Origin of the sequence: Acinetobacter sp. TYF_19 (genome assembly GCF_043105125.1) — a bacterium.
In the GTDB taxonomy this organism is placed as follows: domain Bacteria; phylum Pseudomonadota; class Gammaproteobacteria; order Pseudomonadales; family Moraxellaceae; genus Acinetobacter; species Acinetobacter johnsonii.
The window spans coordinates 1-57,671 of record NZ_JBICLH010000085.1; the positions used below are offsets into that span (position 1 = coordinate 1).

At 42.7% G+C, this 57,671-nt stretch carries 52 protein-coding genes, 1 tRNA gene and 1 pseudogene (1 of these 54 running past the window's edge); 35 read left to right on the top strand and 19 right to left on the bottom strand.

Features of this window, described 5'->3' with window-relative positions:
• From ACF8FD_RS14145 to ACF8FD_RS14200, 12 genes are all read left to right on the top strand, one after another.
• Nucleotides 1-705 (top strand): EF-Tu/IF-2/RF-3 family GTPase (locus tag ACF8FD_RS14145; protein ID WP_392453513.1); only part of this gene is annotated, 705 nt, incomplete at its 5' end.
• Nucleotides 706-753: 48 nt separating this feature from the next.
• A tRNA-Trp gene (locus tag ACF8FD_RS14150) sits at nucleotides 754-829 on the top strand.
• A gap of 76 nt (nucleotides 830-905) precedes the next feature.
• Nucleotides 906-1,346, top strand: a complete 441-nt coding sequence (secE, locus tag ACF8FD_RS14155; protein ID WP_004692774.1) for a preprotein translocase subunit SecE — start codon at nucleotides 906-908, stop codon at nucleotides 1,344-1,346.
• A 7-nt stretch (nucleotides 1,347-1,353) separates the two neighbouring features.
• Nucleotides 1,354-1,887: a transcription termination/antitermination protein NusG gene (gene nusG, locus ACF8FD_RS14160; protein ID WP_004692772.1), complete on the top strand. Its 534-nt coding sequence runs from the start codon at nucleotides 1,354-1,356 to the stop codon at nucleotides 1,885-1,887.
• A 118-nt stretch (nucleotides 1,888-2,005) separates the two neighbouring features.
• Nucleotides 2,006-2,434, top strand: coding sequence for a 50S ribosomal protein L11 (rplK, locus tag ACF8FD_RS14165; RefSeq protein WP_004668262.1), 429 nt, complete (start codon nucleotides 2,006-2,008; stop codon nucleotides 2,432-2,434).
• Nucleotides 2,435-2,437: 3 nt separating this feature from the next.
• Nucleotides 2,438-3,133 carry a 50S ribosomal protein L1 gene (gene rplA / locus ACF8FD_RS14170; protein WP_010325731.1) on the top strand — a complete coding sequence of 232 codons (696 nt, stop codon included), beginning with the start codon at nucleotides 2,438-2,440 and terminating at the stop codon, nucleotides 3,131-3,133.
• A 301-nt stretch (nucleotides 3,134-3,434) separates the two neighbouring features.
• Nucleotides 3,435-3,941: a 50S ribosomal protein L10 gene (gene rplJ / locus ACF8FD_RS14175; protein WP_010325732.1), complete on the top strand. Its 507-nt coding sequence runs from the start codon at nucleotides 3,435-3,437 to the stop codon at nucleotides 3,939-3,941.
• 48 nt (nucleotides 3,942-3,989) lie between these two features.
• The gene (gene rplL / locus ACF8FD_RS14180; RefSeq protein ID WP_004692767.1) at nucleotides 3,990-4,355 is read left to right on the top strand and encodes a 50S ribosomal protein L7/L12; all 366 of its coding nucleotides are present in this window, start codon (nucleotides 3,990-3,992) and stop codon (nucleotides 4,353-4,355) included.
• A 301-nt stretch (nucleotides 4,356-4,656) separates the two neighbouring features.
• Nucleotides 4,657-8,745 carry a DNA-directed RNA polymerase subunit beta gene (gene rpoB, locus ACF8FD_RS14185; protein WP_392453514.1) on the top strand — a complete coding sequence of 1,363 codons (4,089 nt, stop codon included), beginning with the start codon at nucleotides 4,657-4,659 and terminating at the stop codon, nucleotides 8,743-8,745.
• Between the two features lie 173 nt (nucleotides 8,746-8,918).
• Nucleotides 8,919-13,118: a DNA-directed RNA polymerase subunit beta' gene (rpoC, locus tag ACF8FD_RS14190; RefSeq protein WP_131229868.1), complete on the top strand. Its 4,200-nt coding sequence runs from the start codon at nucleotides 8,919-8,921 to the stop codon at nucleotides 13,116-13,118.
• Nucleotides 13,119-13,285: 167 nt separating this feature from the next.
• Entirely contained in the window at nucleotides 13,286-13,825 is a 540-nt protein-coding gene (locus ACF8FD_RS14195; protein ID WP_205667296.1) for a hypothetical protein, read from the top strand.
• A 149-nt stretch (nucleotides 13,826-13,974) separates the two neighbouring features.
• On the top strand, nucleotides 13,975-14,331 hold the full coding sequence (locus tag ACF8FD_RS14200; protein ID WP_058868762.1) for a DNA transfer protein p32: 357 nt from the start codon (nucleotides 13,975-13,977) through the stop codon (nucleotides 14,329-14,331).
• 48 nt (nucleotides 14,332-14,379) lie between these two features.
• On the opposite strand, the pseudogene ACF8FD_RS14205 reads toward ACF8FD_RS14200, so the two are convergent.
• Nucleotides 14,380-14,864 (bottom strand): annotated as a pseudogene (locus tag ACF8FD_RS14205) (DUF4442 domain-containing protein).
• 116 nt (nucleotides 14,865-14,980) lie between these two features.
• On the opposite strand from ACF8FD_RS14205, the gene ACF8FD_RS14210 reads away from it, so the two are divergent.
• From ACF8FD_RS14210 to htpG, 5 genes are all read left to right on the top strand, one after another.
• The gene (locus ACF8FD_RS14210) at nucleotides 14,981-15,865 is read left to right on the top strand and encodes an alpha/beta fold hydrolase (protein ID WP_114392520.1); all 885 of its coding nucleotides are present in this window, start codon (nucleotides 14,981-14,983) and stop codon (nucleotides 15,863-15,865) included.
• 101 nt (nucleotides 15,866-15,966) lie between these two features.
• Nucleotides 15,967-17,337 carry a Na+/H+ antiporter family protein gene (locus ACF8FD_RS14215; RefSeq protein WP_114392518.1) on the top strand — a complete coding sequence of 457 codons (1,371 nt, stop codon included), beginning with the start codon at nucleotides 15,967-15,969 and terminating at the stop codon, nucleotides 17,335-17,337.
• 315 nt (nucleotides 17,338-17,652) lie between these two features.
• Nucleotides 17,653-18,237, top strand: a complete 585-nt coding sequence (locus tag ACF8FD_RS14220; protein ID WP_078425774.1) for an OmpW family protein — start codon at nucleotides 17,653-17,655, stop codon at nucleotides 18,235-18,237.
• 160 nt (nucleotides 18,238-18,397) lie between these two features.
• Nucleotides 18,398-18,742, top strand: a complete 345-nt coding sequence (locus tag ACF8FD_RS14225) for a lysozyme inhibitor LprI family protein (protein ID WP_078425773.1) — start codon at nucleotides 18,398-18,400, stop codon at nucleotides 18,740-18,742.
• Nucleotides 18,743-18,840: 98 nt separating this feature from the next.
• Nucleotides 18,841-20,760: a molecular chaperone HtpG gene (gene htpG, locus ACF8FD_RS14230; RefSeq protein WP_392453515.1), complete on the top strand. Its 1,920-nt coding sequence runs from the start codon at nucleotides 18,841-18,843 to the stop codon at nucleotides 20,758-20,760.
• A 182-nt stretch (nucleotides 20,761-20,942) separates the two neighbouring features.
• Here the strand turns inward: htpG and ACF8FD_RS14235 are convergent, their stop codons facing one another.
• The 4 genes from ACF8FD_RS14235 to ACF8FD_RS14250 form a co-directional block, all read right to left on the bottom strand.
• Nucleotides 20,943-22,094 (bottom strand): hypothetical protein, encoded by a 1,152-nt coding sequence (locus ACF8FD_RS14235; protein ID WP_392453516.1) that lies wholly within the window; start codon nucleotides 22,092-22,094, stop codon nucleotides 20,943-20,945.
• Between the two features lie 77 nt (nucleotides 22,095-22,171).
• Entirely contained in the window at nucleotides 22,172-24,193 is a 2,022-nt protein-coding gene (locus tag ACF8FD_RS14240) for a hypothetical protein (RefSeq protein ID WP_392453517.1), read from the bottom strand.
• 10 nt (nucleotides 24,194-24,203) lie between these two features.
• Complete coding sequence (locus ACF8FD_RS14245; protein WP_017397192.1) at nucleotides 24,204-24,383, bottom strand: hypothetical protein; 180 nt, start codon at nucleotides 24,381-24,383, stop codon at nucleotides 24,204-24,206.
• Nucleotides 24,384-24,659: 276 nt separating this feature from the next.
• A complete protein-coding gene (locus ACF8FD_RS14250) occupies nucleotides 24,660-24,821 on the bottom strand; it encodes a hypothetical protein (protein ID WP_205667291.1) in 162 nt (53 codons plus the stop codon).
• A gap of 459 nt (nucleotides 24,822-25,280) precedes the next feature.
• On the opposite strand from ACF8FD_RS14250, the gene ACF8FD_RS14255 reads away from it, so the two are divergent.
• The gene (locus ACF8FD_RS14255; RefSeq protein ID WP_104221963.1) at nucleotides 25,281-25,481 is read left to right on the top strand and encodes a dodecin family protein; all 201 of its coding nucleotides are present in this window, start codon (nucleotides 25,281-25,283) and stop codon (nucleotides 25,479-25,481) included.
• A gap of 97 nt (nucleotides 25,482-25,578) precedes the next feature.
• On the opposite strand, the gene ACF8FD_RS14260 is transcribed toward ACF8FD_RS14255, so the two are convergent.
• Nucleotides 25,579-26,268, bottom strand: a complete 690-nt coding sequence (locus ACF8FD_RS14260) for a DsbA family protein (protein WP_205667290.1) — start codon at nucleotides 26,266-26,268, stop codon at nucleotides 25,579-25,581.
• A 236-nt stretch (nucleotides 26,269-26,504) separates the two neighbouring features.
• Here ACF8FD_RS14260 and ACF8FD_RS14265 point away from each other — a divergent pair, with 236 nt between their 5' ends.
• From ACF8FD_RS14265 to ACF8FD_RS14275, 3 genes are all read left to right on the top strand, one after another.
• Nucleotides 26,505-27,020, top strand: coding sequence for a hypothetical protein (locus ACF8FD_RS14265; protein WP_205667289.1), 516 nt, complete (start codon nucleotides 26,505-26,507; stop codon nucleotides 27,018-27,020).
• A gap of 144 nt (nucleotides 27,021-27,164) precedes the next feature.
• A complete protein-coding gene (locus tag ACF8FD_RS14270) occupies nucleotides 27,165-27,914 on the top strand; it encodes a hypothetical protein (RefSeq protein WP_205667288.1) in 750 nt (249 codons plus the stop codon).
• Between the two features lie 112 nt (nucleotides 27,915-28,026).
• Complete coding sequence (locus ACF8FD_RS14275) at nucleotides 28,027-28,299, top strand: hypothetical protein (RefSeq protein WP_005400961.1); 273 nt, start codon at nucleotides 28,027-28,029, stop codon at nucleotides 28,297-28,299.
• A 60-nt stretch (nucleotides 28,300-28,359) separates the two neighbouring features.
• Here the strand turns inward: ACF8FD_RS14275 and ACF8FD_RS14280 are convergent, their stop codons facing one another.
• A complete protein-coding gene (locus ACF8FD_RS14280; RefSeq protein ID WP_205667287.1) occupies nucleotides 28,360-29,058 on the bottom strand; it encodes a hypothetical protein in 699 nt (232 codons plus the stop codon).
• Nucleotides 29,059-29,340: 282 nt separating this feature from the next.
• Here ACF8FD_RS14280 and tehB point away from each other — a divergent pair, with 282 nt between their 5' ends.
• Entirely contained in the window at nucleotides 29,341-30,213 is an 873-nt protein-coding gene (gene tehB, locus ACF8FD_RS14285) for an SAM-dependent methyltransferase TehB (protein WP_205667286.1), read from the top strand.
• A 52-nt stretch (nucleotides 30,214-30,265) separates the two neighbouring features.
• Here tehB and ACF8FD_RS14290 read toward each other — a convergent pair whose 3' ends face one another.
• The 3 genes from ACF8FD_RS14290 to fadB all read right to left on the bottom strand — a co-directional run bounded on the left by ACF8FD_RS14290 (nucleotide 30,266) and on the right by fadB (nucleotide 35,405).
• Entirely contained in the window at nucleotides 30,266-31,981 is a 1,716-nt protein-coding gene (locus ACF8FD_RS14290; protein ID WP_205667285.1) for an AIPR family protein, read from the bottom strand.
• Nucleotides 31,982-32,066: 85 nt separating this feature from the next.
• Nucleotides 32,067-33,239, bottom strand: a complete 1,173-nt coding sequence (gene fadA, locus ACF8FD_RS14295; RefSeq protein WP_004692736.1) for an acetyl-CoA C-acyltransferase FadA — start codon at nucleotides 33,237-33,239, stop codon at nucleotides 32,067-32,069.
• Nucleotides 33,240-33,251: 12 nt separating this feature from the next.
• Nucleotides 33,252-35,405 carry a fatty acid oxidation complex subunit alpha FadB gene (fadB, locus tag ACF8FD_RS14300; RefSeq protein WP_151835700.1) on the bottom strand — a complete coding sequence of 718 codons (2,154 nt, stop codon included), beginning with the start codon at nucleotides 35,403-35,405 and terminating at the stop codon, nucleotides 33,252-33,254.
• A gap of 479 nt (nucleotides 35,406-35,884) precedes the next feature.
• Between fadB and lpxO the strand changes: the two genes are divergently transcribed.
• The 6 genes from lpxO (at nucleotide 35,885) to pgsA (ending at nucleotide 41,487) form a co-directional block, all read left to right on the top strand.
• Entirely contained in the window at nucleotides 35,885-36,799 is a 915-nt protein-coding gene (gene lpxO / locus ACF8FD_RS14305) for a lipid A hydroxylase LpxO (protein ID WP_125273387.1), read from the top strand.
• Nucleotides 36,800-37,016: 217 nt separating this feature from the next.
• Complete coding sequence (locus tag ACF8FD_RS14310; protein ID WP_279700711.1) at nucleotides 37,017-37,424, top strand: PH domain-containing protein; 408 nt, start codon at nucleotides 37,017-37,019, stop codon at nucleotides 37,422-37,424.
• A 156-nt stretch (nucleotides 37,425-37,580) separates the two neighbouring features.
• Entirely contained in the window at nucleotides 37,581-37,925 is a 345-nt protein-coding gene (locus ACF8FD_RS14315; protein WP_279700709.1) for a DUF2185 domain-containing protein, read from the top strand.
• Nucleotides 37,926-38,085: 160 nt separating this feature from the next.
• On the top strand, nucleotides 38,086-39,885 hold the full coding sequence (gene uvrC, locus ACF8FD_RS14320) for an excinuclease ABC subunit UvrC (protein ID WP_148826871.1): 1,800 nt from the start codon (nucleotides 38,086-38,088) through the stop codon (nucleotides 39,883-39,885).
• Between the two features lie 113 nt (nucleotides 39,886-39,998).
• Nucleotides 39,999-40,793: a thioesterase family protein gene (locus tag ACF8FD_RS14325; protein WP_392453518.1), complete on the top strand. Its 795-nt coding sequence runs from the start codon at nucleotides 39,999-40,001 to the stop codon at nucleotides 40,791-40,793.
• A 106-nt stretch (nucleotides 40,794-40,899) separates the two neighbouring features.
• The gene (pgsA, locus tag ACF8FD_RS14330) at nucleotides 40,900-41,487 is read left to right on the top strand and encodes a CDP-diacylglycerol--glycerol-3-phosphate 3-phosphatidyltransferase (RefSeq protein ID WP_004692729.1); all 588 of its coding nucleotides are present in this window, start codon (nucleotides 40,900-40,902) and stop codon (nucleotides 41,485-41,487) included.
• A gap of 54 nt (nucleotides 41,488-41,541) precedes the next feature.
• Here the strand turns inward: pgsA and ACF8FD_RS14335 are convergent, their stop codons facing one another.
• Nucleotides 41,542-43,344: an ABC transporter ATP-binding protein gene (locus ACF8FD_RS14335; protein ID WP_392453519.1), complete on the bottom strand. Its 1,803-nt coding sequence runs from the start codon at nucleotides 43,342-43,344 to the stop codon at nucleotides 41,542-41,544.
• A gap of 128 nt (nucleotides 43,345-43,472) precedes the next feature.
• Between ACF8FD_RS14335 and ACF8FD_RS14340 the strand changes: the two genes are divergently transcribed.
• Nucleotides 43,473-44,105 carry an alpha-ketoglutarate-dependent dioxygenase AlkB gene (locus tag ACF8FD_RS14340; protein WP_131229876.1) on the top strand — a complete coding sequence of 211 codons (633 nt, stop codon included), beginning with the start codon at nucleotides 43,473-43,475 and terminating at the stop codon, nucleotides 44,103-44,105.
• A gap of 6 nt (nucleotides 44,106-44,111) precedes the next feature.
• On the opposite strand, the gene ACF8FD_RS14345 is transcribed toward ACF8FD_RS14340, so the two are convergent.
• Nucleotides 44,112-44,882 carry an IclR family transcriptional regulator gene (locus ACF8FD_RS14345; RefSeq protein WP_004692725.1) on the bottom strand — a complete coding sequence of 257 codons (771 nt, stop codon included), beginning with the start codon at nucleotides 44,880-44,882 and terminating at the stop codon, nucleotides 44,112-44,114.
• A 446-nt stretch (nucleotides 44,883-45,328) separates the two neighbouring features.
• Here ACF8FD_RS14345 and ACF8FD_RS14350 point away from each other — a divergent pair, with 446 nt between their 5' ends.
• From ACF8FD_RS14350 to ACF8FD_RS14360, 3 genes are read left to right on the top strand one after another with little or no spacing between them, the layout of a single operon-like run.
• On the top strand, nucleotides 45,329-47,410 hold the full coding sequence (locus tag ACF8FD_RS14350) for an FUSC family protein (RefSeq protein WP_392453533.1): 2,082 nt from the start codon (nucleotides 45,329-45,331) through the stop codon (nucleotides 47,408-47,410).
• 2 nt (nucleotides 47,411-47,412) lie between these two features.
• Nucleotides 47,413-47,619 carry a DUF1656 domain-containing protein gene (locus ACF8FD_RS14355; protein WP_005400946.1) on the top strand — a complete coding sequence of 69 codons (207 nt, stop codon included), beginning with the start codon at nucleotides 47,413-47,415 and terminating at the stop codon, nucleotides 47,617-47,619.
• A 36-nt stretch (nucleotides 47,620-47,655) separates the two neighbouring features.
• A complete protein-coding gene (locus ACF8FD_RS14360) occupies nucleotides 47,656-48,663 on the top strand; it encodes an HlyD family secretion protein (RefSeq protein ID WP_281963890.1) in 1,008 nt (335 codons plus the stop codon).
• Nucleotides 48,664-48,785: 122 nt separating this feature from the next.
• Here the strand turns inward: ACF8FD_RS14360 and ruvX are convergent, their stop codons facing one another.
• The 3 genes from ruvX to recN form a co-directional block, all read right to left on the bottom strand.
• Nucleotides 48,786-49,229 carry a Holliday junction resolvase RuvX gene (gene ruvX, locus ACF8FD_RS14365; protein ID WP_062035179.1) on the bottom strand — a complete coding sequence of 148 codons (444 nt, stop codon included), beginning with the start codon at nucleotides 49,227-49,229 and terminating at the stop codon, nucleotides 48,786-48,788.
• Nucleotides 49,222-49,776 (bottom strand): YqgE/AlgH family protein, encoded by a 555-nt coding sequence (locus tag ACF8FD_RS14370; RefSeq protein ID WP_004692720.1) that lies wholly within the window; start codon nucleotides 49,774-49,776, stop codon nucleotides 49,222-49,224. Before ACF8FD_RS14370 ends, ruvX begins: the two co-directional genes overlap by 8 nt.
• Before the next feature lie 112 nt (nucleotides 49,777-49,888).
• Nucleotides 49,889-51,550: a DNA repair protein RecN gene (gene recN / locus ACF8FD_RS14375; RefSeq protein WP_392453520.1), complete on the bottom strand. Its 1,662-nt coding sequence runs from the start codon at nucleotides 51,548-51,550 to the stop codon at nucleotides 49,889-49,891.
• A gap of 392 nt (nucleotides 51,551-51,942) precedes the next feature.
• Here recN and ACF8FD_RS14380 point away from each other — a divergent pair, with 392 nt between their 5' ends.
• From ACF8FD_RS14380 to ACF8FD_RS14390, 3 genes are all read left to right on the top strand, one after another.
• Complete coding sequence (locus ACF8FD_RS14380; RefSeq protein WP_004692718.1) at nucleotides 51,943-52,266, top strand: pyrimidine/purine nucleoside phosphorylase; 324 nt, start codon at nucleotides 51,943-51,945, stop codon at nucleotides 52,264-52,266.
• 142 nt (nucleotides 52,267-52,408) lie between these two features.
• Nucleotides 52,409-53,158: a 23S rRNA (guanosine(2251)-2'-O)-methyltransferase RlmB gene (rlmB, locus tag ACF8FD_RS14385; RefSeq protein WP_004692717.1), complete on the top strand. Its 750-nt coding sequence runs from the start codon at nucleotides 52,409-52,411 to the stop codon at nucleotides 53,156-53,158.
• 32 nt (nucleotides 53,159-53,190) lie between these two features.
• Nucleotides 53,191-54,108 carry a DMT family transporter gene (locus ACF8FD_RS14390; RefSeq protein ID WP_281963895.1) on the top strand — a complete coding sequence of 306 codons (918 nt, stop codon included), beginning with the start codon at nucleotides 53,191-53,193 and terminating at the stop codon, nucleotides 54,106-54,108.
• Nucleotides 54,109-54,121: 13 nt separating this feature from the next.
• Here ACF8FD_RS14390 and coaE read toward each other — a convergent pair whose 3' ends face one another.
• The 4 genes in view from coaE to pilB are tightly spaced (at most 30 nt apart) and all read right to left on the bottom strand, a layout consistent with a single transcriptional unit that may run on beyond the window.
• Nucleotides 54,122-54,721 (bottom strand): dephospho-CoA kinase, encoded by a 600-nt coding sequence (gene coaE / locus ACF8FD_RS14395; protein WP_195728534.1) that lies wholly within the window; start codon nucleotides 54,719-54,721, stop codon nucleotides 54,122-54,124.
• Between the two features lie 8 nt (nucleotides 54,722-54,729).
• A complete protein-coding gene (locus ACF8FD_RS14400) occupies nucleotides 54,730-55,590 on the bottom strand; it encodes a prepilin peptidase (RefSeq protein ID WP_392453521.1) in 861 nt (286 codons plus the stop codon).
• Nucleotides 55,590-56,816: a type II secretion system F family protein gene (locus ACF8FD_RS14405; protein WP_392453522.1), complete on the bottom strand. Its 1,227-nt coding sequence runs from the start codon at nucleotides 56,814-56,816 to the stop codon at nucleotides 55,590-55,592. Before ACF8FD_RS14405 ends, ACF8FD_RS14400 begins: the two co-directional genes overlap by 1 nt.
• A 30-nt stretch (nucleotides 56,817-56,846) precedes the next feature.
• On the bottom strand, nucleotides 56,847-57,671 hold the end of the coding sequence (gene pilB / locus ACF8FD_RS14410) for a type IV-A pilus assembly ATPase PilB (RefSeq protein WP_392453523.1). It continues 888 nt past the right edge of the window; only the last 825 of its 1,713 coding nucleotides appear in the window; the start codon falls outside the window, past its right edge; the stop codon is at nucleotides 56,847-56,849.

The following is a 57,671-nucleotide window of genomic DNA, read 5'->3' on the forward strand; positions in this document are numbered from 1 at the left end:
TTCCCAGGTGATGATACTCCAGTTATCCGTGGTTCAGCTCTTCTTGCACTTAACGGTGACGCTGGTCAGTATGGCGAAGAAGCAGTTGTTGCACTTGTTGACGCGCTTGACACTTACATTCCAGAGCCAGTACGTGCAATCGACCAAGCATTCTTAATGCCAATCGAAGACGTATTCTCTATTTCTGGTCGTGGTACAGTAGTAACTGGCCGTGTAGAAACTGGTATTGTGAAAGTAGGCGAAGAAGTTGAAATCGTTGGTATCAAAGATACAGTTAAAACAACTGTAACTGGCGTAGAAATGTTCCGTAAACTTCTAGACGAAGGTCGTGCGGGCGAGAACTGTGGTGTTCTTCTACGTGGTACTAAGCGTGAAGACGTACAACGTGGTCAAGTACTTGCTAAACCAGGTGCAATCAAGCCGCACACTAAATTCGATGCAGAAGTATACGTACTTTCTAAAGAAGAAGGTGGGCGTCACACTCCATTCCTTAACGGTTACCGTCCACAGTTCTACTTCCGTACAACTGACGTAACTGGCGCGATCAAATTACAAGATGGCGTTGAAATGGTTATGCCTGGTGACAACGTAGAAATGTCAGTAGAATTAATCCACCCAATCGCAATGGACCCAGGTCTACGTTTTGCGATCCGTGAAGGTGGCCGTACAGTTGGTGCTGGTGTAGTTGCTAAAGTAACTGCATAATTATAAAATAAAATTACAAATTGGGGTTTCGACTCCAATTTGTTTTGCAGGTCAGTAGTTCAATTGGTAGAGCGTCGGTCTCCAAAACCGAATGTTGGGGGTTCGAGTCCCTCCTGGCCTGCCAACTTTTTTATAAAAGACGCTTGATGTCGGCAAAACTGGTCATATAATAAGTCGCGAAACCTACGACGAGTACAAAAATGTCGAATGAAAAATTACGCGACGCACAAAGCGACGCGGCAATCCCTCAAAGAAATAATTCTGCTGAAGTAGTTAAATCTGGTTCTCCCCTAGACGTCGTCTTATGGATTATCGCATTGATTTTATTAATTGGTGCGACCATGGTGAATCAACACCTACCAGCGTATTGGGCACCAGCCAACGATATCTGGGTGCGCGTTGGGGTAATTTTGGCTTGTATCATCGTGGCATTCGGTTTATTATACGCCACCCATCAAGGCAAAGGCTTTGCTCGTTTGTTGAAAGACTCACGAATTGAGCTGCGTCGAGTGACTTGGCCAACGAAGCAAGAGACCATGACCACATCTTGGCAGGTGCTTGCGGTTGTAGTTGTTGCATCCATTTTATTATGGTGTTTTGACTACATTTTGGGCTGGTTAATGAAGTTTATTATCGGGTAAGAGAGCTATGAAACGTTGGTACATTATTCATGCCTATTCAGGTTATGAAAAACAAGTGATGCGTTCACTTAATGATCGAATCCAGCGTAGCGCTGTAGCCGATAGCTTTGGTGAAGTCCTTGTTCCTACCGAAGAAGTGGTAGAAATGAAGGATGGTAAGAAACGTAAATCTGAACGTAAGTTCTTTCCAGGCTATGTATTGGTCGAAATGGAAATGAATGATGAAACTTGGCACATTGTTAAAGAATGTCCAAAAGTTTTAGGTTTTATTGGTGGTACGGCTGAGAAACCGGCGCCAATTACCCAACGTGAAGCAGATGCGATTCTTGCTCGTGTACGCAATACTGGTGAAGCACCACGTCCGAAGACGATGTTTGAACCAGGCGAAGAATTACTCGTAATTGACGGTCCATTCACAGACTTTAAAGGTGTGGTGGAAGAAGTTCTATACGAAAAGTCACGTTTAACGTTGACCATTAATGTATTTAATCGACCAACTCAGGTTGAGCTGGAATTTCGCCAAGTCGAAAAATCAGTTTAATTCGAAGTGGTTGAAAAACGCCTGGCTTATTTATAAGTCAGGCATTGTTGTTGTAACGGTATCGTTACTTAGAAATTGGGGAGCCTTCATCGGCGTTTGTACCCAGAGGTAATTTGAAATGGCTAAGAAGATTGACGGCTATATCAAGCTGCAAGTTCCAGCTGGTAAAGCGAATCCATCTCCACCGATTGGTCCTGCATTGGGTCAACGTGGTGTTAACATCATGGCATTCTGTAAAGAATTCAATGCTGCTACACAAAAACTTGAAGTTGGTTTACCAATTCCAGTCGTGATCACTGTGTACAACGACAAGTCGTTCACATTCATCATGAAAACTCCTCCTGCATCTATTCTTCTTAAGAAAGCTGCTGGTATCCAAAAGGGTTCTGCTGTACCTAACAAAACTAAAGTTGGTAAGTTGACTCGTGCTCAATTGGAAGAAATCGCGACTACTAAAGAACCAGATTTAACTGGTGCTGATTTAGACGCACGTGTTCGTACCATCGCTGGTTCTGCACGTTCTATGGGCTTGGAAGTGGAGCTATAAGACATGGCAAAGTTAACTAAACGTCAAAAAGCCATTGCTGCTGCTATTGAAGCAAACAAAGTTTACACTTTAGAAGAAGCCGTAGCTGTTCTTGCTGGTCTTCCTGCTGCGAAATTCAAAGAATCTTTGGATGTTGCGGTAAACCTAGGTGTTGACCCTCGTAAATCTGACCAAGTTGTTCGTGGCGCGACTACACTTCCTGCAGGTACTGGTAAAACTGTACGTGTAGCTGTGTTTGCTCAAGGCGCTGCTGCTGAAGCTGCTAAAGCTGAAGGCGCGGACGTGGTTGGTTTTGATGACCTTGCTGAAAGCATTCAAGCGGGTAACCTTGACTTTGACGTAGTGATTGCTGCTCCTGATGCAATGCGCGTTGTTGGTAAGTTGGGTACGATTCTTGGTCCACGTGGCTTAATGCCAAACCCTAAAGTGGGTACTGTAACTCCTGACGTAGCTGGTGCAGTTAAAAATGCAAAAGCTGGTCAAGCACGTTACCGTGTAGACAAAGCGGGTATTATCCACGCTGCGATTGGTCAAGTAGATTTCTCTGCTGAAGCTGTTCGTCAAAACGTTGAAACTTTGATTGCAGACTTGAAAAAGTTAAAGCCTGCGACATCTAAAGGTGTATACATCAAAAAGATCACTTTGAGCTCAACTATGGGTCCTGGTCTTGTTGTTGATGTAAACAACGTTTCTAACTAAGTTTAACTTAGACAGAATTTTAAAGCCCTGAGTAATATTTGAAGCGCTGCTTCAAATATTACGCAAGAGAAACCGGTTTCGGACTACTTGCAAACTTAGGCAAACTTTGAATTGGTAAATGTAGATTTATCAGCGTCAAAGACCTCAGGCGAGAGTAATTTCGATTACTTTCTTAATTTCCCAGCCTGAGTAGACGCGGTGGTGTGATTTGTTCATCCTCCGCGTGTAAGTTCAGTGATGAACTTGCGAATTGGGAGTGTACTTCGCGTAAGTACATAAATCACCGTTAGGAGGTTTTACAATGGCTCTTCTTATCGAAGGCAAAAAACAGATCGTTGCTGAAGTAACTGAAGTTGCTTCTACTGCGTTTGCTGCTGTTGTTGCTGACTACCAAGGTTTAACTGTTGAGCAATTAACTGCTCTTCGTGTTGAAGCTCGTAAGTTAGGTGTTGCTACACGTGTTGTACGTAATACTTTGGCTAAACGCGCTCTTCAAGATACTCCATTCAATATCTTGAACGACAACCTTGTTGGCCCAACAATTTTAGCTTTCTCAACTTCTGCAGATGATATGGGTGCTGCGGCACGCTTATTCGAAGAATTTGCGAAAACTAACAAAGCATTTGAACTTAAAGCTGCTGCATTTGAAGGCAAACTTTATCAAGGCGCAGAAGTTAGCGTTATCGCGAATCTTCCAAACCAAGAGAAAGCGCTTACTATGCTTGCAAACGTTCTTCAAGCTCCTATTTCGAAATTGGGTCGCTTACTTACAGCGCTTCAAGAGAAAAACGAGTCAGAAGCTGCATAAGCTCAAACTTAAACACACATCATTCAATACCCATTTGGAGTTACTCTCATGGCTTTAACAAACGAAGAAATCTTAAACGCAGTTGCTGAAAAAACTGTTCTTGAACTTGTTGAACTTATTTCTGCTTTCGAAGAAAAATTCAACGTATCTGCTGCTGCTGTAGCTGTAGCTGCAGGTCCTGCTGCTGCTGCTGCTGAAGAGCAATCAGAATTCAACGTTGAGTTGACTTCTTTCGGCGCGAACAAAGTAGCTGTGATTAAAGCAGTTCGTGAAATCACTGGCCTTGGCTTGAAAGAAGCTAAAGACATGGTTGAAGGCGCTCCTTCAGTTCTTAAAGAAGCAGTTTCTAAAGAAGAAGCTGAAGAACTTAAGAAAAAACTTGAAGAAACTGGTGCTACTATTACTATTAAGTAATGTTACCAGGGGGGGAATATTAATTTCACCCCAAAAATTGGCTGATGGCTCTTGGGTCATCAGCCTTTTTGCGTTACAATAATCGGCTCGATTTTTGTTTGCTTGGTGGAAAATCAATCAAATTAAAATAAAGAAAAGAATCAAACGCTTACCAATATTTTTCAAATTTAAAAATATTGGTAAGCGTTTCAATACCACTGAAAATTGCAGCATTTGTAAAAAGTGGTGGCCATATCGGCCTGCGTAATTCCTTCTGAGCCCGTTCTGCAGGCGGGCTCGGTTTACTTTCCGAGGACTCCAGATGGCATACTCATATACCGAAAAGAAACGGATCCGTAAGAATTTTGGTAAATTGCCTAGTGTTATGGATGCTCCGTACTTGCTCGCGATTCAAGTCGACTCGTACAGAACATTTTTACAAGATGGCAAATCACCAAAAAACCGCGAAGATATCGGTCTGCAAGCCGCGTTTCGTTCAGTTTTTCCTATAGAAAGTTATTCTGGCAATGCTGCTTTAGAATTTGTTGAGTATAGTCTTGGTAAGCCTGAGTTTGATGTACGCGAATGTATTCTTCGTGGCTCAACTTATGCAGCACCAATGCGCGTAAAAATTCGTTTGATCTTAAAAGATCGCGAAACTAAATCAATTAAAGACGTGCGCGAGCAAGAAGTGTACATGGGTGAAATGCCACTCATGACCGATAACGGTACATTCGTTATTAATGGTACTGAGCGTGTAATCGTATCTCAATTACACCGTTCACCGGGCGTGTTCTTTGACCACGATAAAGGCAAAACTCACTCTAGTGGTAAAGTGCTTTATTCTGCGCGTATTATTCCTTACCGTGGTTCATGGTTAGACTTCGAATTTGACGCAAAAGACCTTGTATTTGTGCGTATTGACCGTCGTCGCAAATTACTCGCGACTGTGGTTCTTCGTGCTTTGGGTTATAACAATGCGCAAATCTTAGACTTGTTCTATGAAAAAGTGCCTGTATACCTAGACATGGGTAGCTACCAGATTGACCTTGTTCCAGAACGCTTACGTGGCGAAATGGCACAATTTGACATCGTAGACAATGATGGCAAAACCATTGTTGAGCAAGGCAAGCGTATCAACGCGCGTCATGTGCGTCAAATGGAAGCTGCTGGCCTAGAAAAGCTTTCTGTGCCTGATGAGTACTTGTACGAGCGTATTACTGCAGAAGACATCCCACTTAAAGATGGTGATGTGATTGCAGCAAATACCTTACTCAGCCATGAAGTGATGGTGAAATTGGCTGAAGGTGGTGTTAAACAATTTAACATTCTATTCACCAATGACATCGACCGTGGTTCATTCGTTGCAGATACTTTACGTGCAGACACCACGACAGGTCGTGAAGAAGCATTGGTAGAAATCTACAAAGTAATGCGTCCAGGCGAGCCACCAACGAAAGAAGCGGCTGAAAATTTATTCAACAACTTGTTCTTCTCTTCTGAACGTTATGACCTCTCTCCAGTCGGTCGTATGAAGTTCAACCGTCGTTTGGGTCGTCCTTACGAAGTGGGTACGGATCAGAAGTCTCGTGAAGTTGAAGGCATTTTGTCGAACGAAGATATCACTGATGTACTCAAAACATTGGTTGAAATCCGTAACGGTAAAGGTGAAGTCGATGATATCGACCACTTGGGTAACCGTCGCGTGCGTTCAGTAGGTGAAATGACTGAAAACCAATTCCGTGTTGGTCTAGTTCGTGTAGAACGTGCTGTTAAAGAACGTTTAAGCCAAGCTGAAACAGATAACTTGTCTCCGCAAGATTTGATCAATGCGAAACCAGTGGCTGCTGCAATCAAAGAGTTCTTTGGTTCAAGCCAATTATCTCAGTTCATGGACCAAAACAACCCATTGTCTGAGATTACGCACAAACGTCGTGTATCGGCGCTTGGTCCTGGTGGTTTGACACGTGAGCGTGCGGGCTTTGAGGTACGTGACGTACACCAAACTCACTATGGCCGTGTATGTCCAATTGAAACGCCTGAAGGTCCAAACATTGGTTTGATCAACTCGCTTTCTGTTTATGCGAAATGTAACAATTTCGGTTTCTTAGAAACTCCATACCGTAAAGTGGTTGATGGTCGTGTAACGGATGAAGTGGAGTATTTATCTGCCATTGAAGAAGTAGGTACTGTGATTGCACAGGCCGATTCTGGCGTAGATAAAGACGGTAACTTAACAGAAGAATTTGTTTCTGTACGTCACCAAGGTGATTTCGTACGTATGCCGCCTGAAAAAGTGACGCATATGGACGTTTCTGCACAGCAGGTTGTTTCTGTTGCTGCATCACTCATTCCATTCCTTGAACACGATGACGCCAACCGTGCATTGATGGGTTCAAACATGCAGCGTCAAGCTGTGCCTACATTGATTGCTGACAAACCGCTTGTAGGTACAGGCATGGAAGCAAATGTAGCGCATGACTCTGGTGTGTGTGTGATTGCGGGTCGTGGTGGTCGTATCGAGTTTGTCGATGCTTCACGTGTCGTGATTCGTGTCAACGAAGACGAAATGGTTGCAGGCGAGGCAGGTGTAGATATCTATAACCTGATCAAATATACACGTTCGAACCAAAACACTTGTATTAACCAAAAAGTTCTTGTGAAACTTGGTGATAAAGTCGGTCGTGGCGATGTATTGGCTGACGGTCCATCAACAGATGGCGGTGAGCTTGCACTCGGTCAAAACATGCGCGTTGCGTTCATGACGTGGAATGGTTACAACTATGAAGACTCGATCTTACTTTCAGAGCGCGTACTTCAAGAAGACCGTTTAACCTCGATTCACATTCAAGAATTATCATGTGTTGCACGTGATACCAAATTGGGTGCGGAAGAGATCACAGCGGATATCCCTAATGTGGGTGAAGCTGCACTCTCTAAGCTTGATGAATCAGGTATCGTATATATCGGTGCTGAAGTGACTGCTGGCGATATCCTTGTAGGTAAAGTAACGCCTAAAGGTGAAACGCAGTTAACACCAGAAGAAAAATTGCTTCGTGCAATCTTCGGTGAAAAAGCAGCTGACGTAAAAGACTCATCTTTACGTGTTCCATCAGGTACGAAAGGTACAGTGATTGACGTTCAAGTGTTTACTCGTGACGGTCTTGAAAAAGACGAACGTGCCCAAGCAATTGAAAAAGCTCAATTAGACGCTTACCGTAAAGACTTGAAAGAAGAATACAAAATCTTCGAAGAAGCAGCACGTGAACGTATTGTTCGTTTGTTGACGGGTCAAGAGTCTAACGGTGGTGGTACAACTAAGCGTGGCGATAAGCTTTCTGCAGACGTATTATCTAGTTTAGAGTTGGTTGATTTACTTGAAATCCAACCGACTGATGAAGCTATTGCAGAGCGTTTAACTCAAATTCAAGTTTTCTTGAAAGAGAAGAGCTTCGAAATTGATGAGAAATTTGCAGAGAAAAAACGCAAACTTTCTACAGGTGATGAATTAACAACAGGTGTATTGAAAGTTGTTAAGGTTTACTTGGCTGTTAAACGTCGCATCCAACCGGGTGATAAAATGGCGGGTCGTCACGGTAACAAGGGTGTTGTTTCTAACATCTTACCTGTTGAAGACATGCCGCACGATGCCAATGGTGTTCCAGTCGACATCGTATTGAACCCACTGGGTGTACCGTCACGTATGAACGTGGGTCAGATTCTAGAGACTCACTTAGGTATGGCAGCGAAAGGTCTTGGCGAAGAAATCGACAAGATGTTAAAAGCGCAACGTACTGTACTTGAGCTTCGTGGATTCTTAGACAAGATTTATAACAAAGTTGGTGGCGAGCAAGAAGATCTTGATAGCTTAACTGATGATGAAATTTTGGTACTTTCGGGTAACTTACGTGCGGGTGTTCCACTTGCAACGCCGGTATTCGATGGTGCTGAAGAATCACAAATTAAAGACTTGTTAGAGCTTGCGAACATTTCACGTACTGGTCAAACAGTATTGTATGATGGTCGTACAGGTGAACAGTTTGACCGTCCTGTAACTGTAGGTTACATGTACATGTTGAAACTGAACCACTTGGTAGATGACAAGATGCACGCGCGTTCTACTGGTTCTTACTCATTAGTAACTCAACAGCCGCTTGGTGGTAAAGCACAATTCGGTGGTCAGCGTTTCGGTGAGATGGAAGTCTGGGCGCTTGAAGCATATGGCGCAGCTTACACGCTTCAAGAAATGCTTACTGTTAAGTCGGATGACGTTGAAGGTCGTACCCGTATCTATAAGAACATTGTAGATGGTAACCATTATATGGACCCAGGTATGCCTGAATCGTTCAACGTATTGACCAAAGAGATCCGTTCTTTAGGTATCAACATTGAACTGAAAAATGGTGACTAATTAGTTCCATTTAATCCCCCCAACCCCCTTTGAGAAAGGGGGAGTTCCCACTTTAAAAGAGTAGGAGCTTCCCTCCTTAGAAAAAGGAGGGATTGAGGGAGGATTGTTCAGTAAAAACAATATTTGTGACCCAGTTGTGTAGTGAAAGTCTCCACAACACACGGAGAAAAAAATTGAAAGACTTGCTCGATATCATGCGCAAAAAGACGGATTCAGATGGTCATGCTCCAGTTGAGTTTGATCGCATCCGTATTGGTCTTGCGTCACCAGAAATGATTAAGTCATGGTCTCATGGTGAAGTTAAAAAGCCTGAAACCATTAACTATCGTACGTTCAAACCAGAACGTGATGGTTTATTCTGTGCCAAAATTTTTGGTCCAGTCAAAGATTACGAATGCTTGTGTGGTAAATACAAGCGTATGAAATACAAAGGCGTCATTTGTGAAAAATGTGGCGTTGAAGTAACAACTGCGAAAGTTCGTCGTGAGCGTATGGGTCACATCGAGCTGGCTTCTCCAGTTGCACATATTTGGTTCTTAAAATCACTTCCGAGCCGTATCGGTCTATTATTAGACATGACTTTACGTGATATCGAACGTGTATTGTATTTCGAATCTTACGTAGTAACTGACCCAGGTATGACTCCATTTGAGAAATACCAACTTTTAAACGATGAAGAATACTTCAACGCTTTAGAAGAACACGGTGATGAATTCACTGCGAAAATGGGTGCAGAAGCTGTTCAAGACTTGTTAAAAGACATCGATCTTGAAAACGAAATTTCACGTTTACGTGAAGAAATTCCAAACACAACGTCTGAGACTAAGCTGAAAAAAGCGTCTAAGCGTTTGAAGTTGATGGAAGCGTTCAAAGAGTCAAACAACAAGCCAGAATGGATGGTGATGAATGTACTTCCAGTACTTCCACCAGATCTTCGTCCGTTAGTACCACTTGAAGGTGGTCGTTTCGCGACTTCTGATTTGAACGACCTTTACCGTCGTGTGATCAACCGTAACAACCGTTTGAAGCGTCTTCTTGACCTTGCTGCGCCAGACATTATCGTACGTAATGAAAAACGTATGTTACAAGAGTCTGTAGATGCATTGCTAGACAACGGTCGTCGTGGTCGTGCAATCACGGGTTCGAACAAGCGTCCTCTTAAATCTTTGGCTGACATGATCAAAGGTAAACAAGGTCGTTTCCGTCAAAACTTACTTGGTAAGCGTGTTGACTATTCAGGTCGTTCGGTAATTACTGTAGGTCCTACTTTACGTCTGCACCAATGTGGTCTTCCGAAGAAAATGGCGCTTGAATTATTCAAGCCATTCATTTTCGCGAAACTACAAGCATCTGGCCAAGCAACAACCATTAAAGCTGCGAAGAAAATGGTTGAGCGCGAAACGCCAGAAGTTTGGGACGTTCTTGCTCACGTGATTCGTCAACACCCAGTGATGTTGAACCGTGCGCCTACACTTCACCGTTTGGGTCTTCAAGCATTTGAACCGATCCTGATTGAAGGTAAAGCGATCCGTCTTCACCCACTCGTTTGTGCTGCGTTTAACGCCGACTTCGACGGTGACCAAATGGCGGTACACGTACCATTAACACTTGAAGCGCAGTTAGAAGCGCGTGCGTTAATGATGTCGACCAACAACATCTTGTCTCCAGCGAACGGTGAGCCAATCATCGTACCGTCTCAGGACGTTGTCTTAGGCTTGTATTACATCACTCGTGATGCGATCAATGCCAAAGGTGAAGGCATGGTGTTTGCAGATACTCACGAAGTTAACCGTGCATTGGCAACAGGTCAGGTAAATTTACACGCTCGCGTAAAAGCACGTGTACACCAGACTGTGATTGATGAAAATGGTAACCGTGAACAGCAAACCATTGTTGTGGATACCACACCAGGTCGCTGCTTACTTTGGGAAGTTGTGCCAGAAGGTATGGATTTCCAACAAATCAACGTTGAGATGACCAAGAAAAACATCTCTAAGTTGATTAACTCTTGCTACCGTAAATTAGGTCTTAAAGATACCGTGATCTTTGCTGACCAATTGATGTACTTAGGTTTCCGTCAAGCGACACGTTCAGGCGTATCGGTCGGTATGGAAGACATGGTGATTCCACCTGCGAAGTACTCAATTATTGAAAAAGCGGAAGTTGAAGTTCGTGAAATTGAGCAACAGTTCGAACAAGGTTTCGTAACTGCGGGCGAACGTTACAACAAAGTTGTCGATATTTGGGCACGTACGAACGACCAAGTAGCGAAAGCGATGATGGACAACTTGTCTTTTACCACTGTTAAAAACAAACAGGGTGAAGATGAGAAGCAAAAATCATTTAACAGTATCTACATGATGTCTGACTCAGGTGCCCGTGGTTCGGCAGCTCAGATTCGTCAGTTAGCGGGTATGCGTGGTTTGATGGCGAAACCAGATGGTTCGATCATTGAAACTCCAATTAAAGCGAACTTCCGTGAAGGTTTGACCGTACTTCAGTACTTCATTTCAACACACGGTGCGCGTAAAGGTTTGGCCGATACAGCACTGAAAACAGCAAACTCTGGTTACTTGACACGTCGTCTTGTAGACGTAGCGCAAGACTTGGTCATTACTGAGCCTGACTGTGGTACTTTGGGCGGTCTTGTAATGACTCCGTTCATTCAAGGCGGTGACGTGATCGAGAACTTAGGTACTCGAGTACTGGGCCGTGTTGTTGCTGAAGATGTGAAGAAAGCAGGTTCTGACGACGTTATCCTGCCTCGTAACACTTTGATTGATGAGAAACTTGCAAACTTCCTAGAAGAGCAAGGTGTCGATGAAGTTAAAGTACGTTCAGTGGTTGCGTGTGAATCTACATTCGGCGTATGTGCGAAATGTTATGGTCGTGACCTTGCGCGTGGTCATCAGGTGAACCCTGGTGAGTCTGTGGGTGTTATGGCTGCACAATCGATTGGTGAGCCGGGTACACAGTTAACAATGCGTACCTTCCACGTAGGTGGTGCTGCAAGCCGAACGTCTGCTGCAAACAGCGTACAAGTACGTAACAAAGGTACCGTACGTTTCCACAATGTGAAAACAGTACAACATGCTAAAGGTCACTTGGTATCGACTTCTCGTTCAGGCGAAATCGGTATTGCGGATGATTTAGGTCGTGAGCGTGAGCGTTATAAACTGCCATACGGTGCGTCTATCTTGTTGAAAGATGGCGAAGCTGTAGAAGCAGGCAGTATCGTAGCGACTTGGGATCCGCACACACACCCACTTGTAACAGAAGTTGCAGGTAAAGTACGTTTCAGCCAAATTGCTGATGGCGTAACTGTTACCTCTAAAACTGATGATGCAACAGGTATGACGACGATTGAAATCTTACCTGTGACTGCACGTCCTGCGTCTGGTAAAGATTTACGTCCTGCGGTTGTTCTTGATACGACGGATGGTGGTGAGCAGTTCTACTTCCTACCACAAAACACGATTCTTTCTGTCCGTGATGGCGAAACAATCGGTGTGGGTGATGTTATTGGTCGTGTACCTCAAGAAACTTCACGTACGCGTGACATTACCGGTGGTCTACCGCGTGTAGCTGACTTGTTCGAAGCCCGTAAACCGAAAGAGCATGCAATTCTTGCTGAAATTTCAGGTGTTGTAAGCTTTGGTAAAGAGACTAAAGGTAAGAACCGTTTAGTGATTACTCCAGATGATGGTTCTGAGATTTATGAAGAACTGATTCCAAAATGGCGTACCATGAACGTGTTCGAAGGCGAACATGTGAACCGTGGTGAGACTGTTTCTGACGGTCCACAGAACCCACATGACATCTTACGCTTGAAAGGCGAAGTTGCGCTGACCAACTACATCGTGAACGAAGTTCAAGACGTATACCGTCTGCAAGGTGTAAAAATCAACGACAAGCACATTGAAGTGATCGTACGTCAAATGTTGCGTAAAGTTGATATCACTGATGGCGGTGATACAAGCTTCATCAAAGGCGAGCAAGTGGATTACATCCGCGTGATGCAAGAGAACCAAGCTGTTCTTGCGCAAAACAAGTTCCCTGCGAAGTTTGAACGTCAATTGATGGGTATTACTAAAGCATCGTTGTCTACTGACTCGTTCATCTCTGCTGCATCGTTCCAGGAAACTACACGTGTGTTAACTGAAGCGGCTGTAACAGGTAAAGAAGATGATTTACGTGGCTTGAAAGAGAACGTAGTTGTAGGTCGTTTGATTCCTGCAGGTACTGGTCTTGCGTATCACTTAGAGCGTCGTCGTCAAGAAGCTGAAGCTGCAGAGCATGAGCTTGTAAATGACTTCTCTGATGTGGATCAAGCATTAAGCCAAGCATTTAGCGATGAGTTTAATGGTCTGTAATTAGCCCTTTAAATGCATGAAAAAGCCACCTTCGGGTGGCTTTTTTTGTCCTTTTGTTACAGAAGCTGATTTAAGCTTTTATAAATTTCACATTTTTCCTATATTAAAAATATAAGTACACGAATCTCCTTACTTCACTAACGATTAAAAAATAGAGGTGGTTCCACATGAAATTGACATCAAAGCTATTGGGCTTAAGCATCTTCGCATTTGTGAGCCAAACGATGGCAGCGCCGATGCCGAATACCATAACTGTGGAGGATAAAGCGGTTGTACCGATTGTCAAAACACAGATTATTCGCAGTGTCGCAGGTCAAGACCCTGTGCGGACGACCGAAGCGACTATTTTTGAAGTGAAAAATGGTGGTAAAGATATTGTGGCGCGTGAAGTGGTTCTCGAAGAAAATGCCAGCCAATTTTCAGATAAAAAAATGTCTGCACCGATTGTGCAAAAAGGTAGCGTGATTGTTCCGACATCCAAAGTTGAAGTGAAATCGACCTTGAGTCAAGGTGGTGTAGTCCTTGCAGAAGGTAAGCAAGTTGATGCACAAGGGGTTGAGTTTAAGAAAGGGCAGCAACCTGTACGTAAGGAGCTGAAACTAGATCAAGTGAAAGATCCGAACAGTAAAGAAAGTGTGACACGTGCGGTGCTCCAAGAAAATGGCACCACCACCAAAGATGTGGTTGTGGTGAAAGAGCCTGAATAAGCTTGAGTTGAATACGGTAAGAGGCCCTCTAAGGAGGGCTTCTTACTTACAAATTTTCAGCAATAGCACCTGTAACCGTAACATTTCACGGGTTTTAAGTTCATACTGATCTTTTATGCTGTAAGAAATAGCCAATAAGGACAAATCTCATGAAAAAGTATATGAGCATTATTGCAGTGGCATCTCTTTCGACGATGCTATTGGCAGGTTGTGAAAATATGAGCGCTTCTGAGCAACGTATTGGGACAGCGGCTTTAGGTGGTGCAGTAGGTGGTGCTGCGGGGAATAGCCTCGGTGGCGGTGTAGGTGCAGCCGTTGGTGGTGGTGCTGGTGCGGCTGTGGGCAGTAAAGCTCAAGGTGGCTCAAACCGTAATGCAACCTACAGTGGTGTTGGCGGTGCGATTGGTTCAGCAGTGGGTAAAAGCGTGTTTGGTGGTAATACTGGCGCTGCCATTGGTGGTGCCATCGGCGGTGGCGCAGGCGCAGCAATTGAAGAACGTAAATAATGTCTTAAGTTCAAATTTCCAAAAAAAGCACTTCATGGAAGTGCTTTTTTATAGCTGTGCCGGTTTAGGTTTTTTACGACGGATATATAAAGTCTTTTCCACTTCTGCAATTCGAATGCCAGCTTCATCATAAAAATTTAAGGTATAAATACGATGTACGGGGGCATAGTTGTCGGCCAGTTGTTTCACGGTCGCGATTTCTTGGGCATCAAGATGAAAGTCTGCATAGACTGTACTGCGACCTGGGCTGAGAAATTGGATAGAGGCTGCTTTGTCCCAAACAATAATTTATTGCCTAAGTGGTGCATCAGCAGGGTCATATAAAAAGGGTCGACCATCGCATATAAGCTCCCGCCAAAATGTACGCCGACAATATTTCGGTTTTGTCGAGTGAGGGGCATTTTGACGCGAATATGGTAGTGTTTAAGGTCAAATTTTTCAATTTGAATCCCTGCACCTTTAAAGGGGGCAAAATGATTAAAAATATATTTCGCGACAATCGGCTGTGTCACAAGTTTTTTTAAAATGCTCATTTCGGTCAATGGTATCTGATGAACTTCTATCCATACTAGAGAAGATCAAATCAATTGGCATTGATCGTTTTGCCAGTAAAGTATAAAAAACAGTCAATAATAATAAGGAGCTGAATATGGAGCAGCAAAGTTACTGGGTGCAAACTACAGATCAGCAAAGACTTTATGTGAAAACATGGGGCAATGCGAACAATCCTGTGCTGGTCTTGGTGCATGGCTATCCAGATAATCAAGAGGTCTGGGAGCCTGTGATTGGGCATCTGGTGCAAGATTATTATATTGTGACCTATGACGTTCGCGGTGCAGGGATGTCGAGTGTGCCGCGTCGTACACTGGCCTATGCCTTGCCTCAGCTATCACTAGATTTGGAAAGTGTGGTGAATAGTGTGATCCCACAGCGTAGCTTTCATCTGATTGCGCATGATTGGGGAGCGATTCAGTCATGGGAGTCCGCGACTGAGCCTAAATTTAGAGAGCGTATGCTGTCATTTACCACCATTTCAGGCCCATGCTTAGACCATGCCGCATTTTGGATGCGTGAACAGTTCGTACAACACAAGCCTCAATTTTTTAAGCAGTTAAAGAAGTCTTGGTACATTGTGGCCTTTCAGTTGCCTTTTTTAGCACCAGCCGTATGGCAGTTTTTTAGTCCTAAGCATTGGGGCAAAGTTTTATCGCGTTTAGAAGGACGTTCAGACTTACCGCTGAATCATCACATTGCTGCTGATGGTAAACACGGGGTTGGGCTCTACCGCGCCAACTTTATCCCACGCCTGACGAAACCTCGGGAACGCTTTGCAATTTGTCCCGTACAAGCGATTGTGTTGGAGCAGGATCAGTTTGTGAGTCCAGCGTTAATCGATGAAATACCGAAGTGGGTCGAGAATTTTCAACGGGTGAATGTAAATGCCAACCACTGGGCAATCTTGAGCCAGCCTGAGGTAATTGCTAAAGAAATCAAAAGGTTTGTTCAAAACTGGCGTTGTGTTAAAGCCAGCTGAAATGATCTGTGAAAGAGAAAGGTGCTAGCGACCTGTAAGGGCAGAATTTTTTGGTTATTTTCTGATAAAATGCGCCTTTCTTCCAAGTCACTCTTTTCACTATGTTCGCAATTCTTGCCGCTATTGGGGTCATGTTTGGACTTTCATTAGCTCGTGTGCCTGTAGTATTTGCATTAATTATTGGTGCTGTCACAGGTGGTTTATTGGCTGGTTTAGGGCTACACGGTACCCTCGAAGCATTTAATAATGGGCTTGGGGGCGGCGCAAAAATTGCGTTGGCTTACGGGGTCTTAGGTGCATTTGCTTTGGCCTTGGCACGCTCAGGTTTACCTGACTTGTTGGCCTATAAGCTTATTAAAACATTGAAAGGTTCGAGCAATGAAAAGGCACAAAATCGGGTTAAATATCTGATTTTTATAACCGTCGCGTTAGCAGCCATTTGTTCACAAAACGTCATTCCTGTACATATTGCGTTTATTCCAGTCCTGATTCCTCCTTTATTAAGTGTGTTTAACCATCTTCAGTTAGACCGTCGACTAATTGCTTGTGTTCTAACCTTTGGCTTGGTTGCCACATATATGTTGGTACCATTTGGATTTGGTGCGATTTTCCTAAATGATATTTTAGGTCAAAACATTAATACTTTTGGGCAACCCTATGGTTTTAAAATCAATTATGCCGATATCCCTTCAGCAATGGCCATTCCTGTTTTTGGCATGTTTGTTGGTTTATTAGTTGCTGTATTCTTTAGTTACCGTAAGAAACGTGTATACGAAGAAGTACACGTAGAACCAGTGCAGCAAAGTATTTCTTCTGAACTTGATATCACGGGTGAGAAGTCTAAGCCCGAAATTTCAAAGTTTACGTTATCTATGGCTCTCATTGCGGTAGTTGCTACGCTTTGGGTGCAAGTCGCATCAGATTCCATGATTTTAGCTGGTCTGGTTGGTGTTGCGATTTTGAGCTGTGCGGGAATTTTTAAATGGAAAGAAGCAGATGATGTGATTATTAGCGGTATGCGAATGATGGCATTAGTTGGTTTCATTATGATTGCAGCACAAGGTTTTGCATCTGTTATTTCTGCGACCAATCAAGTGCCAGCATTGGTAGAAGCATCAGTGCAATGGATTGGTTCTAGCCAAGGACTCGCTGCATTTTGGATGCTATTGATTGGCTTACTGATTACTTTAGGAATTGGTTCTTCGTTCTCTACCATTCCAATTTTAGCAATTATTTATGTGCCTTTGTGTATCCAGTTTGGTTTCAGTCCAGCGGCAACCATTGCGATTATTGGTACGGCTGCGGCACTCGGTGATGCAGGTTCTCCGGCTTCTGACTCCACTTTGGGGCCGACTTCGGGTTTGAATATGGATGGTCAGCATGATCACATGAAAGACAGTGTGATCCCGACCTTTATTCACTTTAATATTCCACTCATGATTTTTGGTTGGATTGCGGCCATGGTTTTGTAATTTACCCTCCAATTATTATAAGAAGGCGATTTTAAATCGCCTTTTTTATTATTTATTCAGATTAAAATAATCGGGTTTATAATGTTAATTCGGATTAAAAAGGTTGGAATTAAAATATATTTATTTTGATTTTTCGTTATTAATTTAAAACCAACTAAAACAGTGTATTTAATATTTAAATCAATTATAAACAATCACTTAAAAATAGCATTTAAAATACATTATTATTATAATTGCATATTAATTACACTCTTGTTTATGATGAGTTAATGTTAATTTTTATATTAATTATTTTACAAACAGAGGTTGTTTGAAATGTTGAAGCAAATTGCTCTAATTACATTAATGGGTCTTTCTGCATCTGCTGCAATGGCAGGTCAATGGCAAGTCAAAGTCGGTGGATCTGCAGTTGCACCAACGCAGGACACGAAAATTGCGAATGGTACATTAACGGTTGAAGCAGATAGCGAACTCGCGTTTACGCCATCGGTTGAATATTTCTTTAATGACAATATTTCTGCAGAGTTACTGCTAGCAACGCCAATTAGCCACGATATACTCATTAATGGTGCAGAAGCAGTAAAAATTAAACATTTACCGCCAACATTAACTGCAAAATATAACTTTAAAAACTCAACAGGTTTCACGCCTTATATTGGTGTCGGTGCAACAGCTTTTATTGCATGGGATGAGGAGGGTGTGAAGAGCGTAAAAGAAGATTTTGGTTATGCTGCGCAAATTGGTTTTAACTTCCAACCTGCTGATGCAAAAAACTGGGGTGTGTTTGCCGATGTCCGTTATGCAGATCTGAACCCAGAAGTAAATGTAGATGGCACAACGAAGTTTAAATTAGATATCGATCCAGTAATTTATACACTCGGTTATAGCTACAAATTTTAATAATTAAAAGTAGCTTTTTAAGAACCTCATCGATGATGGGGTTTTTTTATGCAAAGACTAAAGTTGAATAGTGATCAATGCTGAAATAAATCACGATGATTCAGTATTAAAAGAAAATCATCTATAAAATGGATAGAAACAGAATAAGAGAGTTATAAAAATGAAATCTATGTTCGGAATCGGTTTAGTCTGTGGTTTGGCGTGGAGCATGCATGCTCAAGCGGCAAGTTTTAATTGTGATAAAGCAAAAACGACGACAGAACATGCGATTTGTGAGTATCGCCAAATCAACGATGCCGATGTGAAAATGGCCACCACCTATACCATCTTAAAACGTCTTGTTCCGATGGGGACACGTGGCTTGATTCAGGATGAGCAAGTGAAGTGGTTGAGTCTCCGTGACCGTTGTGGTGCTTCACAACGTTGCCTCATGGACGTGTATAAAATGCGCCAGCAGCAGTTAGAACTACAGCTAGATCGTATTTACCGTCAGGGCCCATTTTAAAAAAAGCAAAAAAACTTGCGATTGCTATTGAAAAACGTATCGCTCACTCCAATTCATTAAGCATTCTCTATAAGACTTAATACATTAAGGAGCGATTGATGAGCGAGCAAAACGTACATAAACATAGTTTCCAAGCTGAAGTGGCTCAGCTATTACATTTAGTGACGCACTCACTATATTCAAATCCTGACATTTTCCTACGTGAATTGATCTCAAATGCATCCGATGCCTGCGATAAATTGCGTTTTGAAGGCATTAATCATCCTGAATATTATGAAAATGACCCGGACTTACATGTGCGCGTCAGCTTTGATGAAGCCAATCAAACACTGACCATTTCAGACAATGGGATTGGTTTAACTGAACAAGAAGCGATTGACCACTTAGGTACGATTGCTAAGTCTGGAACCAAGGACTTTATGTCTAAGCTCACAGGTGACCAAAAATCAGATGCACAACTGATTGGTCAGTTCGGTGTAGGTTTCTACTCGGGCTTTATTGTGGCTGACAAAATTACCGTAGAATCACGCCGTGCAGGTGTGGATGCTGATCAGGCTGTACGTTGGGTCAGTGCGGGCACGGGTGAGTTCGAAGTCGAGCAGATCCACAAAGACAGCCGCGGTACCGATATTATTTTACATTTGCGTGAAGATGCGTTGGACTATTTACAGTCGCATAAAGTGAAGCAAATTATCAATAAATACTCGGATCACATTAGCCTGCCGATTGAGATGCAAAAAGAAGTTTGGCAGCAAGAAGAAGCGGTCGAAGGTGAAGAACTAAAACCCGGTCAGTATGTGAAAACGGGTGAGTGGGAAGCGATTAACTCAGCCAGCGCCCTGTGGACACGTAATAAAAATGAAGTGACTGAAGAGCAGTACATCGAGTTTTATAAGAATCTCAGCCATGATTTTGAAGCCCCACTGGCATGGGCGCATAACCGCGTCGAAGGCAGTACCGAATATACACAGCTGTTGTATGTACCGAGTAAAGCAGCAGCCAATATCTTTACCCGTGAAGCCAAAGCAGGGATTAAGCTCTATGTGAAACGTGTCTTCATTATGGATGATGCGGATAACTTGATTCCAAACTATTTACGCTTTGTTCAAGGGGTGGTTGATAGTGCCGATTTACCACTGAACGTTAGTCGTGAGTTGTTACAAGAAAGCCGTGATGTGAAAACCATTCGTGAAGGGAATGCACGCCGTGTATTGACCATGTTGGATGCTTTAGCCAAATCGGAAGATGAAAAAGATCAAGAGAAGTTCAAAACCTTCTACCGTGAATTTGGTTCAGTGTTAAAAGAAGGTTTGGGCGAAGACTTTGGTAACCGTGAGCGTATTTTAAAACTTTTACGTTTCTCAACTTCAAACAATGATGCGGTGAGTACTTCTTTGCAGGACTATAAAGCGCGTATGCCTGAGGGGCAAAAAGCGATTTACTATGTGACTGCAGACAGTCTCAATGCTGCGAAGAACTCGCCACAACTTGAGCTGTTTAAGAAAAAAGGAATTGAAGTCTTACTCATGGCAGACCGTGTCGATGAATGGGCAATGGAATTTGTACATGAGTTTGATGGCACACCAATGCAAAACGTGGCCAAAGGTGCAGTCGACTTAGGTGATTTACAAGATGCCGAAGAGAAGAAAGCACTTGAAGCAGCCGCAGAGCAGTTTAAACCTGTGGTTGAAAAACTGTCTGACTCATTGAAAGCCAAGACCAAAGAAGTACGTGTGACCACACGTTTGGTGGATTCACCTGCATGCTTGGTGACAGGTGAGGGAGAGCTTTCTCCACAACTGATTCGTATGCTGCAACAAGCGGGTCAGGCCGTACCTGAAAGCAAGCCAATTTTGGAAATTAACCCAGAGCATCCATTGGTGAAAAAATTAGAAAATTCGGCACAGTTTGATGACTTGGCCAATGTGATTTTTGACCAAGCGATGATTGCTGAAGGCGGCTTACCTGATGATCCTGCCGAATATATCAAACGGATTAACAGCTTATTGCTTCAATAAACCATTATATGTTTAAAGAAAGCCTATCGTTAAGATAGGCTTTCTTTTATGTCAATGAGTTGGATCAAGCACCTTAAAAACTGTCGAATGTATTGATTAACTCGGTGGAAAAGAAGTTGATGTGGATATCCGTGGATAAGTGAGAACTTATCCACAGTTCAGCTTAAATATCCACCATGCCATTAAAATAAAGCCTCAAAACGCACCAAGGCACTGACGTAATGGCTGCGGTCTTCACGGTGATCATTAAAATAATTTAAATCGCCTTGGATATAAAACCACTCGCGTAAGAAGGGTTGACGCCACGAGACAAAAGGCCCCCAACGGTTCAAGCGCAGGTCATCGTTGTTGTAGAAACCACCAGTGTAAATGCCGTAGTTAAAACGATTGCCATGAAAGAATTGGTGTTGTCTAAAGCTATAGTTATCCCAGAGCAGATCATCATCTTGATCGTCTGCATAGGTCAGGCTGAACTGATTGGATAAAAATGGCTGATTGGGGCGTGCATGGGTTAGCTCTAGGTTAGTACGTAAATAATTTTCACTGTCGATACCATAACGATAAATCTGTTCAGCATAAGCGCGAAAATCATTGTCGAGTTTCCATTCTTTCGATAACTCGATCCGCGCATAGATATCATCCCCTGAACGGACCCCTAGGTCGAAATCAGTTTCAAAAGGAAGGCGATCTGACAGTTGTGACCACCTTAATGCTATTGAACTATTCGCATCACGGGTTTGGCGGCGGTCAAATGTTTTATCGTTATTCGCACTGGGTGGATTTTCATTGGTAATTACAACATTGTTTTGCAGTTCGTTATCTAATGAGTCATCCCCAAACACCACACTGAGTTTATGTTCTAAAGTTGGAAGTTTGACTCGACCTCGAATACGTGGTTTTACATCATATTCATCATGTTTATTCCAGCGGTTATCGACCAAGACCCTTAAGGTGGCTGTGGCCGGTTTTTTAGGATCAGTTTCACCAAACCAATTGTCCATTTTAGTGGCTGTTCGGTCTGCCCAGTTTCGAACTTCTTTTTGCTGGCGGTCGACCCACGTGCGTTCTTCAGTGAGGTCAGTCGTGGGCACAATCAGCTCGTCCGACTCTTCAGGTAAGACGGTTGGAAGTGAGTCGATCCACTGTGGAATTTGGTATAAAAGTCCACTACCTTTGGGGGGCGATGCGATTTTGTCAATTTCAGCCACGTCGTGAGGTGGCACAAAATGTTGTGTGCTGTTGGTATTGCTTTCCGCCCAAGCCACGTTGACGTATGTACCTAAACTTAGGCAGAAAAATAAAGAGATGGATCCCACATGTTGAGTTCTTAGCATGCTTTCGTACTTTATTGTTCTTCGATGTTTTAGTGTTGTAAATTTCACATAAGAACACAAGTAGAAAATACAAAACTCTACAACTCGCTGCCCAGTTGTTTTTGAATAGAATCAAATAATTGAAACACAGTGATAGGTTCAGGCAAAGTGGAAATCGTATTTTGAATCAGCTGCCAACTGACGCCGTGCTGTCGGTCTAAGACCAAGCATGGATACGCGATCTCGGTACGCGAGAGTTCAACCCGCTTTTGACCATGAATTACTCGAATTTTTTGTCGTTCTTTTAACACTAAAATGGGCGTATTTACATCCGCGGAGCTTTCTTCAAACTGGATGAATTTACGGCTATTAAGTAGATCGGCCAGAATAAATGGATGATAGTCTTCAATATGCCATACCAGTTTGGCCTGGTGGGTATACAGCTGAAAAATCGAAAATGCATCATGCATATGACTTTGTAGCTGGTCCCATACAATTTCGCGGATGGCTGCGACTTGATGCTGACCACTCTGGGCAAATTGTTGGCTCAGGCGAATGGCTTCCGTGGGACTGTCAGCACCGAATAGAGCCAAATACTTAATAAACTCTCCGTGCTGCTGGGTCTGTTCTGCTAAATAGATGGGATAGTCCAACCAGTGATCGAGTTGGTCGCTGTGGATCAGAAAATCGATATTTTGACCGATCTCGGTGTGCCCTGAAATGTCGAGGCCATAGAGCTTAGGATCTAAATTTGGTTGATGCAGCGTGCACAATTTCGCTTGATATTGCCCCAAATGAATCTGTGCGGGCAGTATGGGTTGCGCAGCAGTAGCTGATGCTTCTGAATTTTCTGTATGGCTATCCTGCAAAACAGGGCATGGTGCTGTCACCTCGCTTTCAAGTGGATCTTGCTGTTGAAATTCAGATGAAATGTCTGTATCTGGTGGTTCAGCCAAGATCGATCGCCTTTGGATAAAATCCTGAATGGCAAGCGTTGAAATAGACGCACTTGGCTTGAGGTCAAATCGAATGGGTGCAGCGGCCTCAATGATAAATTCTTCCTGAGGCGGACATAGCCCATCACTTAAAAGAGGCTGATTGCTGAGAATCAAATGATTTTCTGCTAATACTTCAGGTTGAAGATCTAAATCTTTTTGTACGATATCGACCTGATTTTCAGGTTCCTTATCTTGTTTGATACTTAGTTTAATAGGATTGATTGAGACGACATCTTCTACAGCGTCTTGTTTAAAAGACCTGAGTTTGGATTCTTCAATTTGAGTTGCATTTAGGTTGCTGTCGAATGTAGGTTGTATTTCCGTATTGAAATGAAGCGCTGCTTCAGCCTTAGATAAAAGCAGACTAGACTCAGGACTGACTTTGGGGAGCAATGATTTAGAATCTTGGGGATGTTCGGCCGATGTATCATCTGTAGCAATGCTTAAAAGCTCAATACCCGTGAAAACAAAAGCGTCAGTAATCACATTGTCCTGTGCATGCCCTAGGCTAGTTTCTTCATCGAATGTGGTTGTAACGGGCAGAAAAAACTGGTCTCGTGCAACTTCTGCAACTTCTGCAACTTCTGCAACTTCTGCAACTTCTGCAACTTCTGCAACTTCTGCAACTTCTGCAACTTCTATGGATGTTTCAGGTGTTGTGAGAAAAGGTACGTTCTCGGGTTGTTGAGCACTTTGTGCATGGCTCAAAAACCATTGGTAAGCGTGTTCAAACTTTATGTGCCATGGGCTGCTATACAGTGTAGTTGGGGTGTTTTGAAAAACAATTTGCCAACCTAAACCTGATTTATACAAAACACCCCATGCGAAAGCCGCCTGCTGTTTTAAGGCATCGGTTAAAGCAGACTCGTATTGAAATAGTCCAATATAGGCATGCTGGTAGGGGCTTTGCTGTATCCAGCGTTCAGCCGCCGCTTGAGGCTGAGTCAGTGCCTTATAGGCTTCGAGTTGTTTTTGAAAAATGGGTTCATCACAGAGTGCAAAAATTTCGCGAATGCGTTTTTTCGAGCGCGCAATTTCAAAAAAAGACAGAGGTTGATGCTCCAAACCATCAATCAATTGATGCAGTTCTTTGATCAGCAGTGCTTTTTCGATTGCTTTCATGCGCTGAACTCTAAAGTTGTTTTTGTGCTTGTTCCAAGTAGCTTGCCAAAACCATATTGATGGCCAGTTCAAGTAATTTATATTCGGCTGAAGTCGGCTGCGTATACTGCTGTGCAAACGCAATCAATTGATCAAGGTCAATGGCTTGGGGCGTAATACGGCCTTGAATGAGGGCTTGTAAATTTTGCATAGGTATGTGCTATTGAGTGCATTTAATTTATTGGTTTTGGAATTGGGTCTTCTTGTTTGATCATAATTAGAAAAGAATAAATAGGCAAAAATTATTCTGCTCTCGATACGAGAAAAGGGTAGTGAAAAATGTAGATAATTTCGATTTCAGCACAGATTGAATTAAATATTTTTGCCCTAGAGGGTTCATAGCTGAAATTTTTTGTCAGTTCTTTGCAATTTTGGGCAAAAAAAATAGGCAATCAACATTGCCTATTTTTGATCAAGTCAGCGCAAATTACGCTTCTTGATGTGGTGCAGCCGCAGGAGCATCAGCCGTTGCCGTTTGAGTGTCTGCTGGTTTTTTTACAGGAAAATCTGGAACAAAAACAACTTGTGCAGAAACAGTTGCAGAAAGAGCCATTACAGCGATAGCCAAAGCATATTTAACAGCGTTCATGATTTTTCCTCTAAAAAGGAGGTCTCACTTAGGAGACTGGGAGTTTTAAAAAGATAAATTTCGCATGAATGATATCAAAAAATGATCGATTTAAGCGCTGATTTAGACCAGTAAAAGATGAATGGTGAGTTCATTTATTGTTAAAAAACAATAAATTAGAATAAATACTCTAGTCTGGTATAGAGTTTTTACTCCAGCGCTAAGCTGTTTAAATTTAAAGTGAAAATTTAGATTTTCAAGTTTGAAAGGAAGCTTGAAAGTAGGTCTTTTTTGTCTGAAATGAGAGCTGAAAAAGGGCGTAGAGTTACATGATTAATCGTTTAAATATTCACCATTTTGAAGTCTTTTGATTGTGCGCACTGTGTAAGTTTTTGCTGTGGAATGTTTAACTTATCTATTTTTGATTAAAAATTCATCTAAGATGAACAGGTAAAAACAACAATAGCTGAGGATAAACAGATGGCCATTGCAAAAGTGGTAGAAGTCAATTCAAGCAGTGAGAAAAGTTTTGAAGATGCAATTCAGACAGGCATCGCAAAAGTCACTGAGACGGTGAAGAATGTTCAAGGTGCTTGGATCAATGAACAAAAAGTGGTGATTAAGGACAACCAAATTGTAGAATATCGGGTCAATCTTAAAATTAGTTTCTTGGTCGATTAAAAAATAAATCCATTTTTTTAACCTATAAAAAATCCCCGCAGGTCGGGGATTTTCTTATCTATGGATAGGGCTCAGTTAAGCTCTGAATCCAGTATTCTTATGATTTTTTGGGTGTTTCACAAGACTCATCTGAACACTGTGCCGCATTATTTTCTTCTGCAGGCATTTGTGCTTTTTCAAGGACTTGTAAAAAGACTTCACGTGGCTGTGCACCCGCTAAAGCCACACGCTGATCGAAAACAAAGAACGGTACACCCGTTACTTTCAGTTGTTCACGCGCCACCTCTTGGTCAAACTTCACGAAATCTGCATATTCGTCAGAATCCAACACATCATCTACCTCAACTGGGTTTAAGCCAATACGAGAGGCCACATCTTCAATAGTTTCACGTTCACCAATCGGTAAGCCTTGCGTCATATAGCTAAAGAAAAAAGCTTCTTTAGCTTCATTGCCTAAACCATGGCTTTGAGCAAGGTGAATAATACGGTGTGCATTGAAACTGTTGCCTGAGTTGGCATTTTCCCAGTTAAATTCAATGCCTTCCTCCGCAGCCATTTTGGCAATATTACGTTGCATCTCTTCAACTTCAGCCACTGTGCGACCATATTTTAGTGCGAGACGTTCTGAGTTCGAAATTTCTTGGCGTACTGGTGCATCTGGATCCAGTTCAAAACTGTGCCAGTGCACTTCCAATTCCACACCAGCTTGTTCAGCCGCTGCTTCTAAACGTTTTTTGCCAATATAACAAAAAGGACAAACAACATCTGACCAAATATCTACACGCATGCGATTTCTCAAAAATAGTAAAAAGAGCAACTAAGGAAATGATGGGGATGAGTTATAAAATTTAAAGCAGGGCCATTAAAAAAAGCGGTTTCGCTATGGACTCAATCAGTTGAACCCTCTGGGTTTGACCGTTTATCTGACAACTACGCAGCATAAAGATCGAAAAATATACAATAGGGTGAAGGCGCTCAGTTTGAGCTTGCCTTTTTATATCTCTTAGCGTTTGGGATTGTTTTATGAAATTTTTAAATTCTCTTCCGGTTTTTTGTTGTGTTCTTCTTTTTATGCCGACTTTGCTGCAAGCCAATGGTGAGATCGTGAGTCTACCGACTTTTAAAACCATGGCGGAATCAGAGCTACGTGCTGAAACGGGCGTGATTCCTTATCAACAGGATGAAAACATTCGTAAAGCCTTGCAGCACCGTATCGTTCAGTTGCAGGATGATGCACAGTCTTTTGTGGTCGATCCGACCATTACTCAAAACATCGATATTTTGCCACCTGCGGTCACCGCAGATCTAAATTCTGTGCCGCCTTTGTTACGCGAGCATGTCTTGAACATTGCCGCTGGTTTACAGTCGTCTAATCCAACTGAAGGCTTGTATATCATGTTGCAGCCGTTTGGCATTGACCGTAATGCGACCAATGTACAAATTGCCCGTGAACAAATTTCGATTGGGCAGATTGATCGGAATTTTATGCAAGGGATTCAACAGAATAGTCAGCAACCGAGAACAGCTCCAGCGAAGTAATACTTCCTAATTCTATCGCCAGTATATTCCTCATCCACTTGGGGAGGGTACGGCCTTAGCATCCTCAAATATCGATAACATGTTGAAATATTGATCATGTGCCTATATTTGCTATGATGAAAAGAAATGAAGAGGAAGCTGGACATGCGACGTATCGTGTTGATTTTAGTTCTTGCGACCAGTGCCGTTTTTGGTTGGATGTTTTATCAGTATTCTCAACAACAAAAAGAGCAGCAGCAGCTACAAAGCTATGAAACGGTGCTGTATGAAAAGACTGAACAAATTTACAAACAAGCTCAAGATTGGACCACACCAATTCAAGTCGATGTAAAAGACCCACGTCTGACAGGTGACTATCAAATTATGGCGGAGTTTGTGCTCAGTCATATGCTGCAAAATGCCGAAGCGCGTAATCAATATCTGCGAGATTTAAAAGCCTTAAATTGGGATCAGTTTCTAAATATTGACCGATTAAGCAAAGACAAAAAGAACAATTATGCTGAAACGGAGCAAATGCTGAAAGACGTACATGCTGTTGTTGAGAGCTATGCACAGCAGGTTGAACAACGTCAAAAAGAGGCCATTGCTCAGGCCAAAGATTTAGCAATATCTTCGCGGTTCCGCCATCAACTGACCGACAGCATGAAAGCCAGTGAAAAAAGCCATGAAGCCACCCGCCTGTTTAGTCTTGAACAACAGAATTTAGCCAAGGCGGATCAAATTTTCTTGGTGCTAAAAAATAACCAATGGGAAAAGAAAAATAACACCTTTATGTTTTATGAAGATGCACCACTACAGCAGTTTAATGCACTGTATAAAGAGATTTTGACACTGAATAGCCAGATGCAGCAGGTCGAAAAACAGACCCAAAAAGAGGTAGAACAGAAGTTATAACACCGTGCAAAGATGACAGTCTTGTAAGCGGACTGTCATCTGTTGTTCAAAATTGGCTGCTAGATTAAAAGCATCACAACGATGACGACTTTTCAGTGTAGGCAGGTGAGTCATGAGAACCATACACGTTTTTGATGATATTCAGCATGTGTATAGTGAGTTTGTAGAAAATAAAAACTATCCAAAATTAGAACGCTTAAGCAACTGGGGGAAGAATCGATTTTTCTTCAACCAATATTTCAAAATGATCGAAGACTGGCATCACACCGAACAGATCGTGATTCAGTTCAACCAACAGTACTTCAGTCTAGATACGGGCAGCGCGCCTGACTTTATGGATAAAGAAAAGTATATGGCTTGGTTGATGGGCGAGCTCTTAATTTAAATCCTTCACACAACAGTACAGCGCCTGATTCGTTCTAGGCGCTGTGCTTTTATTATTGTCTTAATCAAAAATTTTATCGGCTGCTTGGAAGGGTAGGCTGACCACATCAATTGCGACGGCAAAAGGCAGCAGCACTAATTTTTCAAAAGGATTCATGCCCGACTTCGATTTATAACTTTCCTCTTGGTGGGTATAAATGCTCACCTGATAAGGCTTACTCAAAGCTTTTAAAGACGCTAAATTGTTCGCCGCAGGGTAAACCACACCTGCCAGTTTTATCTCGAAACAGAAACGCTGCGCAAACATGCGTTCATCGCTGGAACTTGAACATTCCTTCGCGCCATTTTCAATAAAAAATTCCAGATCTTTCTTGCTGATGTCTTCTTTGAGCTTCACATAAGACAGTGGCAGTGTTCCCGTAAAATGACCATCATTCTTTTCTGAATAGAAACTTAGTTCTCGGGTCACTTGAATATTTTTCGGGTCTAGTTTCCCAATCAAGCTGACAAATTGAGGCCCACCTTGGGTCAATACATAACTTTTTTGTTGCCCTGCAATCACTAAACTATGCACAGGTAAATTCGGCAGAGGCTGAGCGGGTTTGCCAAAAGCCACCACTTGGTCTTCAATCAAGGTCACTTTGCTGGTACGGGTATAGGTTTTATTGTCTTTGGTCATCAGGGTTTTGGTGGCGCAGCCTGTGAATAATGTTCCCATGACGCCTAAGCAAATGATGGTTTTTAAAGGTGATGCAAACATCGATAGACTCCGACTCATTTGAAATATAGTTAAGCTGAATTTTTATTGTCTTTAAGCCTATCATTAAAATGTTCAAAAAGTCGCCAAAGCTCAAAATTTTAAAGTCATGAACGTTCTAGGAGTCGCTCAATGCCGTGGCAACAGATTTTATTTTTTATCCATCTGCTGTTTCTAGATAACGAATGAATGTTCATTTGAGTAGGAACTGGCTATGATCATGCAGGCGCTTGATAAAAAATTATGGACTGGCGAATACGTCATAACAAGGTGGGAAATAGGCTGATGCAAAACTTGATTTGTTATAAAGAACTGCCTGTGTGGACTGCGCAGACCATTCCGCAAGGGTTTAAAAATCAACACAATACCAAAGCGGGCACGTGGGCAAAGCTAAAGATTTATCAAGGTGAGCTGAGTTTTGCTTTTCTAGATGAGGCAGGTCAAGTGCAATCTGAACATCTGTTTACAGCTGAGCAACAGCCACCATTTATTCAGCCTCAAGCATGGCACAAAATTGTTTCGACCAGTGACGACATAGAGTGTCAGCTGCAATTTTACTGTACCTCGCAGGATTATTTTTATAAGAAATATCAGCTTTCACCTACCCACTCAGAAATTTTGGCGGCTATGCCGTATTTACACGGTGGTCGGGCTTTGGATGTCGGCTGTGGGCAGGGGCGAAATTCGCTGTATTTAAATCAGCAGGGCTTTGAAGTAGATGCTTGGGATGTGAATCCGCAAAGTTTGCAAAAACTACAGCAAATTATAGATGCCGAAGGCATTCAAAAGATTCATCTGCAACAGCGTGACCTCAATGCTGACCCAAGCATTACCGGCACATACGACTTTATTTGCTGTACGGTGGTGATGATGTTTTTAGAAGCGCCAACTGTGAAACCATTGATTGCGCAGATGCAGCAAGCCACAAATGTAAATGGATTTAACTTGATTGTCTGTGCGATGGATACCGATGATATTCCTGTACAGCCTGACTTTCCATTTGCTTTTAAAGCAGGCGAGTTAAGTGCGCTATACGATGGCTGGAACATTGTGAAATACAATGAAAATGTAGGTGAGTTACATCGGGTCGATAAGCAGGGTAATCGGATTAAGCAGCATTTTGCGACGTTATTGGCGCAGCGGGTTGATGATTTTTAATGTTTTAATGCGCTCGAAAATGAAAAGGGAGTTTTACCTCCCTTTGTACGGATTAAGTATTGTCTTTAAGGGCAGTTAGAATCTGTTCGGTCATCTTTTTCGATTTTAATGCTTCCTTATCTTCTATCTTGGCTCCTGATAGTTCAATTATATTGATAGCTTTTTTAAACACATTCTTACATAAAGCCTCTTCCAATAGGATTTTAATAATAGGATTGCAATATTTTTCAACCTTATTGTGACTATTTAAAGGAGGGAAGTTTTCTTTGGAAGCTAGTAAAGGGAATAACATAATTATGTAAAATTTAACTTTTTTAAATTTTTTATCAATTTCATTACTTGCGAATAACGTATCCAACTTATAAAAGATTAATCCTGCCAAATAATAAGACGCGAATTGATGGTCATTTTCAAAAAGTTTAGATTTTTTGTTTCCTATTTCTTTTGCAATTTGCCCAAAGTATGTTGTAACGAGATGTGGATCTTGGCGGAAAATTGAAGAAAAAGATTTAATTTGATTTGAAACACTTATGATTCTTTTTTTGACAACACTTGAATCATTATTGTATTGATTAGCACGTCGCTCATAATATAATCTGCCATCACCTTCCATAGCATTATAATAATGCTCCAAGTTTTTTTGAAAATCAGTCATTGCTGATAATTGTTCTTTTTTTACAGCCGTTTGACTATTTGTTGAAACAGTGATTTTAGATTTTATATCATCATCAGTTGTTACTATTAATTTTATTGGGATATTCATATTGGATAAAGTATCTAATATTCTATTTTGATATAAAATATTACTGGTTTGGCATCCATTAACAATTTGAAAATCAAATAAAGTACATTTGTCACCAGAAATTTTTATTTCATTAGCAACAATAGTTACCCCATTATTAAGTACACTAAATAAATGAGGATTATCAGATTTTAAAGTTTCCTCAATTTTTAAGTTAACGGCATTTAACCCTTGAAAATCTCTGACGTTATCTTCAAATACATTTTGAATATTATCATTTTGGTCAATAATTAATTTTTTAAATTCAGAAAATTGCAAGAAACCATAGTAAGATTCATCAATTCCTAGAGTTTCTGGTAATGTAATTTTATTGGGGAATTGAATGGTACAGGATAAAGGAGTTTTTGTTTTTCTATATAATTTTCCTAAATCATTTGCTCCATGAATAATAAAATCAATATTTTCAAATAAGTTTAATTGCTCAAGATGCTGCCTATTTACTTTGATACATGCTCGGATATTTGTATCCTCAATCACAGTTGTACTTGTTGTAATATAGATGATTTTACATGATGGATTTTGCTTAAAGTCTGATGCCAAAGTGAAAATATAATCTGAGATTTCTGATAGCTTTTTAATATCTTCATTTCTAACGAGCTTATGTTCTTCTGAGAAAAAATCATACACGCCATTATAAAACTGAAGCATTTCACTGGTATCAATAGTTGATGATGTTTTTGATTGAATAAATATATATTTAACATCTAAATAACCATTTTGTGCAAGAAGATCATCTATTTCGTTAAGTTCTTCAATTAAATGTCCATTGACAATAATAGCTAATCCATCGATACCTGTATCATTTCCTGATCCAATAGAAATAGAGTCAATATCGAAACTTTTATTATATTCATTACTTAAAATAGAATAATTTACAAATTTCTCAAAATTTGAACTTTCGTCCTTGTTAACTATTTCTTGTGTTTTAAGAAAGTCATTTAGTAAGGTTTTTGTGATACGGTCCATATAGTGATTTAATATCATGCAGTTAGTTGGATAATATAAAAAATCCCCGCATTTAGCGAGGATTTTTATACATCAAATTAGGGTATTAAACACGTTCGATAATGGTCGCGATACCTTGACCCAAACCGATACACATGGTCGCAAGACCAATTTGCGTATCTTGCTGTTCCATCACGTTCAACAGCGTCGTGGTAATACGTGAACCAGAACAGCCCAATGGGTGACCCAGTGCAATCGCGCCACCATTTAAGTTAATGATGTCTTGCTTCTCATAAACACCTAAGCCCTTCATTACTGATAAGCCTTGTGCAGCAAACGCTTCGTTTAACTCGATGGTTTGGATATCCGCCATGCTTAAACCAGCACGTTTAAGCGCTTTTTGAGTTGCAGGTACAGGACCATAACCCATGATTGCAGCGTCACAGCCTGCAACCGCCATAGAGCGAATCACAGCACGAGGCTTAAGACCTAAAGCTTGAGCACGTTCAGCAGACATCAACAACATTGCAGATGCACCATCAGACAAAGCTGAAGAAGTCGCAGCTGTTACTGTACCGCCTTTCGGGTCAAATACAGGACGTAAACCTTTGAATGCTTCAAGGTTTGCATCTGGACGAATCACTTCGTCGATGTCGCAAAGGATTTTGAAGCCATTGGCATCATGACCTTCAACACCCACGATTTCATTTTTGAAACGGCCTTCTTGCGTTGCAGCCCAAGCGCGGCGGTGAGATTCAACACCGAACGCATCTTGTTCTTCACGCGTAATGCCGTTCATACGACCTAACATTTCAGCAGTTAAGCCCATCATGTTCGACGCTTTTGCATAATGTTTAGATGCTTCTGGGTTCAGGTCGATGCCGTGCATCATGCCGACGTGACCCATGTGCTCTACACCACCGATGATGAAGATATCACCTTGGTTGGTTGCAATCTGTGCAGCAGCCGTGTGAAGCGCTTGCATAGAAGAACCACAAAGACGGTTAACTGTTTGACCTGCCACAGTTTTTGGAAGGTCAGCCAATAAGCCAATGTTACGACCAATGTTCATACCTTGTTCTAAAGTCTGGTTTACACAGCCCCAGATCAGGTCTTCAACTTCATTGGTGTCAAACTGGTTACGAGCAACTAAAGCACGAACCAATTCAGCCGATAAGCTGTCAGCACGTACATTGCGGAACATACCGTTTTTGGTTTTACCCATTGCTGAACGTACGCCATCAACGATGACAACGTCACGTGGATTTAAAGTAGCCATTCACGTTGCTCCTTAACCGTAGAATTTTTTGTTGTTAGCAGCCATGTCACGCAACATTTGTGGCGCTTCATAAGCCTTACCTAAGTGTGCGTATTTGTCGCAAAGTGCAACGTATTCAGCAACACCTGTTTGGTCGATGTAACGGCATGGACCACCACGGAATGGAGGGAAACCGACACCCATAATCATCGCCATGTCTGCTTCAGAAGCAGTCGCTACGATGTTGTCTTCTAGGCAACGAACAGTTTCGTTACAGAAAGCAAGCATCATACGGTCAATGATTTCTTGAGCATCAAACTCACGTTTTTCCGCAGTTGCCACAGTAGCAACAAGCTCATACGCAGTTGGATCAACCACTTTGGCTTTTTTGCCTTTACGGTCAAGTTCATATTTGTAGAAACCAACGTCGTTCTTTTGACCCAAACGTTTGTTTTCGTACATGATTTCGATTGAACCTTTGAAGTCTGGCTTCATACGGTCAGGGAAACCTTCAGCCATGACTTCTGCACCGTGAACGCCCGTGTCGATACCAACAACGTCGATTAGGTAAGCAGGACCCATAGGCCAGCCGAATTTTTCCATGACTTTGTCGACTTGTTGGAAGTCAGCACCGTCTTTCAATAGAAGGTCAAATGCACCGAAGTAAGGGAACAAGACGCGGTTTACAAGGAAACCTGGGCAGTCGTTCACAACGATTGGTGTTTTACCCATTTTCTGAGCAAGAACAACCGTGGTCGCAATCGCTTCAGCCGAAGTCTTCTCACCACGGATCACTTCGACCAATGGCATCATGTGTACTGGGTTAAAGAAGTGCATACCGACAAAGTTTTCAGGACGTTGTAGGTTTTCAGCCAAACGTGTGATTGAAATTGTTGAAGTATTTGAAGCAATAATCGTGTTGTCACGAACATTCTTCTCAGTTTCAGCAAGTACAATGCCTTTTACTTTTGGATTTTCAGTTACTGCTTCAATCACGATGTCCACTTCTTTAAACTCGTCATAGCTTAAAGTCGGACGGATGCGCGCAAGAGTTTCACCCATTTGAGCAGGTTTCATCTTCTTACGTTCAACTTGTTTGGTCAGTAAGCCATTGGCTTCTTTCATACCCAAAGCAAGTTGCGGGTTACCAATGTCTTTCATGATGATTGGTGTGCCTTTGCTTGCCGCTTGGTAAGCAATACCACCACCCATGATACCCGCGCCCAATACAGCCGCTTGGTTGACAGGGTGTGCACCTTTTTCATATTTCTTCGAAGTTTTCTTCACCACTTGGTCATTGATGAATAAACCAATCAATGCACCTGCTTGTGGTGTAATCGCTGCTTTTGCAAAACCAGCCGCTTCAGCTTGAAGTGCTTCATTACGTGGAAGGCTTGCACCTGCTTGTAATGAGTCAAGAAGAAGTTTAGGCGCAGGGTATTGAGCAGGATTTGCTTTTGCAAGTACCGCACCTTTTGCCGAGTTGAACGCCATCATTTGTTCGATTGGGTTCAATTTAACTGGGTCAAGTTTTTCTTGGCGTTTTGCTTTCCAGTCTACACGGCCAGCAAGGGCTTGTTTAACCAAGTCAATTGCAGCGTCTTGTAGTTTGTCTGCAGCAACAACCGCATCAACCGCACCGTCTTTCAGTGCCGCATCAGGGCGTTTAGGATTAGCCATGGCCATCCATTCAACTGCATTGTCGATACCAATTAGACGGCTTAAACGAACCGTACCACCGAAACCAGGGAAGATGCCCAGTTTGATTTCAGGAAGACCGACTTGAGCCGCTTCTGACATCACACGATAGTCACACACGAGGCACATTTCAAAGCCGCCGCCCAATGCCATACCATTGATCGCTGCAACTTTAGGAATCTCTAAATCTTCAAATGCGTTGAAGATGTCGTGAACAGGCAATGCCCAATCCACAATCGCTTGTTCGCCTTGAGCGAAGTTTGCACCAAATTCAGTAATATCTGCGCCAACGATAAATGTAGATTTAGCCGAAGTAACGATTAAGCCTTTGATGTCACCGTTTGCTTTAACAGCGTCAATTGCAGCTTTGAAATCTTCAATCGTTGCACGGTTAAATTTGTTGACTGACTCACCTTGTAAGTCAAAGCGGAATTCTGCAATTCCGTCCGAAAGCATTTGGACGGTAATGGCATTGCCAGCGTGGATCATGCCTGATCTCCTTTATTTTGGAGGACTTCTAAGTTGATGTTGTGAAGCGAGTACGTCATTCCTACGTACATCTATGCTCCGCCAATCTTACGATAACTATATCGAAAAAGAACATAACAAGTTGTATCAAGCCGTGACGCAAGGGTCATCTATTTTTATTCAATTATTTCGTGTGCTTGCGTGATGTATTTTTGAATGATGCGGCCTAAATAGAGTGAAGTTTTTGTTTCGGTTAAGATTTTTTATGGATGAGTGATTAAAAAATGATTAGACAGCGTCCTTATATTTCAAGTCAATATTTGTGCCGATTTTGGCAATTTAGTCAATGCTGCACTTGCAGGTAAACCCAAACAGAATGAAAACTTGTGATGAAAAGCTGGAAATAGGACGTACTTTGCAGCGTATGTTATAATTCGCAGTCTAGACCGAATACCGGTCTTTTTCTTTTATTTCGTTTTCTTTGGTTTCCAGGTTTTCATATGATTAAGTGGATCATTCTGGCGATTTTTATTCTTTCTGCACTTTATATTCAGCAACGTGGGAAGGTTCGTCACTCGTTTTATCGTCAATTTTTCGATCATTCAACGATTCTTGCACCGATTAACTACCTCATGTACATGTTTTCAAAGGTGCCGAATCAGCCGTATATCGACACTCAGCATTTTCAAGACTTAAAAGTGTTGGATGAAAACTGGGAAATGATTCGTGATGAAGCAAAAGCTTTATATGAGAAAGGCGGAATTAAAGCATCGAGTAGTTATGATGACTTGGGGTTTAATTCCTTTTTCAAAACAGGCTGGAAGCGTTTTTATCTGAAATGGTATGACTCTGCACATCCCTCAGCCGCTGAACTTTGTCCAAAAACGACGGCGTTGCTGAAAACCTTGCCGACCATTAAAGCCGCGATGTTTACCGAGCTGGCACCTGACAGCCGTTTGGTTCGTCACCGTGACCCTTATGCGGGTTCATTGCGTTATCACTTGGGGCTGATCACACCGAACGATGACCGCTGCTTTATTGATGTGGATGGTGAGCGCTATTCATGGAGGGATGGTGAAAGTGTGGTCTTTGATGAAACTTATATTCACTATGCCGAAAACACCACGGATCAAAACCGCATTATTTTCTTTGCTGATGTCGAGCGTCCGTTAAAGACACGCTTTATGGAACGTTTCAATCACTGGTTTGGTAAAAAAGTCATGACCGCTGCCAGCTCTCCAAATGAAGCAGGGGATCAAACGGGTGGACTGAATAAAGTCTTTGGTTATGTCTATCAAGTGCGGATCAAAGCCAAAGCTTTGAAGAAAACCAACCGTCAACTGTACTACTTCTTAAAGTGGTTCCTGATGCTCGGAATTTTCTTCCTGATCTTTGTTCGACCTTATGTGTTTTAAAGCACATTAAACGCCCTGAGGGGCGTTTTTTATTTGGGCAGAAAAGGGGAAGCCTATCTGCCCTTTTGATTTTTCTATTTATTTCAAGGCTTACAGTGGATTCGAACCACGCATGGCTTTATGCTTTATCCAGTTAAAACTAAAAACAACATGAGCGCGTATCTGTGTCATTTTTAAGATCGCAACTTATAACTTAGATAAAGCATGAGGTTCCAAGGTGCAGAAGTTTCGTTCGAAGATGGACTGGTGGTTTTTGGGGTTTATTATTGCCATGTCAGGCCTGTTGGCCCAATTGATTTTGACCACCTATGGCAAAGGTATTTTGATGCAAAACCTCTTGTTCGTTGTGGTCTATGCTTTGACTATTGTTTTGCTGTGGTGGCCGCTGTGGAGTACTCGCTATGTGGTCGATCAGGAGCAACTGATGATTCGCAGTCTCTGTTTTAAATGGATCATTCCCTTAAGCGCGATACAGTCTGTTTCTGAAACCGATAATTCCATCAGTTCACCAGCCTTGTCCTTAGATCGTCTAAAGATTGAATACTTGAAACAGGGCCAAACCAAAACCATTTTGGTGTCACCGAAAGACAAAGTAGCGTTTAAAGCTGCGTTAAAATTGTCATAAATATAGTCTTAGGCACGTTGTATGCTTTACGGGCCTAAGCGAGTGAAAGCCTTGCTCAAATATGCCGTGAGGACTAAAGTAAAATAAACTTGTGTCCTATTCACTCCCACAAACCTCCACTTGCAAAACGTCTACTTGCCGTTGAAGGATATGCTTATGAAGTCGTATCAATTGAGTCCGACACAAATTCAAACTTTAGTGCCGCATATGGGAAGTTGTATCGCATCAAATATGATTACGGTGCAAGGCCTAAAAGTGGCCTACATGTACCGTGAAGAAGCACAATCTAGCGATGAAAGTGGTTGGGTTTTTTTATCGGGTGAAGAAGGAGATGACTATATTGAAGACCCTGAAAATTTAGGTTTTTATGAGGTCAATGTGATTGCCAATTATGATGCGGACATCATTGCTCACTTAAATGCGCCTGCGGGAAGTCACTTTGCCCGCAATGAACAAGGTGTGTTTGAACGGATCGACTTTGAAGCGATGGATCTGGAGTAAGCCTTCAACCTCAGCATCAACGTCTTTTGCCAGCCAGACTGGTTTTGAAATGCTCTTTCATGTGCTTGAAATGCGTCAGACATGCCCAATCTAAAAGACAGATCAAAGGCTAAGCCTAAGCAAAACAGTTGACGGCGAGCCGAGAAAATTAGGGAACCCTGTGAACGAAAACGCACGAGAACATATCGAAAAAATTTTAGCCAATATGACCACACTGCCGGGCGTTTATCGCATGCTCGGTAAAGACGGTGAACTGCTGTATGTAGGCAAAGCGAAAAATTTAAAAAATCGTGTCTCGAGTTATTTTGTCAAAACCATTGAGCACCCGAAGACGCAGGCTTTGGTGGCGCGTATTTATGACATCGAAACCTTAGTTGTTCGTTCCGAAACTGAAGCACTGCTGCTTGAACAAAACCTGATTAAGCTGCACCGTCCACCCTATAACATCATGCTCAGGGACGATAAGTCCTATGTGTATATCTTTGTCTCTGCCGACAAACCGTATCCACGGATTGCATCGGGTCGAGGCAAAGGCAAACACCAAGTCGGAAAGTTTTTTGGACCGTATCCGAGCGCTTATAATGCACGGGATACTTTGTTGGTTTTGCAAAAGCTGTTTAATGTTCGTCAGTGTGAAAATAGCTATTTTTCACAGCGTAAGCGTCCTTGTTTGCAGTATCAAATTAAACGTTGTTCAGCGCCGTGTGTGGGACTCATTAGCCCTGAAGAGTATAAAAATGATGTCGATAACTCGATTCGTTTTTTACAAGGGGACACCAAAGAGCTGAATCAAGAACTGATTGCGAAAATGGAGCAAGCGGCCGAAGCCTTAGAATTTGAAAAAGCGGTGTTTTACCGTGACCGTATGGCGCTGCTGCGGGATGTCCAGTCTCAACAAGCCATTTATAAGCTCAAAGGTGAGGCAGATATTTTAGCGATTGCCTATCAGGCAGGAGTGACCTGTGTGCAGATTATGCATGTGCGCAACGGGAAAATGCTCGGAGGAAAAAGTTATTTTCCAGATATGCTCGGAGAGGGTTTGGGGCAAATGCTGGCTGACTTCATAGCGAACTTTTATTTCCAAGTGGCAGATGAAGTACCCAGTGAGGTGATTGTAAATGTCGAATTGCCCGATCGAAAAGAACTGGAACAAGCGTTACAACAACAGTTTGATAAGAAAGTACAGATTAAACATAGCGTGCGTGAGACACGTGCAGAATGGTTAGAGCTGGCACAGATGAATGTACAGCATGCGATCAAAGGGCAATTGGCCAATCACTTTGAGCTGAATGAGCGTTTCCATCAACTTGAACAAGTGGTGGGACGTCCGATTGATCGGATCGAATGTTTTGACATCTCACATACCATGGGTGAAGAAACCGTGGCTTCGTGTGTGGTATTCGACAGTGGAGGCATTCGTAAGCGCGATTATCGTCAGTTTTCAATTCAAGACATTACCGCAGGCGATGACTATGCCGCAATGCGTCAAGCGCTGACCCGTCGTTATAAAAAAGCCATGCTGCCTGATTTATTGCTGATTGATGGTGGTAAAGGGCAGTTGCATATGGCGATGGACGTCATGCAAGAGCTGGGTTTAGAGGCCTTTATGGTCGGGGTGTCAAAAGGCGAGGGGCGTAAACCGGGCCTTGAAACCCTACACTTTACCGATGGAACTAAAATTCAGTTGCCTGAAGACCATAAAGCGTTGCATTTGATACAACAGGTACGTGATGAGGCACATCGCTTTGCGATTACTAAACATCGGGCTAAACGTGATAAAAAACGGGGTTCATCGATTTTGGAAGTGATTCCGGGGTTGGGGCCGAAACGACGCCGCGATTTGTTGACGCACTTTGGCGGAATTCAAGGGGTGTTAAAGGCATCCGAGAAAGACTTAACCCTAGTCCCCGGTTTAGGCGAAGTGATGGCCCGTACTATTTATAAAGTCTTACATGAATAGAACAGCATCCACTGCGTTGACAAAAGTGTTCATTGACGCATGGGTCATTGATCATTCACATTGGTTGAATTGTGTTGTAAAGATATGGACGGAATTTAAAACAAGGATGCCACATGTCACTTCAACACAGTTATCAAGCTTTAGCAGAACAAGAATCGATTGATATTCCTACAGGTTGGTTACAAGGACGCACGATTTATGGGGGACTGGTCGCAGGTTTAATGATGCAAAAAGCATTGTTGACTCTTGCCGATGACACGAAGCATTTACTCAGTTGTAGCGTGACTTTTGTTGGGCCAGTACAACAAGCCAAAGTTCGTTTAACCAGCGAGATTCTACGTCAAGGTAAGTCGGTTACCACCTTGGAAGTACGTTTATGGCAGGATGATGCAGTTCAAAGCATTTTAGTGGCAAGCTTCGGGACACAGCGTGAATCGAGTATTCATGTTCATCAAGAACCTGTAGCACCAGCGTTTCCAACGGTTGATGGTCTTACAACAGCGCCGCATCATCCGCTTGCGCCTGAGTGCTTTAAGCAGCTGGATATGGTTTGGGTGACAGGACAGTATCCGTGTACAGCCAGCCCAAAGCCTGACTTTTCTGGCTGGTATCGGTTTAATCCAGACTTACATGAAAATCGAGACATGACCGTAGCCGACCTCATGGTGTCGATGGACATTTGGCCACCAGGGGTGCTACCGATGTTTAAACGTATGGCACCTGCCAGTTCGCTAACATGGCATTTGACCTATGTGCATCCGCTGAAAAATCAGTTACACGATTGGATGAAGTACCACGTTGAAACGCAATATGCTGCGGATGGATATTCCACCGAAGCCGCCTATTTGTGGGATGATCAGAATCGTTTAATTGCAATTTCGCGTCAAACAGTTACCGTGTTTGCCTAGTGACACCTTAGGTCAATTCGTATAAAGTGGGCGCTATTAACGATGGATTAAACCTCAAAAAAGTGTGCATTTTCATCGTACATGAGGGAAACAACTGGCGGTGTTTATGACTACAGGTCGCATCCTGAATATTCCTAATATCTTGACCTTGGCACGTATTGCCTTAATTCCGGTCTTTTTGTTGGTGGCCTATTGGCCCCCTGTAATGGGTATCGCTGAACAAGCGGTAAGTATGTCTCGTCATATTTTGTTGACGTCTATTTTTGTCGTTGCAGCGGTGACAGATTGGTTCGATGGTTATTTGGCGAGGACTTTAAATCAGACCTCTGCATTTGGGCGTTTCTTAGACCCTGTTGCGGATAAATTGATGGTGGCAGCAGCACTGATCGTGTTGGTGCAGTGGAAACCAGAAATTTCGATGGCATTTGCGGCGATTGTGATTATTTCCCGTGAAATTACGGTGTCAGCACTGCGTGAATGGATGGCAGAGTTAGGTGCACGTACCAATGTAGCCGTGTCTACGGTTGGGAAATATAAAACCGCTTTTCAAATGATTGCAATTACCGTGTTCTTACTGAATTGGCAGCCGCTTGAAATGTTGGCTTATGCATTGTTGTATACCGCAGTAATTTTGACTTTGTGGTCGATGTTTATTTATCTCAAAGCAGCTTGGCCGTATTTAAAACAGCCTTGATTCTTAGATTTTTAAAAAGCTCCTGCGGGAGCTTTTTTTTGTACCTGAGATACATTAGCTATGCGTTTCTTCCTCAGTATCATCTTCAAAAGTCTTGGCAATTTTTCCAATATTGAGGCTCTTGGCCATGGCATCGAAAATTTCCTTATAGACCCCATCCTGACGGTATAGTGCTTCGTGTTCCCCGTGTTCTGCAATACAGCCTTCCTTCATGACATAGGTATAATCGGCATCGATAATTTGTGACAAGCTATGCGAAATAATAATCACCGTTCGCCCTTGTTTGATCTCATCGAGGCTCTGTTTAATCTGCTCGCTGGCAATGGCATCGAGGCTGGCGGTTGGTTCATCGAGAAAAATAATTGGTGGATTTTTGAGGAACATGCGAGCCAGCGCAATGCGTTGTTGTTGCCCGCCTGAAAGCATCAGTGCATCGGATTGGTAAGCTGCGGGTAACTGCAAAATTTGTTCATGAATAGAGGCTTTTTCTGCGGCAGCATAGACATCTTCATCACTGGCATTGATTTTTCCATAGCGAATATTGTCTAAAATACTACCTTGGAAAATGTGATTTTTCTGTAAGACGAGGCCAATGTGATCGCGTAAATAGGCGGTGTCGATGTCTTGTAAATCAATTCCATCAAGCTCAATTTTTCCTGTATCTGGCTGATAAAATTTATCTAATAAGCTAATTAAAGTGGATTTTCCTGCACCGGATAAACCGACCAAGGCCGTGATTTTGTTGGGTCGAATTTCCATGTTGACTTGCTTAAGCGCATGATGACCATTGGGGTAGAAAAAATCGACACTCTTTAGGCTGAATTTTCCCTGAATTTTGGGTTTGAGTGCACCACTTTGCTCGATTGCATCATCTGCTTCTAAAATTTTAAAAAAGCTTTCTGCGTAAATCATTGCATCATTTACTTCATCATAAATACGGTGCAATGAATGAATTGGCGCAGAGACATTATTAAACAGTAAAATATGAAACATGATCATGCCAATGCTCATTTGTCCATCGAGCACAAAGTACGCCGTGAGGATGATGATCAGCACAATCCCGATTTGTTCAATAAAGGTCTTTAAGCCATCAAATAAAAAGCTGAGTTGACGCGTTTGCATCTGGTTATCGGTTAGTGCTTTTTGCAGTTTCAGTTGTTTAGTCGACTCAATGGACTCTCGGTTAAAGGACTTAATCACGCTAATCGACTGGATAATACTGAGAATGCCTTGGCTCTTTTTTTCACGGCCATCACGCAGGTTGCGCCGCCATCCGCCCAGTTTCTTCGCTTGTTGGAAGGTCAGCCAAAAGTAAATTGGGATAATACTGGTCGCCACCAAACCGACGTAGAAGTTGGCATAGTACATCAGCCCCAGTGCCACAATGGCACTGCTAAAAAGTGGCAAAATATCGATAAAAAAGATTTGTACCAGACGGGTGAGTGAACCAATGCCACGGTCAATTCGCGTTTGCAGCTTACCTGCTTGGTTTTGATCAGCATTAAAAAAAGCCAAACGGTAGTTGAGGAATTTTTCGATAATACTTTGCGCCAAGTCTTGTGATACTAGAATGCGGAGCTTTTCCCCATAAAACTTTTGACCAAACTGAACTAAGGCACTGATGATTTCTTTACTGAGTAAAATCACAGAAATGGTGATCAAAATATGGAGGCCTTCGGTCAGTCCTTGGCCTTGTTCGACCAGACGGTTGATACTGTCGACAGCATATTGCAAAGTCAGAGCATTGACCTGAGCAGTGAAGGAACCAATCAGCGTCAGGATCAAGGTCGCAACTACCAATATCCGATAGGGGCGGACAAAGGGGCGAAGCTTTTGAAACAACTGCCAAAGGTTCATACATGCTTCTTTTTATTGTGAAAGTTCACATGAGTGTATGCATAAGGAAGCTAGGCGACAAGCTGTGACTTTGTTTTGATTTGTGTCGTTCTAAATTCAGTTAAACTGTTTGCAGAGGAGGAAAAGTCATGACCTTAGATCTGTTTAGTCCTGAACCGCAAGCAAACTTGCTCCCATTCGATGGGCAGGTGCAGGACTTGGGCTTGATTTTAACGGCAGAGCAAAGTGCAAAATATTTGGATTATTTTTTAGCACATTTGGCATGGCAACCTGACGAGGTCGTACTGTATGGCAAACGTTATGTCACGGAACGAAAAGTGGTGTGGTATGGCGATGCCGAGTACCAATATCACTATTCGGGCAGTGCCAAGCAAGCACTGTTATGGAATCCAGCTTTGTTTCGTTTAAAACAACATATTGAGCAATTGGTGGGACATCCATTTAACTCGTGCCTAGCCAATTTATATGAAAATGGCAGCCAAGCCGTGGGCTGGCATAGTGATGATGAGCCTTCACTACGTTCGCCGCAGCAAGAAAATGTGGTGATTGCCTCACTCAGTTTTGGCGCAACTCGTAAGTTTTGCTTTAAGCACAAGTTTAAACAGGAAAAAGTCGAGCTGATGTTGCACAGCGGGCAATTGATCGTGATGCGTGGACAGACACAGCGCTACTGGAAACATGCTTTGATGAAATCTAGCAAAATCACTGAGCCGCGTCTGAATTTAACCTTTCGCTACTTCTATCCAGCGCCTCAAAGCTAAGTTGAGTTAAGCCTCAATATTATGCAATAGATGGCATTTCTGTTCGATTTGTAAGGCGCTATGTCTTAATATTTCGACCATTTTTTTCAGATCGACAAATTCAAACCGATTTTTTGAAGCCAATAAAGTCAGTGCCAACGGTGTATCTTTGGGCGAAAATTTGACTGGTACAGACAGACTGGCGAGGTTGGGATCAAACTCGCCATTGGAAAAATAATAGCCTTGTTTCTTAATGGCTTTCATTTTCTGTAAAAATTCATCTTGGCTCGCAGCAAAATTGACCTCGGCCAGCTGAGCCGAAAATTTTTGATAATATTCAATAATTTTAGCTTTGCTGAGCTGTGAAATCACCACTTTAGGCGATGAACCCAAATACACGGGACGTGGGCAACCACGCCCATAAGAAAATAACTCAAGGTCTTTAAAGACTTCACCATATAGGTCAATACAGTGCTCTGCGTTGAGCTGGGTGAGGATACAGCAAAACTCCGTTCGCTCAACGATGTCTTGCATAAAAGGAATGCTGATTTGTAAGAGTGGGTCTGTGGTTCGAGAGATATAGTCCAACACAGCAATTTGAGAGCCTAAAGTATAGTCACCACTGGTTCCACTTAAGCGCTGTAAAAGTCCTGCGGATACCAATTCCTTTAAATAACGATAACTGGTGGGTTGTGATAGTCCCAGTTCGGCACTGATGATATCGACATTGATAATCGGACGTGACACAGAAAAGAGGTCTAAGACAGTGAGAATTTTACCGAAACTTGAAAGTGCCATAAGAACCTACTTAGTCAAAATAAATGCCATTTGAACGACAGTTACTATATAACAAAAACCCTAGACTCGACATGGCTTTCGTCCTGAGCGCATGGCTTTCGTGGACTTTTATCAGCATTTGCAACTCAATAAAAAGGATGAAATATGATCTTAAAAATATGTAAATTATCATATTAAGATATTGTTATTGACAAAAAAGCGTATTTTTGGAAAAATTATCATCACAAATATCCTTAATGAATAATACTTTTGTTATTTGTTGAGCTATTTTCTTTCCTTTCAACATGGCGCTGTCTTTGACCATGTCTGTAAAAGACTTCATTTATTGAATTATTTTTTCATCCGTCTTCGCATGAGGTGAGGACGAAGTGATGCTGTTTGTCTGAGCAATGCTGTGTTGAAGAGTTGTTTAAATGTTGTCATTCAGCGCATTTAGAGATGAATTTATGTTCCTCACCAAACAGTTACTCGCATTCCGTCCAAATAAATTGGACTGGATTTTTGCGACGAAAACCTTTTTGGCAGGCATGCTTTCACTTTATGTCGCATTTTCTTTAGATTTGGCTTATCCCATTTGGGCGATTGGAACGGTCTTCGTCATCGCAAACCCATATGCGGGTATGACCTCCTCAAAAAGTCTTTATCGGGTGTTGGGAACGTTGTTGGGGGCGATTGTTTCGATTGCAGTCACGCCAAACCTGATCAACACTCCAGAATTGTTCACATTATTTTTAGCCACATGGGTCGGGTTTTGTCTATATTTTTCATTGTTGGATCGGACGCCGCGTAGCTATATTTTTATGTTGGCGGGCTATACCACGGTCATTATTTGCTACAACATTGTCTATAACATTGAAACCACTTCCATGTTTGATATGGCAATTGGTCGCTGTATTGAAATCACGGTGGGAGTACTGTGTAGTGCAGTGGTGAATGCGGTACTGTTTCCCATGCATATTGGTCCCGTAGTCAAAACCCGTGTTTCACAGACTTTTCAAGACACCCGAGCGGTTTTTGATCAGATTCTGACAGATGATGTTAAGGCCATTAATTACAGCACTACACTTAGTCATATCACGCGGGATATTGCCGATATTCATGTGATGGCTGTGCATTTGAGCTATGAAAAATCGACCTTGCAGGGCATGACCAAACCGCTCCAAGAAATGCTGCATCAACTCAGTATGTTGGTGACAAACTTGGTGGCCATGGCCGAGCGAATTCAGCAGTTAGATCACATTGACTCACGCTACCGTCCAGCTTTAGAAAAAGTCCATGTGCAGATCGTCGAGTTTTTGCAAGGCGATCAAGCCATTTTAGAACAAGAACTAAATCATTTGCCTGAACAATTTGAGTCGAGTTTTCAAGCCGTGTTTGACAGTGCCTTGCCACAGCAGCAAGTCATGTTGGCCAGTTTAAAAATGGATGTGCGTCATTTCACCCAAAATATACGCGCCATTAAGTTGATTTGGCAGCGTATCCAACAGGGGGATGACAGCTTACCCGCGACCGTGATCCCGATGAGTACAAACTATCCCAACTTACATCGAGATCATGGCGTAGCCGTGCGTGGCGGCATTTCAGCTTTTATTGTGGTGCTTGTGGCGACTGGCTTTTGGATTATCAGTGGTTGGAAAGCGGGTTTTATGATGGCAGAGATGGCCGCTATTTGTGCCTGTATTTTGACCAGTATGGACAATCCTGTTCCTGCCTTAAAAATCTTTATCCGTGCCAGTGTGTATGCGGCGATTATTGTCTTTATTTATGCTTATGGCATCTTCCCACACATCAGCGCTTTTTGGATGTTGGCTGTGGTGTTGGCCCCTTTTTGTATGTACTGTCTGATGCTGTTTTTACATCCGCCGCTCACAGGTTTGGCGCTACCTTTGATAATGGGTGTGGTCATGGGCTTAAATCTGCAAAACCGTTATCACCTTGACCAAGTGATGTTTTTTGATGCATCGATTGGGACGGTGCTTGGTCCCATTATTTCTGTCTATGTGATTCACTTAGTGCGTGCGATGTCGCCAGACATTATCGCCAAGCGAATCCTGTCTTTACATTATAAAGCGATACGACAAGCGCTTTATCTACCTTATGGGGTGGAGTTTAGAGTGCATTTGCGCAGTATGTTGGATCGGATAGGCGTACTGAATACCAAATTGGTACAGTCCAATCTTTTGAAGCAAAAAATTAATTTGGCCCTGATTGAATCCAGTGCGGTGATTGATTTAACTCGGGTGCAAGAACTGATTGAAAAAATGCCTATGCAGGCCTCTATCACGCTGCATCTACAAGAACTACAAAGCCAAATGGATGATTATTTTCACGCGAAAGAATTAGACCATAGCGATCTACAGGTCAGACAACACATTTTGGACAAAATTCAGATCATTCAGGCTGAGCTTATACAGCTGCAAGACCTAAGCATTGCTCGGCGTTTACAAGTTTCACTGAATAATATTCAAAGCAGTCTCTGTCATGCGACATGGGACGAAATGTCTCAAGTCCGTTTGCTGGGAGCATAACGATGGGCGAACTTAATATCTATGGTGTGTATGTGCCAGTTTTGGTCATTCAGGCGGTATTGGCCTACATCGTATTACGGTTACTCATGCGGGTGACCGATCCTTGGGTCGACAAAGGCTGGATTTTTTTACCCAGTATTTTTTATTTATGTCTCTACATTACAGTGCTTGGCATGGTCCATTGGGGTTTTATCGTGAGCTTTGCCTAAGCGCACATCTGATTGAAATGAATGAGGTAAAATGAAATGGCATCCTTTGATTGGCGTAAACTGAGCCGTCCCATCACTTTAGTGCTGATTGCGGGTATCGCGATCGCAGTGCTCGTGCATCTTTGGCATTATTATAATGCTGAACCGTGGACACGTGATGGGCGGGTTCGTGGCGATGTGATTCAAGTGTCTTCCGATGTATCAGGCTTAGTCACTGAAGTTTTAGTGCACGATAATCAAAGCGTCAAACAAGGGCAGGTGCTGTTTAAAATTGATGTGGCGCGTCAGGCGCTTGATGTGGAACAAGCCAAATCAGACTTGGCTAAAGCCAAAGCCAGTTTGGCGGCTGCCGAAGCGGAGCTGTTTCAAAGCAAAGCCAATTTGACCAAATCACAAGCCAATAGTCACTTGGCCGATAAAAATGCAGAACGTTATGCCAATTTGATGGATGGTGCTATATCAAAGCAAGAACAAGATCACATGTTTGCCGTACGAGATCAATCACATGCCGAACATGAACAAATGCAAGCGGCGATTCAGCAGGCCAAAGCCAATATTGCGCAGCAACAGGCGTTAATCGATGTAGCCACCAGTCATTTACATTTGGCTGAATTAAACTTAAACCGTTCCGAAGTGGTGGCACCAGCAGATGGCACACTGTCTAATTTTGAGATGAAAGCAGGGAACTATGTCAAAGTGGGGCAGGCGGTAGCGGCGCTATTAGATCGCTCGCAGCTTTATGTGGTCGGTTATTTTGAAGAAACCAAGTTAAATAAAATATATTTGGGTGCGCCCGCGACTGTACAGTTGATGGGGGACTCAAACATATTGAAAGGACATGTGCAGGGGATTGCTTCAGGCATTGAAGATCGTGAACGAACTACAAGTACAGGTTTATTGGCCAATGTAAACCCAACCTTTAGTTGGGTGCGTTTAGCGCAGCGCGTTCCTGTGAAAATTGCACTGGATGATATTCCGAAAAATGAATTGGCATTTGTCGCGGGGCGAACCGTGACAGTACATATTACCCAGTCACAGCACTAAATTGACCTCTGCTCATTTCAAAAAAAGCATCCGATGAGGATGCTTTTTTTGAACGCTATTTGATGTGTTGAGATCCGACTCCAGTCATAAAACCCATGTCATCTGTTTTAAGAAAGTCGTGGTTAAGGCGTAAGGCCTTCAGGATCGCGATACCAACTTTCAATAAACAATGTGGCGGCAAGGCTATCAGCAGAGAGTTTTTTTCCTCGACCTTGCGCATGATAGTGGCTCAGCTCATCACGGGCTGCACGAGTACTTAAGCGTTCATCTACCATCCATGTTTCAATATTGGTTTGATGGCGTAAACGACGTGCGAACTTACGTGCTCGAGCAGATAATTCTGACTCGCTATCATCCATATTGAGTGGTAGACCGACTAAAAATACATTGGGTTGATATTGTTTAATAATTTTATGCAGTTCATCCCAATTGGGGATGCCATCTTTCATTGGAAACAAAGCCAAAGGTGTTGCACTTTCAATCAGTGCTTGACCGACTGCCATGCCCATTTTTTGTGTACCAAAATCAAATGCCATAATCATTTGAGGTGTGTTTAAATCAGGCATGTCCAATCTCAGAAGACAACCAGGTTCGGTCCAGCCCGAGCTTTTTATAGGCAGCATCCCAACGGTCGTCATAAGGAATATTAAAAATCAAATCCATATCAGCATCGCAGACTAGCCAATCACCACGAGACAGCTCATCTTCCAATTGGTTTTTGGTCCAACTGGTATAGCCCAAAGCAATTTGATAGCGACCTACACCTTCGTTATGCGCAATCGCATCTAAAATATCTTTAGACGTGGTGATACAGATATTTTCGCCCACAGCAATCGAAGAGTGCCATGTCGGCTGACCCGTATGTAAGACAAAGCCAGCTTCTGGACGCAAAGGCCCACCTTGGAGAACATCATGTGGTCGTACGTGATCGGCTTCAATTTCAAGATCATTGAGCAGTTCTTTGACTGAAAGTCCTGAAGGGCGGTTGATGATGATGCCTTGAGCACCTTCCTCATCGTGTCGGGCCAAATAAATCACGGTATGGGCAAAGACTTCATCTGCCATATCGGGTGGGGCAATGAGACAGCGATGCGTCAGATATTGTTTGCTCACCTAAAGGCTTCTCCTTGAAATTAAAATGCTTCTAGTCAAATGTTGTTATCTACCACGTTACTAGACTAATGCACTTTCTCCAAATCTTTTTTTGTGATCCAGTCTACATAAATTAGGCGGATTGAAACTTCAACTGACGTAATTGCTTGGCATGTTGTAGCGTGGTGTCATTAATTTCAACGCCACCTGTCATACGTGCGAGTTCATCGATACGCTCATTTTCTTCTAAGTTTAAAATGGTGCTGCTGGCAGGGTCGGTCTGACGTTTTTTCACCAACAAGTGCTGGTCAGACTGTGCTGCAACTTGAGCTTGGTGGGTAATACACAGAATTTGCACATGTGAACCCAAGTCGGCCAAGAGACGACCAACAATTTCCGCCGTGCCACCACTAATGCCGACGTCAATTTCATCGAAGACTAAAACTTCAGCTTCAGTTTTTTCAGCATTCATCACTTGCATCACCAACGCGATACGTGACAACTCTCCCCCTGAAGCAACTTTGGCTAATGGTTGTGGTGGAATGCCTTTGTTGGCGGTGAACAGTAATTGGATAAAACTTAGGCCTTCACTAGAAACCTGCTCCATTGGTTCAAACTTAAACTCAAAGTGCGCTTCAGGCAGAGCCAATTGTTTGACCTGTTCAGTTAAATGTTTTGCCAATGGTGCGGCTGCATCACGACGAATTTGGTCAAGGTGCTGGGCTTTATTTAACAGGTCCTGATGCGAGACTTCAACTTGCTCAGCAAGTGTTTCTGGATCTTCTAATAAATGGAGTTGTGCCAGTTCAGATTGCCATTGTTCATGCTCTTGTTTTAAGTGTTCTGGCTGCGTGCGATACTTACGGGCAAAACGGTGGAACATCTCAAGCTGGGTGTTCAACTCTTCCATGCGTTCTGGGTCATAGCTTTGACGGTCAATAAACTGACGTAGATTAGCCGTGGCATCGTCAAGCTCACTTTGTGCATTCAGCAAAGACGTATGAATCTCGGCTAATTGTTCACTGCGTCCTGCATGTGACTCTAAGCGGCGAATAATACTGGAAATTTCTTGATTAATATTTTGTTCAGCATCATCTAAGGCCGTAACAGCATAACTACAGTCCTGCATGATATTTTCATGATGGGACAAGCGATCAAACTCTTGTTCAATCTCTTTATAGTCGATTTGCACCACATCTTCGAGTTCTTCTAATTGTAAACTCAAAGTATCCATACGCTGTTTACGCGTGGCTTGAGCATCCAATGCTGCTTGGTGCTGACGAATGTCTTTTTGCCATGTGCTATAGGCTTCACGCACAGCTTGCGCTTCTGGGTAGAAGTTATGATAGAGGTCTAACCAGCGTCTTGGATAAGGCGGTTCTAATAGCTGTTGTTGACTGTGTTGACTATACAGTTGTACCAGCAAACGCCCGATTTCTTTCAATTCAGCTAAGCTGCTCGGACGACCATTAATCCATGCTTTGCTACGGCCAGTGGCAAAAATAACCCGTCTTAGATGAATTTCGCCTGACTCATCATCTAACTCATGTGCCTTTAGCCATATGGCTTCAGGGTTGTGCTCTTGATAGCTGAAAATAGCCGTGACATCAGCTTTGTCTGAACCGAAACGGACATAGTTTGTGTCAGTACGTTCTCCCAAACAGGCGGACAGTGCATCTAGCAATAATGATTTGCCTGCACCTGTTTCCCCAGTCAGGACATTAAAACCTTGATCGATATCAAGTGCTAAGTGATCGGCTAAAGCAAAATTAATTAAAGTTAAATGTGTCAGCATAAACGCATCCGAGCTGCGAAAAGTTTTAGTTTAAGATAGTGAAGTTTTATTCAGCCGACAAGACGGCAACGCTATTCGTTTTGTGCAAAGTCGGCTTATTTTAACGTGAATCTGAAAGTCGACCTAGCAGATTTTTTTAAATCCGACTGTTATAGCAAACTTAGCACAAACGTGTTGGTATGCGATGTATACGGAAAGAGCACGATTCAGCGAACGGATCGCATCGGCAAAAAACACGCCAAAATAGGCTAGAAATTGAGGCAATTGTACGATGGTCGGACTTTAACAAAATATTGATTGAGGAGAATAAAACATCGATTGATTAGTTAATCGCACATCTTTAAACTAGCGAATCAATACGAATATAAATGCGCATTATCTGGAGTGTACGCATGTCAACTCAGTTCGACCATGTCTCTGTCATTAAAAAATCCAATGTTTATTTTGGCGGTTTATGCATCAGTCATACTGTGCAATTTGAAGATGGCACCAAAAAAACGTTAGGGGTCATTCTTCCGACAGAACAAGCTTTGACGTTTGAAACACATGTAGCAGAGCGTATGGAAATTATTTCAGGCGAATGCCGTGTACAAATTGCAGACAGCGAAGAGAGCGAATTGTTCCGCGCGGGTCAGTCTTTTTATGTGCCTGGCAATAGTCGTTTTAAAATTGAAACCGACGAAGTGTTGGACTACGTGTGCCATTTAGAAGGCTAAGCTTTCAACTGATACTCGCCAAGTAATTTCAAGCGAAATCGGTTAAACTATCCGTTGCACAGCAATCCTGTAAAGTCAGCTTTACAGGATTTTTATTTTGGCACATCGTGTCGATGGTCATTTATCTTTTTAGAGGTCCTACATGGCTAAACCTGAATATTTCTATGGCGTTCATTCGGTGGAGTCATTGTTGGAACTTGAACCTGAACGCGTACTGACGCTTTTTACCTTAAAAGGACGTGATGATCAGCGTTTAAAGCGTGTACTTGAGTTGGCTGAACCGTTTGGTATTAGCGTACAACAAACGGGTCGTGATCGATTAGAAAAAATGGCTGGCTTGCCGTTCCACCAAGGAGTTGTGGCTGCGGTCCGTCCTAATCCAGTTTTCAATGAAAAAGATCTAGAAGCCTTACTGAAACAATCGCCAAATTGTTTATTGCTGGGTTTAGACCAAGTCACCGATCCGCATAACCTCGGCGCATGTATCCGTACCGCGGCTGCAATGGGCGTTGAAGCCGTGATTGTGCCTCGCGATCGTTCTGCAAGTTTGACCCCGACCGCGCGCAAAGTTGCGGCAGGTGGTGCTGAAAAAGTCAAATTTATCCAAGTGACCAATCTGGCTCGGACTTTAGCGCAAATTAAAGATGAGTTTAATGTGCGTGTGGTCGGTACCATGTTGGATGAAAAAGCCTTGCCGCTACAACAGTTCGATTTTACTGGAACGGCTGTATGTGTGGTGATGGGTGCTGAAGATACTGGTCTGCGTCCAATTACCCAGTCTCAATGCGATCAAACGGTTTATATTCCGATGGCAGGAAATCTACAAAGTTTGAATGTCAGTGTAGCAACGGGTATGGCTTTGTATGAAGCATGCCGTCAACGTAATGTCTAAGATTTTTTAATTCCTGATTCAATGTAAGCACAATGATGACCCCTCAAAAACAAGGCTATGTATTTATTGCCATCACCATGTGTATTTGGGGGGGATTTACCTTAACGGCGCGGCTCAGTGCCAATTGGGGTATTGGTGCGTGGGATATTACCGCCTTACGTTTTCTCTTGGCGTTTTGCATCTTAATGCCAATCTTGATCTATAAAAAAGATACCGCCTTTTTGTGGAAGAAAGAGCCTTTTATTTTGGCGATGATTGGAGGGGTGTGTTACTGCATCACCGCTTATAGCGCTTTTCATTATGTGCCTGCGGCACATGCTGCGATCTTCCTCAATGGCTGCATTCCACTTTGTACAGCTGTTGCAGCTTATCTGCTATTTCGACAACCATTTGACCGGCATACTTGGCTCAGCCTCAGTATTATGTTGCTCGCACTGACGGCCATGAGTGGGCTGATGTATCAAGAAACAGGTATTGCTTTTAGTTTAGGTGATGGCTTGTTTTTCCTCAGTGCTGTGCTGTGGGGAACATTTACCGTTTTATTGAGACAATGGAAACTGTCGGCATGGCACTCCATGGCAGGTGTTGCGATTTGGGCTGCGATTATTTTTGTGCCGATTTATGTTTTATTCCTACCCAAAACCATAGCGCATGTGCAACCTGTGCAATTGATTGCTCAGGTGGTATTTCATGGTGTGTTCGTAGTCATCGTGGCGACACTCACTTATGTGGAAGCCATTAAGCGTTTGGGGGCATTTAAAACAGGCAGTATTGTGACGTTGGCGCCTTTTATTGCTGCGATTATTGCGGTTCCTTTGCTCAATGAGCCTTTGAGTGTTGCAATTTTATGTGGTCTTGTGGGAATGGGGATCGGGGCCTTACAACCGTGGCGTTGGATACGGCAGGACAGTCTGAAAGCCCAACTTGAACAACAAAAAAAGCAGTCATAATCGACTGCTTTTTTTAGACCTCTGAATGGGCTAAATACTTTAAATGCAAAGGTCTGAGCTGTGCATATAAGTGTTCCAAGTGTCCATCATTTACCACAATATCATCGGCCAACGCTTGTTTTTGTTCACGGGACATTTGCGCTTTAATGATGGTTTGAATTTGCTCAATGGTTTGATGGTCGCGCTGCGAAGCACGAAGAATCTGGATATTAATTGAAGCATCGATCAGAAGCGTATGTTGTGTTAGTTCATGCTGATTGGTTTCAAAAAGTAGCGGTGAAACCAAAATCGCATAAGGGCTGGTCGCAGCTTGTAATTGTTGCATGATGGACTGGCGAATTGCAGGGTGGGTGATCTTTTCCAATTGCTTACGGGCAGACGGGTCCTGAAAAATGTGTTCACGTAAAGCGCGTCGATTCAGTTCACCATTGTCCAGTAAGGCCCACTCGCCGAAGCTGCTTCGAATTTGCTGAAGTGCAGGCTGACCTACAGCAACAATTTCTCGAGCAACGACATCGGCATCGACTACTTGTATGCCTTGTTGTTCAAACCAGTGGCTTGCGGCAGATTTTCCACTGCCAATCCCGCCTGTCAGACCTAAAATAAATGACATATTATATTTTAATTGCCTAAATATATTTTCATAATTTGCTCACCCCACAGAAAGGCAATCCAACCTGCGATGGCAATATATGGACCAAAAGCAAAAGGCTGATTTTCTTTGCGCACTTTGAGCAGAATGATGCCGATAATGGCACCTACGAAAGAGGAAAGTAGCACAATCAGCGGCAGCAGCAAAGGGCCCATCCATGCGCCTAAAGCAGCAAGTAACTTAAAGTCGCCATAACCCATACCTTCCTTACCTGTGATGAGCTTAAACAGATAGTAGACAATCCATAAGCATAAAAAGCCAATGATGTAACCCCAAATAGCCATCGTTGGTGTGGTGTAAATCGCATAACTATTGACCCCTAAACCCAGAGCTGCAAGGGTGAGGGTATAGCGATCAGGTAAAAGTTGAGTGTCAAAATCAATAAAAGTTAAGGCGATTAAAATGTAAGTGAGTACGAGACCAAACAACATTTGGATTGTTGGGCCAAAGACTGCAACCACGACCAATGCACAAATGGCGGTCAGGAGTTCAATCGCAGGGTAGCGAATGCTGATCGGGTTATGACAAGTGCCACACTTTCCTCGTAGCAGTAACCAACTCATCACAGGGATATTTTGATACCAGCGTATGGCACTTTTACATTTGGGGCAGGTTGAGGCAGGCTTGCTCAACGAGAGTTTCGTTTCATCAATAATAGGCTGTTCAGGATGAAGTAGAAATTGGCAGTCGGTGCGCCATTCTTGTTCCATCATTTTTGGCGTGCGATAGATCACTACATTTAGAAAACTACCGATGCACAAACTAAAAACTCCAACGGCGAAATAAAGCGCCATTGGAGTATTGATCAGATAGGAAATTATTTCTTGCATTAAACCACAGAACCCATTTGGAAGATTGGTAGATACATGGCAATCACTAGGCCACCCACAAGTACACCCAAGACCGCCATGATCAGAGGTTCCATCATTGCCGTTAAGCCATCCACCGCATTATCGACTTCATTTTCATAGTGGGTTGCAACTTTATCCAGCATGGCATCGAGAGCACCAGATTCTTCACCAATCGCTACCATTTGTACTGCCATCGATGGAAATTTATTGGTGGCACGCATTGCGAATTGAAGTTGTTGTCCTGTTGCGACATCTTCACGGATTTTCATCACGGCTTCTTCATAGACTACGTTATTGGTTGCACCCGCTGTAGACTCGAGGGCATCAATTAAAGGTACACCCGCAGCAAAGGTGGTAGACAGCGTACGGCTATAGCGTGCGATAATCGCTTTGTAGACTAAATCACCAAAAATCGGGGCTTTCAGAGCGGCTTTATCCAGCATGTCACGAAACTTTTTACTGCGTTTTTTGGTTTCGAGTAATGCGGTAATTACCACACCAACGACAATAATCAAAATGAACCAGTATTTCTGCATCCATTCAGACATATTCACCACCATTTTAGTGAATGCAGGTAAGTCCGCCCCAAAGGAACTAAAAAGTTCTTGGAACACAGGGACGACTTTGACCATCAAAATAATAGTCACGATCACCGCAACCACAACCACGGTTGCTGGGTATTTCATGGCCTTTTTAATTTTTTGCTTTAACAACTCACTTTTTTCTTTATAGACCGCTACACGGTCCAGCATGGTCTCAAGCGCACCTGATTGTTCACCCGATTCAACCAATGAACAGAATAAGTTGTCGAAATATTGCGGATATTTTTTGAGTGCTCCAGCAAAGGTATTACCACCCTCAACTTCGCCTTTAATGCCGAGGACAACTTCACGCATAGACGGGTTTTCCAAGCCTTCAGCAACGATTTCAAAGCCTTGTACCAGCGGTACACCTGCTTTCATCATGGTTGCGAGCTGTCGGGTGAAAATTGTGATGTCCAGTGTCGTCACTTTTTTCTTCATTATGCCTTCAAGAATATTCTTTTTCTTTTCTCGAATACTCTTGATGGTAATCCCTTGTTTGCGCAAAGTAACTTTGGCGAGGGCGAGATTACGTGCAGGCAATTCCCCTTTAATTTTTGCCCCTTTACGATCAATCCCTTCATAATTGAAGGTTGGCATCATCTGTGCTTTTTTGACAGCCATGCATTTATCCTTATTCTTTCAATATTTCAACTATTCGCTGGTTACACGATTTACTTCTTGTAAGGAAGTGACCCCCTGCATAACCTTGAGTAAACCTGAACGACGTAAATTGTTAAATCCTAATTTTGCAGATGCTTCAGCAATCTGTAAGGCATTGCCATCTTCCATAATAATTTTTGAAATTTCTGGCGTGACTTTCATAACTTCATAAATACCAACACGCCCTTTATAACCTTCACGGCACTCAGCACACCCCACCGGTTGATAAGCTTTGAAGTCTGGATTTTGGATATCTGTTGAAGTAAAGCCCATTTCGAGCAAGCTTTGTTCAGGAATATCGACAGCGGCTTTGCATTGGTTACATAAGCGGCGCGCTAAACGTTGTGCAATCACCAAATTGACCGAGGTTGCAATATTAAAAGATGGAACCCCCATATTGCGTAAGCGTGTTAGGGTTTCAGGTGCACTATTGGTGTGGAGTGTCGACATCACCATGTGACCTGTTTGCGCTGCTTTAATCGCGATTTCAGCTGTTTCAAGGTCACGAATCTCACCGACCATCACAATATCAGGATCTTGACGTAAGAATGACTTCAGTGCAGCAGAGAAGGTGAGGCCGACTTTATTGTTCACATTGACCTGATTAATGCCTTCTAAGTTAATCTCAACAGGGTCTTCCGCAGTTGAAATATTGGTGTCTTCTTTATTTAGAATATTCAAACCTGTATACAGCGATACCGTTTTACCTGAACCTGTCGGGCCAGTAATTAACAACATGCCTTGCGGTTTGTCTAAAGCCTGCATAAATAGGTCTTTTTGATCTGGTTCATAACCTAAAGCATCGATCCCTAGCAT

Bases quoted from the DNA above. Each gene is read 5' to 3' on its own strand.
- ACF8FD_RS14380 (WP_004692718.1), top strand. From the start codon at position 51,943: ATGTCAACTCAGTTCGACCATGTCTCTGTCATTAAAAAATCCAATGTT.
- ACF8FD_RS14340 (WP_131229876.1), top strand. From the start codon at position 43,473: ATGACCTTAGATCTGTTTAGTCCTGAACCGCAAGCAAACTTGCTCCCA.
- rpoB (WP_392453514.1), top strand. From the start codon at position 4,657: ATGGCATACTCATATACCGAAAAGAAACGGATCCGTAAGAATTTTGGT.
- rplJ (WP_010325732.1), top strand. From the start codon at position 3,435: ATGGCTCTTCTTATCGAAGGCAAAAAACAGATCGTTGCTGAAGTAACT.
- ACF8FD_RS14390 (WP_281963895.1), top strand. From the start codon at position 53,191: ATGATGACCCCTCAAAAACAAGGCTATGTATTTATTGCCATCACCATG.
- ACF8FD_RS14200 (WP_058868762.1), top strand. From the start codon at position 13,975: ATGAAAAAGTATATGAGCATTATTGCAGTGGCATCTCTTTCGACGATG.
- ACF8FD_RS14265 (WP_205667289.1), top strand. From the start codon at position 26,505: ATGAAATTTTTAAATTCTCTTCCGGTTTTTTGTTGTGTTCTTCTTTTT.
- rplK (WP_004668262.1), top strand. From the start codon at position 2,006: ATGGCTAAGAAGATTGACGGCTATATCAAGCTGCAAGTTCCAGCTGGT.
- ACF8FD_RS14215 (WP_114392518.1), top strand. From the start codon at position 15,967: ATGTTCGCAATTCTTGCCGCTATTGGGGTCATGTTTGGACTTTCATTA.
- tehB (WP_205667286.1), top strand. From the start codon at position 29,341: ATGCAAAACTTGATTTGTTATAAAGAACTGCCTGTGTGGACTGCGCAG.
- ACF8FD_RS14210 (WP_114392520.1), top strand. From the start codon at position 14,981: ATGGAGCAGCAAAGTTACTGGGTGCAAACTACAGATCAGCAAAGACTT.
- htpG (WP_392453515.1), top strand. From the start codon at position 18,841: ATGAGCGAGCAAAACGTACATAAACATAGTTTCCAAGCTGAAGTGGCT.
- ACF8FD_RS14405 (WP_392453522.1), bottom strand. From the start codon at position 56,816: ATGGCTGTCAAAAAAGCACAGATGATGCCAACCTTCAATTATGAAGGG.
- ACF8FD_RS14325 (WP_392453518.1), top strand. From the start codon at position 39,999: ATGTCACTTCAACACAGTTATCAAGCTTTAGCAGAACAAGAATCGATT.
- coaE (WP_195728534.1), bottom strand. From the start codon at position 54,721: ATGTCATTTATTTTAGGTCTGACAGGCGGGATTGGCAGTGGAAAATCT.
- pgsA (WP_004692729.1), top strand. From the start codon at position 40,900: ATGACTACAGGTCGCATCCTGAATATTCCTAATATCTTGACCTTGGCA.
- ACF8FD_RS14255 (WP_104221963.1), top strand. From the start codon at position 25,281: ATGGCCATTGCAAAAGTGGTAGAAGTCAATTCAAGCAGTGAGAAAAGT.
- ACF8FD_RS14360 (WP_281963890.1), top strand. From the start codon at position 47,656: ATGGCATCCTTTGATTGGCGTAAACTGAGCCGTCCCATCACTTTAGTG.
- ACF8FD_RS14195 (WP_205667296.1), top strand. From the start codon at position 13,286: ATGAAATTGACATCAAAGCTATTGGGCTTAAGCATCTTCGCATTTGTG.
- lpxO (WP_125273387.1), top strand. From the start codon at position 35,885: ATGATTAAGTGGATCATTCTGGCGATTTTTATTCTTTCTGCACTTTAT.
- ACF8FD_RS14240 (WP_392453517.1), bottom strand. From the start codon at position 24,193: ATGAAAGCAATCGAAAAAGCACTGCTGATCAAAGAACTGCATCAATTG.
- recN (WP_392453520.1), bottom strand. From the start codon at position 51,550: ATGCTGACACATTTAACTTTAATTAATTTTGCTTTAGCCGATCACTTA.
- ACF8FD_RS14245 (WP_017397192.1), bottom strand. From the start codon at position 24,383: ATGCAAAATTTACAAGCCCTCATTCAAGGCCGTATTACGCCCCAAGCC.
- ACF8FD_RS14335 (WP_392453519.1), bottom strand. From the start codon at position 43,344: ATGAACCTTTGGCAGTTGTTTCAAAAGCTTCGCCCCTTTGTCCGCCCC.
- ACF8FD_RS14280 (WP_205667287.1), bottom strand. From the start codon at position 29,058: ATGTTTGCATCACCTTTAAAAACCATCATTTGCTTAGGCGTCATGGGA.
- ruvX (WP_062035179.1), bottom strand. From the start codon at position 49,229: ATGCCTGATTTAAACACACCTCAAATGATTATGGCATTTGATTTTGGT.
- fadB (WP_151835700.1), bottom strand. From the start codon at position 35,405: ATGATCCACGCTGGCAATGCCATTACCGTCCAAATGCTTTCGGACGGA.
- nusG (WP_004692772.1), top strand. From the start codon at position 1,354: ATGAAACGTTGGTACATTATTCATGCCTATTCAGGTTATGAAAAACAA.
- ACF8FD_RS14350 (WP_392453533.1), top strand. From the start codon at position 45,329: ATGTTCCTCACCAAACAGTTACTCGCATTCCGTCCAAATAAATTGGAC.
- ACF8FD_RS14315 (WP_279700709.1), top strand. From the start codon at position 37,581: ATGAAGTCGTATCAATTGAGTCCGACACAAATTCAAACTTTAGTGCCG.
- ACF8FD_RS14260 (WP_205667290.1), bottom strand. From the start codon at position 26,268: ATGCGTGTAGATATTTGGTCAGATGTTGTTTGTCCTTTTTGTTATATT.
- ACF8FD_RS14345 (WP_004692725.1), bottom strand. From the start codon at position 44,882: ATGGCACTTTCAAGTTTCGGTAAAATTCTCACTGTCTTAGACCTCTTT.
- ACF8FD_RS14275 (WP_005400961.1), top strand. From the start codon at position 28,027: ATGAGAACCATACACGTTTTTGATGATATTCAGCATGTGTATAGTGAG.
- ACF8FD_RS14290 (WP_205667285.1), bottom strand. From the start codon at position 31,981: ATGGACCGTATCACAAAAACCTTACTAAATGACTTTCTTAAAACACAA.
- ACF8FD_RS14250 (WP_205667291.1), bottom strand. From the start codon at position 24,821: ATGAACGCTGTTAAATATGCTTTGGCTATCGCTGTAATGGCTCTTTCT.
- secE (WP_004692774.1), top strand. From the start codon at position 906: ATGTCGAATGAAAAATTACGCGACGCACAAAGCGACGCGGCAATCCCT.
- ACF8FD_RS14225 (WP_078425773.1), top strand. From the start codon at position 18,398: ATGAAATCTATGTTCGGAATCGGTTTAGTCTGTGGTTTGGCGTGGAGC.
- ACF8FD_RS14235 (WP_392453516.1), bottom strand. From the start codon at position 22,094: ATGCTAAGAACTCAACATGTGGGATCCATCTCTTTATTTTTCTGCCTA.
- ACF8FD_RS14400 (WP_392453521.1), bottom strand. From the start codon at position 55,590: ATGCAAGAAATAATTTCCTATCTGATCAATACTCCAATGGCGCTTTAT.
- ACF8FD_RS14270 (WP_205667288.1), top strand. From the start codon at position 27,165: ATGCGACGTATCGTGTTGATTTTAGTTCTTGCGACCAGTGCCGTTTTT.
- rplA (WP_010325731.1), top strand. From the start codon at position 2,438: ATGGCAAAGTTAACTAAACGTCAAAAAGCCATTGCTGCTGCTATTGAA.
- rlmB (WP_004692717.1), top strand. From the start codon at position 52,409: ATGGCTAAACCTGAATATTTCTATGGCGTTCATTCGGTGGAGTCATTG.
- rplL (WP_004692767.1), top strand. From the start codon at position 3,990: ATGGCTTTAACAAACGAAGAAATCTTAAACGCAGTTGCTGAAAAAACT.
- fadA (WP_004692736.1), bottom strand. From the start codon at position 33,239: ATGGCTACTTTAAATCCACGTGACGTTGTCATCGTTGATGGCGTACGT.
- ACF8FD_RS14355 (WP_005400946.1), top strand. From the start codon at position 47,413: ATGGGCGAACTTAATATCTATGGTGTGTATGTGCCAGTTTTGGTCATT.
- ACF8FD_RS14220 (WP_078425774.1), top strand. From the start codon at position 17,653: ATGTTGAAGCAAATTGCTCTAATTACATTAATGGGTCTTTCTGCATCT.